This is a genomic window from Scytonema sp. NUACC21, assembly GCF_054684315.1.
On record NZ_BAAFZH010000061.1, the window covers coordinates 1 to 57671 of the forward strand.

The following is a 57671-nucleotide window of genomic DNA, read 5'->3' on the forward strand; positions in this document are numbered from 1 at the left end:
GGCTTTCACTAAGCGAATGTAGCCCAACAATTTTAAATTCCAAGCGTCTAGAAATACATCATCGCTCAGGTCAAGGAACGAGCCTGCACGAGCTGACCCAGCATTATTGATTAAAATATCAATCTGTCCAAACTGTGCCAGTGTAGTTGAGACAACTTTATCAACACTTTCTGCTTGGGTCAGATCGGCACTGAGAGCAATGACTTTCGCCCCTGGTGTAGGTAGGGACTGGATAGCACTAACTGCATTTTCTAATCGTTCTGGGCTGCGAGCTGCAATAGTGACATTCACACCTTCACTATAGAGGGCTTTGGCAACAGCTAAACCGATGCCCGCACTACCACCTGTAACAATTGCTGTTTTACCTGATAGTTGTAGTTCTAAGCTCATAAGATAAATTCCTCGATTTGATAGTCTAACTATGTACGCTCTTTTGAGAACGAGGGGATACGAAGATTTCTACAACAGTTACCAGCTGCTCAAAATTAACGTGTGATTATTAACTCTTGGCTGTCAAAGTTTCTTGGGAAAGAGTTGTAATGATATCGACCATCGCACGATTTCTATCGCTTTCTTCTGGTGTTTCTTTGCCCAAAGACGTTTCCTTTACTAGGCGGTAAATATCAGCCGCCCCTTGAAAAATTCGCTCTGTTAATTCTAACGCTTCAAAGGTTTCTGCTATTTCTTCCATTTCCCCGATCCACCGATGTGCTTTTGGCGTCATGGATGGAATGGAACGGGACAGTATTTTGACTAGTTCTGGTTGGCTACTCGATACTTCGTCCCAGAGTTGTTCGTCTAAACCGAGGCGATGGGCTGCAATTAGTAATTCTGTGCCAATTGCTGTCAATCCTTTTGTTAAGGCTGCATAGCACATCTTCAAACCAGAAGCATTACCAATTTCATCGCCAATCACCCGTATATCTAATCCATAATCCCGCAGTTCTTGGAGTTCAATTGCCTGTTGTCCTGATGCATAGATGCGGGTGCGGTTCGGCACACGTGGAGGCGGGCCAATGATTGATGCATCGACAAATTGTCCGCCCTTTGATTTGATAATGTGGGCAATACTTTTTACTTTCTGGGGTGATATGGCGTTACAGTCAACGTATAAAATGCTTTTGCCAAGACTACCTATTACCTGAGCTACTTGTTGTGCTGCTTCAGTTGCAGCGGCAGGTACTAAAACTGATAGCACTACATCTGATTCAATCACCAGTTGTTTAAGGGAGCCGACATCCACGATGTTAGCTGCGGCGGCTAATTGTCGAGTGCGATCGCTCCGTTCGTCCAAAGCCGCAATCGTCTTTAATCCATGTTGATTGAGTACAGCTGCTATGGCCTGCCCCATATCACCCGGACTTAAAATACCAACAGTGTGAATTTGCATGGAAAGCTTAATTCCAAAATGCTACTCAAAGAGTACCGATCTGCTAGGCTGGGCTTAGCTCCCTGTACTCGTTATTCAATATGGTCTTGGAGCTTGAGTTACGAACAAAAGTACGGTAATCTAATGAGTATACTGTATTTTTACCAAACAAGAACTTACCACATATCTATCTTAGGAAGCAAGTAATTAAATGACTCAAAAAGCAGAAGTACCTCAATTGACTACTAATTCAAGTCTAGGCAAATCTGTGTAAACCTATCCTAACCCCTATCTTCAAGACAGACATCTGTGAAAAAGAATGTAAAGACGCTTTCATTCAACGTGTCTCTACAAGGGTTGTCGATAACGCATAATTAATTTCCAAGCCTATGCCTAGTGCTATCAATAGTCAACTATGTTTGGAGAGCGGGAACAGCCTTGTTGTTCATTTGGTTTGCAAGAAAGCAAAGATTATTGCTTTTATATTACTCTGATAAAAGAAAACCACTTTACCTTTTAAAGAACTTGCTTTGAAAACAATAATTAGACTAGTACATGAAAAAGATGCATCACAAATGCTGACGATTTATGCACCGATTGTCCGCGAAACAACAATTTCCTTTGAGCTAGAACCACCAAGCGAAGCGGAGTTTCAAAAGCGGATCGCGAGCTATCAACAGCAGATGCCTTGGCTAGTTTGCGAAGTCAATAGTGAGGTTGTAGCCTACACTTATGCTAGCCCTTATCGTACCCGCATGGCTTACCAATGGTCTGTAGAATCATCGGTGTACGTCAGTGTGAATCATCGCAGAAAAGGAATTGCCAAAGCCTTGTATACTAAACTTTTTCAGTTACTGCAGCTGCAAGGATTTTATAACGTTGTTGCCGCGATCGCTTTACCCAATCAACCAAGTGTAGCTGTACATGAGGCTGTTGGTTTTTCACCTGTAGGAGTGTTTCACCGGATTGGGTATAAATTTGGTAAGTGGCATGATGTAGGATATTGGCAATTATCTCTCCAATCAGAGCAATCTTTCTTGGCTCATGGTGAGGATTCTACAACAGCTATCAGTCCACCTCTTTCTATCTCAGAAATAGAGAAATCACCTCAGTGGGATGAGGTATTAAAAAGTGGGCATTTGCTGCTGCAAGTTTAATTCTGTATTCAAAAATATCACTTGTTTATGGGACAAGGAAGACAAGGGAAAGAGCCATATCAAGTCCAGTTGAAGACTTATCATAAAAACTTTAGGGGTCTGGGAGACAATACCGCATCGTTTGAGTCTCAAACCATCGTCTCACCACTCCAAAATAGTTTGTAATATTTAATGTTTGATAAACGAATAATTCGTGTATCATATATTTATGTTTCGCAATACACATTTTTTGTATGTGTTGTGTAAGAAAAAAATATAAAGATTATTCCCCCTCTTCCCTTCTTTAATAACAGAACATACGCATAGCGTTTCCCCCAGAGAGAGCAACATGACAACAACGACTGACCCCGATTTCGGTGCTCGCAAGGCACTACGCCTACTTGGTCCCGATCCGGAAAACTGGGTGAGCGATCGCCCTGGTATCGACCACAACGTCATAATAGTAGGTGGTAGCGGCAGTGGTAGCACCTTTGCATTTGCGCTACGACGTGCTGGTATCGGTCACGTAACTGTAATTGATGCAGCGGAGGATGAGACCCGTGCTGGTGTGTGGCTCACGCGAGCGCGGATGAAGAAACTACGCACACCCAAGAACTTACCCGGTCCCGAATTGGGTATTCCGGAACTGTCTTTCCAAGCATGGTACGAGGCACGGCACGGGACTGAAGCCTATGCAGCACTCGATCGCATTCCAAGAGTGACATGGGCTGAGTACCTCAGCTGGTATCGGCAAATCCTGGGCATTTCAGTTAGGTACAAAACGAAGTTGGTGCGGATCGAGCCAGCAGAAAGTTTTTTTCGCCTGCACCTTGAGGTAAACGGTGTCCCGCAGGTGGAGACCACACGCAAGATTATCTTTGCTAACGGTGTAGCTGGTACTGGTGGCCCATACATACCGCCTGTATTGACTGACTTACCACGTAAACTATATGCTCATACCGCTGATGCGATTGACTTCGCTGCACTGCGCGGTAAGACTGTGGCAGTGATGGGTGCGGCAGCCTCAGCTTTTGACGCAGCAGGGGTGGCACTGGAATCAGGAGCGAAGGCAGTACACTTGTTTGCACGACGTTCGGCGATCGCATCTCTGCCAGTGATTCGGGTGCGGGGTTACCCTGGTGCTTATTACAACTATCCACAACTGCCCGATTCAGCTCGCTGGTTCCAGGCTTGGCGCTTTCGCAAAGCAGGCTCCACACCACCACCTGATGCAATTGAGCGAGCAATCGCGTTTTCAAACTTCCACTTGCATTTGTCTGCACCTTGGAGAACCGCTCAGGAAAAAGGCGGTCGTATCGTCGCCCAGGTAAATGATGATATTTTCGAGTTTGATTTTGCGATCGCCGGCACCGGTTACTTTGTCGATCCGACAAAACGTCCCGAATTAGCCGACTTTGCCCATCACATCGCCCTCTGGCGCGATCGCTACGAGCCTCCAGCCGACCAGCGCGACGACGATTTAGGGACACATCCCTACCTTGGCAGCGCCCACGAATACCTAGAAAAAGTACCCGGCACCGCCCCTTACCTCAAGGACATCCATGTTTTCAACCCAGCAGGTTTCGTGAGCTTCGGGCTACCTATCGGTGACGTACCTAGCATCCGGCGTGACGTGCCAGCAATAGTAGGACGCATTAGCCACGACTTATTTTTCGCAGACTGGGAGCAGCACGAAGCACGCATTACCAGCGACAACATCGCGCCGGACTTTCAGGACTCACTGTACGCCAAAGCAGTGTGGAAACAGTCAGCAACGGTGGCAGTTAGTTAGTAGAGAGGACTGGAGACAAGGGAGACAAGGAGAAAATAGCAATCCCCAATCCAAAATCCAAAATCCACCCATCCCCAATCCAAAATCCAAAATCCAAAATTCAAAATCCACCTATCCCCAATCCAAAATCCAAAATCTACCCATCCCCAAACTTTAGGAGTAACGAATATGCCAGTAGAACAACGCTCTTACAACAGTAGCAATGGTTCATTACCATATCTTTTCTCATCAGTCGCTGACAATGCTAGTAAACCCGCGCCCCTTGTACTTTTTCTACATGGAGCGAGAGATCGCGGTAACGATTTAAATGTGCTGCTAAAATGGGGTCTACCTCGTTTCGTAGATATTTCCAGCCCATTACCTTATGTCTTTGCAGCCCCCCAACTTCCTGAAGGACAGACTTGGGTAGAGCGAGAGTCAGATGTTATTGCTTTGCTTGACGATCTCATCGCCTCTCATCCCATCGATCCATATCGTGTAATCTTATCTGGGTTCAGCTTAGGTACGGCTGGTGCTTGGCATATCGCCGCTTCCCATCCCGGACGCTTCGCTGGTTTGGTAGCAGTATCAGGTCGTGTACCCAAGACCTTAGAGGAAACTCAATTAGCTGCGCTCAAAGAAATTCCCATCCAAATATTCCAAGGAGGAAAAGACGAAAAACTACCAATTGAGGATACAGAGTCTATTGTCGCTACTTTGCGCGGACTGGGGGGGACAGTAGATTTTACTGTACTGCCTGATGGGGATCATTTTATTGCCGACGAAGTGTACAGCGATCCGAAGTTGCAACAGTGGCTGGTTTCACAGAGCCGTCGCAATACTGCCTTAGTTGTCTGAAGCTAGGACTAAACGCACAGTTTGTCATTGCAGACATGGCAAAACCTTTGCCATTTCAGAGTGCAAGCTTTGATGCTGTCATGTCCAATGTTGCCATCCATATGTTTTCAGAATCTTGATGTGTTTTCTAGTTTGGTGAAGTCTCCGATCTGGCTACATAAGCAAAAGCCAATGATGGTGCTCATCCAAAAGCAGACGGTTATGCAGAATTTGCCTCACTCGTACAAACTTAGGAAGGTTGGTTAAATTGGTTCACACCTTAAACACATACCCTTTTAGTTATGCCATCGCATTCTATTTAGAAATTCCAACACTTTCTGAATCAACTACTCTCAATCAACAACATCGCCATGACGTTACCAACTACGAATCTCGGTAAAACAGGATTGACTGTTTCGCGCCTTTGTCTTGGTACCATGACTTTTGGATTGCAGACTGATGAAGAAACTTCCAGGGTTATCCTTGACACAGCCGCCGATGCTGGTATTAACTTTTTGGATACAGCTGATGTTTATCCCCTTGGTGGTGGGATTACTACGGCTGGACGCACCGAAGAAATCATTGGTCGCTGGCTTAAATGGCAACGCGAACATTTTATCCTAGCTACCAAAGCTGTAGGCAAAGTTGGTCCTGCACCTTGGGATCGAGGTGCTTCGCGCAAACATCTTTTAGATGCGATCGATGCTTCCCTCAGACGGCTGGAAACCGATTATGTAGATTTGTATCAATTGCACTCTGATGATGTTTCAACCCCCCTGGATGAAACTTTAGAAGCCCTGGACACAATAGTTCGTGCTGGTAAAGCACGCTATATTGGCGTTTCTAACTTCTTAGCGTACCGACTCAGCCGCGCTTTAGGTCGCGCTGATGTTCGCAATCTAACTCGCTTCGTCTCAATTCAGCCCCGCTACAATTTGTTGTTTCGCGAAATTGAGAGAGAACTTTTACCCCTAGCGAAAGAAGAAGGGCTGGGTGTAATTCCTTACAATCCATTGGCAGGAGGTTTGCTCACTGGTAAACATAATCTTGCTCAAGGTCCCACTGCAGGAACTCGTTTCACTTTAGGTGAGGCTGCTGAACGTTATCAAGAACGTTATTGGCACGATCGCGAGTTCAATACTGTGGAGGAATTACGCACAGTAGCAGATTTGGCTGGGTTGTCACTCACCACCCTAGCGGTAGCTTGGGTATTGGCTAATCCGATTATCACTGCCCCTATCATTGGCGCTAGCCGTCCAGAACAACTTGCTGAGACCCTCAAGGCAGTAGAAGTAAAACTTGACGACAGTTTGAAACAAAAACTAGACGATTTAACTGCTGAATACCGAAGGGGAGATTCTCTGCGTTAGGGGTGACTTTATTTAACACCACCGGACGGCTTATCTAGCCGTCCATTTTTATTTTGCACTTATAGCTTCACCACACGAGATGACTTTCACGATGAAATCCAAACAATTAACACCCTTTCAACGTGCTGCGGATGCGCCAGCTTTACCATCAACTCCATTCAAGTTCATTTGCTATTTCGTTAACCAATTCCGGTGGTGGTATGTGGCAATGGTCGTCCTGGAGGTGATGCACGCAACCTGTAGCATTATGTTGCCTTATGCCATTGGCGAGATTATCCGGAGTGTGACGCGATCGACAGGCGGTAGCAAGCCCATTCTTGATGCCATGACTCAGCCCCTGATGCTCTTTACTGCCTTAAGTGTAGGTGAAGTCGTATTCGGGCGTTCCGCTGGGCTTTTGCAGACTATCCTCCATCCGCTCCACCGACAGCACATCGTTAGATCCCTATATGCCTACTTGCAGCAACATTCCCATCGCTACCTAAGTAGCAGTTTTGCTGGAGCATTGGCACATCGTATTAGCGAAACCTCTTTAGGTGTGACCCAGACGATGCAAATGCTGATTACTGAATTTATGCCCGTCATTATCGTGTATGCTGTTGCTACAATGTTACTGTATCATGCCTATCCTCCACTTGCTGCATTAGTGGGGGTATGGGCAGTTCTCTTCATTAGTATTTCATTTTGGCTGGCAACTCGCTGCCGAATTTACTCTCGCAAAGCCGCAGACGCAAGAAGTGAGACAACCGGCATCATTGTAGATGCAGTCACAAATCTTATCAGTAGCCGACTGTTTGCTCGTCTGGGTTTTGGGGGAATTAATTATTATGCCACCTACGGGCAGTGAAACTGGCGAACGCAATGCCGATTTAACTTATCAGTTAAGAGCTTGGAATCGCCAAAACAAGCTAGGAAAATCTTTTGACTCTTCTACTGGTTTCAAACTTCCTAACGGTGCGGAACGCTCTCCAGATGCGTCTTGGGTGAAAATGGAACAGTGGAATATTTTGACTCAAGCCGAAAAAGAAAGATTTGCTCCTTTGTGCCCCGATTTTGTAGTTGAATTAATGTCCCCCAGTGATTCCCTAGAAAAAACACGCGCCAAAATGAGGGAATATATGGATAATGGAGCAAGACTGGGATGGTTAATTAATCGCCAACAGCAGCAGGTAGAAATTTATCGTCCCAATCAAGAAGTTGAAATTTTACAAAGTCCACAAACTTTATCGGGAGAGGATGTTTTACCAGGGTTTGTTTTGGATTTGGCAGAAATCTGGTGAATATGGACAATAAAACTTTGACGTATTGCCAGTTTTGGGAATTGGTAGGTTGGGTAGAGCGTTAGCGTTACCCAACAAATCTGACAAATGTTGGGTTTCATGCTTCAACCCAACCTACGGGCTTTTGAGATAGAGCAACGCTGTATGAGTGACCCCATTTGCCTTGACAAAGCAGCTACCTACTACATATAATTTTATATAACGACTGTTCGATATAAATAAAATTATATGCCAAAGCTCGTAGACCATGACTTGTATCGTAAAGAATTACTGAGTAAATGCTTTGACTTATTTGCGGAAAAAGGATACAGCGCTATTACGATGCGCCAGATAGCTGAAGGCTTGGGTGTATCTACCGGAACTTTGTATCACTACTTCCCCAGTAAAAAAGCATTATTTGAGCAATTGGTGGAAGAAATTTGCGAGCAAGATGTATTATCAGCAATGGCTGAGTTGGAAAAGGCAAAAAATTTAGAAGAACGAGTAGAAGCTTTAGGCAACTTTTTGAATAGGAACGTTGATTATTACACGAAATGGACTTTTTTGTTTGTTGATTTTTGTCAGCATCAAGATTTTAATGAGATGCAGGGTAGTGATGTTTTTAAGCGTTCCAACGAGAAGTACGAACAAGCCTGCTATGAGATATTGGGTGTTCAAGACTCAAACCTTGCATGGTTTATATATAGCCTAATTGATGGCTTATTACTACAACGACTGATGAATAAAGAAAAGGTTTCTATTCCCGAACAATTTGCGTTGTTCAGCAAAATGCTAACGGCATATTTGGAAAAATACCAGCTGAATAAGTAGTAGTTCAGAATTACATATAGAACAGCTAATTACAAGGAATTACCATGAACATCAAAGTTTTATCTAAACCTAAAAATCAATGGTTAATTGCGCTAGTTTTGGGAGCCACAGCCATCATGGGTGGAACTATTGTTTATAGCATTTCTCAGTTTGGGGGAGTCAATCAAAAAGTCGAACCAGTGGAAACGACTTCACCAATGAAAAAAGTGACAGCCTTGGGGAGGTTGGAACCAGAAGCGGAGATTATTAAGCTGTCTGCGCCTCTATCGTTGGATGGCGATCGCCTTACCCAACTTTTAGTTAAAGAGGGAGACCAAGTCAAAGCCGGACAGGTTGTAGCAATTCTCGATTCGCGGGATAGATTAGAAGATGCTCTCAAACAAGCACAAGAGCAGGTGAAAATGGCTCAAGCTCGGCTTGCTCAGGTAAAAGCTGGGGCAAAAGCTGGGGAAATAGGAGCTCAAAAAGCCACAATAGAGCGCTTGCAAGCACAGTTACAAACAGACACAATAGCCCAAGAAGAGGCGATCGCCCGTCTGGAGGCACAGTGGCAAGGTGACAGGATAGCGCAAGCATCAACGATTGGGAGACTTGTTGCCGAACTCAACAATGCCCAAACGGAATACCAGCGACATCAGCAATTATACGGTGAAGGAGCTATTTCCAGTTCTTTATATGACAGCAAACGATTGAGTTTAGAAACAGCAAAACAGCAGTTGAACGAAGCCCAAGCAGTTTTACGTAGAATTAATGCAACTGGTAGCAAGCAAGTTCGTGAAGCAAAAGTTGCCCTAGAGCGAATTCGGGTAACTGGTGAGAAGCAAATTAGAGAAGCCAAAGCCACCCTCGATAGGATTGCTGAAGTTCGACCTGTAGATGTGCAAGCCGCAAAAGCAGAAGTTGATAATGCCATTATCTCTGTCAAACGATCGCAAACCGACTTGGAAAAAGCTTATGTCAAGGCACCAATTGCAGGAAAAATTCTGAAGATTCACACCCGCGTGGGAGAGAAGATAAGTGAATCCGGTCTTGTTGACTTAGCGCAAACCAACCAGATGGTAGCAGTCGCAGAAGTTTATCAATCCGATATAGGAAAAGTAAAACTAGGACAAAAGGCAACAGTCACGGGTCAAGCATTTGCTGGAGAACTGCGGGGAGTGGTTTCACACATTGGTTTGCAAGTTAATCAACAAAATGTTTTTAGCAATCAACCAGGGGAAAATTTAGACCGGCGAGTCGTGGAGGTAAAAATTCGCCTTAACCCCGAAGACAGCAAGAAAGTTGCAGAGTTGACTAATTTACAGGTGCAGACAGCAATTGAACTATAAATTTTCTTTGCTCTAAAAGATAACGAATGTTCGATATAGATTGCCAAACCAGTAAAAGGAGAAGTAAAATGCTAAAAATAACACTCTTTATCCTTTGTATCTTAGGTACGGTTTTACCCTTCTCTCAATTTGTGCCCTTTCTGTTAGAACACGGGCTGGATGCAAACCTTATGGTAGAACAGCTTTTTGCTAACAGAATATCTGCATTCTTCGGTATGGATGTGTTTGTCTCGGCGCTGGTTCTTTTGCTTTTTGTATTTTGGGAAGGCTCGCGACTAAAGATGAATAATTTGTGGATTTATGTTGCAAGCACGTTACTAGTTGGAGTTTCCCTAGGATTACCTCTATTTCTTCTGATGAGAGAACGCAAGCATGAAGAAACGTCACTATTGGGCGTAGGGTTTGTTGGCAAAGTGTAAGGCACTTACAAAAGGTACTCAATTATGTTTCGCAAATGGTTCCGCAAAACCCCGCTGGCATGGCGGCAGGTAATGAAAGAAAAAACTCGTTTGGCGATCGCAGTAGCAGGTATTGCTTTTGCAGATATGCTGATGTTTGTCCAGTTGGGGTTTCAGGATGCACTATATGACAGTGCAACACAACCCCATCGCTTACTAGAGGCAGATTTGGTGATGACAAATCCCCAATTGCAAACCCTTTTTTCAGTCAAAAGCTTCTCTAGGGAGAGACTCTATCAAGCATTGGGTCATGAAGGGGTAGAGTCAGTTAGTTTCCTATATATAGGTCCCGGACAGTGGAAAAATCCGGATACCCGTCTCAACCGCACCATTTTAATCTGGGGAGTTAACCCAGAAGCCCCGAGCTTGAAGTTACCACAAATCAAACAGAACGCAGCACAGTTAAAACTTCTGAATCAGGCGTTGTTTGACCGTGCTTCGCGTCCGGAGTATGGAGACATTGCAGGGGAAGTGCAAAAGCACGGAACGTTAGAAGCCGAGTTGAATGAGCAAAACGTTCAAGTTACCGGGCTGTTTACTATTGGTTCATCCTTTGCTGCTGATGGTAATGTCATTACAAGCGATTCAACATTTTTGAAATTGTTTCCAGAACGTCAGCCCAATCAAATAGAAGTCGGTTTGATTCACCTCAAACCGGGTTTTGACCCAGCTGCAGTTCAAGTGCAGCTGGCAAAAGAATTGTCAGGAGATGTGAGAGTTTTAACACCAGAAGGTTTTGCAGGGGTAGAAAAGTACTATTGGGAAAGCCAAGGAACTATTGGGTTTATTTTTGGATTGGGCGTGATTGTTGGGTTTATTGTGGGAATTGTCATTGTTTACCAGATTCTTTACAGTGATGTTGCCGAGCATTTGCCAGAGTACGCCACTTTAAAGGCAATGGGTTATGGCGATGGTTATCTGATTGGTGTCTTGTTGCAAGAAGCAGTGTTGTTAGCTGTATTGGGTTATCTTCCTGGATTTTTGATTGCGATCGCACTCTACCAATTGACATATGCAGCGACACTACTACCAATTGCTATGACAACGAGTCGGGCAATAACTGTATTTATCCTAACAGTTGCCATGTGCAGCTTTTCCGGGGCAGTGGCAATGCGGAAACTACAATCTGCTGACCCCGCAGATATTTTTTAGATAGGAGTTTTTCGTTGTATTCTCAACAAGTGATAACCTTTCTTGACTGGGGTCTAACATGACTGGTACTAGAAAACTACCGCGTTGGCTCAATATAGGATTAGCTTTTCCTGTCATTTTTATCAACGGTTGGCTATTACTCCTACTTTGCCAATACCTACAACCCATAGTCAGTATTGTATTTACAGCCAGCCTCGTTGCTTTTTTACTCAACTATCCTATCGTGTTTCTGGAAGAGCGGGGTTTGAAGCGGAGTTTGGCGATCGGGCTTGTCCTCTTGTTCGCATTATTACTGCTAGGAGTGATTGGATTAGTTCTAGGCCCATTGGTCTTTGAACAACTGGTTGAGTTTGGCAATCGCGTACCTGCTTGGATTGAAGCCGGGAAGCAAGAGCTGGAAACTTGGAACGAGAAAACAGTGTTGCAGCAACTACCAATTGATATTCGTGGAATTACTGGACAGCTAACTGGTCAACTCACTGGAGCAATGCAGTCTTTTACATCACAAATCATTAATGTCACACTTGATACCATTAATAGCGCTCTTAATCTTGTTTTAACGTTAATACTAACCATTTTTCTAGTTTTATATGGAAAAAGTCTTTGGGAGGGAATCTTAGGTTGGTTACCTGAGGATTGGAATAACCAAATCCAGTTATCCCTCAAACAAAGTTTTCAAAGCTACTTTGCAGGTCAAGCGATTATAGCAATTATCCTCAGTGCAATCATGATACTTGCGTTTCTGGCTTTACAAGTCCCTTTTGGGTTACTTTTTGGGCTGGGAATTGGGGTAGCCAGTCTCATACCGTTTGGAGGAGTTGTGAGTATCGCATTAGTTAGCTTGTTAGTAGCGTTTCAAAATGTTTGGCTGGGAGTCAAGGTGTTGGTAGTCGCAGTTGTCCTCGGTCAAATTAATGAAAATGTGGTTGCCCCTCGATTAATAGGGGGTATTACCGGGCTCAATCCTGCTTGGGTTTTTATCTCTTTACTACTAGGAGCAAAGTTTGCAGGAGTGTTGGGTCTACTTATGGCAGTACCAACTGCTAGTTTTATCAAGAAAACAGCAGATTCTCTCAGAGAACCAAGAGTTATTAGTCACTAATCATTAGTCCTTTGTGCTTTGTCCTTTGCTTAAGACAACTAGTCATTAGTCCTTTGTCCTTTGTCCTTTGCTTAAGACAAATGACCAATGACAAAGAACAAAGGACGACCTTGACCAAGAATTATACAAGTTGCAGCCACATTAGCTTATCTATTTTTGTAGGAAAAAGAAGATGCAAATTCTTAACGTTTCTGAATCTCATCAATCTACATTTGGTAAACCTGTTATCTGTGTGCGGAACCTTAACCATTATTTTGGGGAGGGTGCGCTTCGCAAGCAGGCGTTATTCGATATTAATTTAGACATCAATTCGGGTGAAATTGTGATTATGACTGGACCTTCTGGTTCGGGAAAAACAACGCTATTGACCCTGATGGGTGGCTTGCGTTCTGCCCAGGAAGGGAGTTTGAAAATTTTAGAACAGGAAATGTGTGGTGCAACTAAAAAGCAGTTGAGGGATGTTCGCCGTAATATTGGCTATATTTTTCAAGCACATAATTTAATGACGTTTTTAACAGCCAAAGAAAATGTACGGATGTCGCTAGAATTGCACGACGAATTTTTAGACCAGGATATAGATGCTAAAGCAATTGCTATGCTGGAAAGTGTTGGGTTGGGACATCGCGTTTCTTACTACCCAGACAGTCTTTCTGGTGGACAAAAGCAACGCGTTGCGATCGCCCGTGCCCTTGTAAGTCAGCCAAAAATTGTTTTAGCCGATGAACCAACAGCAGCACTCGATAAACAATCCGGGCGTGATGTTGTGGAATTAATGCAGAAACTGGCAAAAGAGCAGGGGTGTACAATTTTGCTAGTGACCCATGACAACCGTATCCTTGATATAGCCGATCGCATCATATATATGGAAGATGGTCATCTTGTCAGTGATGGCATTGATGCGGTAGCAAAGGTGCAGTAGGCAATTCAGGGGAGCAACTAAATTGGTAGAAGCCTTGGCTAGACACTCCCCTTTGCACCATAGTTGATTCTGACACGCATACCTTGTCTTCCTCCAGCTTCTGGTGCTAATTTCAACTTTCTCACTTGTTCGATCGCAGCATCATCCAGTTCCCGATGACCGCTAGACCGAATCAGCCTCACCCGAGTCACATTACCAACATCATCAGCATCAAGACTAATTTCTACAGTGCCTGCCAGCCCTTGCTGTTTTATAGTCTCAGGATACTTGAAGTTACAAAAGGTGCATTTTTCAATAAATTGCGAACCATTACCTACTGCCGATTTTGGTTGTTCGAGTATTTTGGCATCATAGCCAATGGCAAGATTATTTACGCCTGTTTTATCGGTCGGGGGGTTGGTCTTGACTTGTGCGTGGGCTAATGTAGATGCCAATACCACAACTGTGCTTGTTATCCATAGAGTTTGAACAAGAAACGACTTCACAAAAGCCTCCAATTGCAAAAATCAATACGTAGAGTAGCCGCTATTCTATACCAGTATTTTTCAATCGTCATTGGCTGGGATATGTAGCACGGTGTATGAGGATGGTTAATGAATGGGGTTATTATTCCTTAATTGGAGGAAAATGTTGTCATACCAACTGGATACATCCCTTGTACTCGGGAAAACTTACAATTTCTGGTAAAGATGGTTCGGATGCAAAACGCTATCTGTGAAAATGTTGTACAACAAGCTATAGAGGAAGTGGAGGGTAAGAAAAAAAATGACGGAACTTAAGTATCAAATGATTATACAGTGGTCAGAGGAAGACAACTGTTTCTTAGTAGGTTTCCCTGACTTTCGCGGACAACGCTGGCGAACTCATGGCGATTCTTACGAAGAAGCAGTAGCAAATGGAACTGAGGCTTTAGAGTCACTAGTCATGGCTTATCAAGCTACAGGTGAACCGCTTCCAGAACCCACTGTTAATAAAGGGTACTGATTCCATTAGCGCGAGCGTTTTTTGGCGATCGAGATGAAATTAAAAAGGCTTTGGACACTCTCTATTATGCAGGTTTGACCATTACAAGTAAAAGCAAGCACCTACGAAGCTAAAACCCAAGAAATTGCCAAGCAACTGCTTGCAGCAACACGGGAAAACCGTTCTTTCTTTGCTGCATTGCGGGATCAAATGCGCTGGGATGATAAGTTGCTGGATTGGGCAATGAGCAATCCTGGGTTACGGGTGCAGTTATTTCGCTTTATTGATACTCTTCCTGCTTTACGGAGTAAACCAGAAATTGCAGCTCACTTACAAGAATATTTGGGCGATGAGTCAGTAGAATTACCAGCTGCTTTGAAGGGGATGCTCAACTTTGCCAATCCCGATTCCATGCCGGGGCAAGTTGCTGCTACCACTGTTGCAACAGCAACAGAAACATTAGCTCATAAATATATTTCTGGAGAGAATATTAAACAGGCACTAAAGACAATTGAGCGACTGCGGAAAGAAAAAATGGCTTTCACCGTAGATTTACTTGGTGAGGCGGTGATTACGGAAGCAGAAGCCCAGTCTTATTTGGAAAGATACCTGGATTTGATGCAACAACTGGTGGAAGCATCCAAGAATTGGGCACCAGTTCCCCTTATCGACCAAGCTGATGGAGAACCATTACCAAAAGTTCAGGTTTCCGTTAAGCTAACAGCGTTCTACTCTCAGTTTGACCCCCTAGATGCTCGGGGTAGTGAAGAACGGGTGAGTTCGCGCATCCGCACTCTGCTGCGTCGTGCCAAGGAACTGGGTGCTTCTGTTCACTTTGATATGGAACAGTATGCTTACAAAGACCTAACTCTTAGCATTCTGAAAAAAATCTTGATGGAAGAAGAGTTTAGGAACCGAACAGATATTGGTATGACAATTCAAGCCTATCTGCGCGATAGCGAACAAGATGCACAAGGCTTAATTGCTTGGGCAAAACAGCGCGGTTACCCGATTACAATCCGCTTGGTTAAAGGGGCGTATTGGGATCAGGAAACTATCAAAGCTACCCAAAAACACTGGCAGCAACCCGTATATAACGACAAAGCTGCAACAGATGTTAATTTTGAGCAAATCACTGAATTATTGCTCCAAAATTACCAATATGTGTATTCTGCGATTGGTAGTCATAACGTGCGTTCTCAAGCACATGCTATGGCGATCGCTGAAACCTTAAATGTTCCCCGCCGTTGTTTTGAAATGCAAGTTCTCTACGGAATGGGTGACAAAATAGCCAAAGCTTTAGTTGATAGGGGATATCGAGTTAGAGTTTACTGTCCCTATGGGGAACTGCTTCCAGGAATGGCATATCTGATTCGCCGCTTGTTGGAAAACACGGCTAACAGTTCCTTCTTGCGGCAAAATATGGAGAACCGCCCGGTAGAAGAATTGATAGCACCTCCTGTTGCAGGACAAGAGGACAAGGATAACTCCCCATCCCCCCCTCTCCCCCTCTCCCCCTCTTCTTTCATCGGTGCGGCGGATACTGATTATGCTGAGGAGGAGGAGCGAAAGGAGGCTAATCAAGCTTTCCAAACCGTCCGCCAGCAGCTTGGTAAAACTTATTTACCTTTAATTAATGGTCAGTACGTTACCACACAACAGGTTATAGATTCTGTGAACCCCTCTAATTTTAATGAGGTGGTTGGTCAGATTGGACTTATCAGCGTTGAACAAGCCGAACAAGCGATGCAAGCTGCAAAGGCTGCTTTTCCTGGTTGGCGCAAAACACCTGTAAAGGAACGGGCTAATATACTGCGGAAAGCTGCCGAGCTCATGGAACAGCGCCGTGCGGAACTCTCTGCTTGGACAGTTTTAGAAGTTGGGAAGCCCGTGCGGGAAGCAGATGCTGAGGTTTCTGAGGCGATTGACTTCTGTCGCTATTACGCCCTGGAAATGGAACGGTTGGACGAAGGTTATAATTACGACGTGTCTGGGGAAACGAACCGATATATTTATCAGCCTCGGGGAATTGCTGTGGTGATTTCTCCTTGGAATTTCCCACTGGCGATCGCTACGGGAATGACGGTTGCAGCCCTGGTTGCTGGTAATTGTACTCTCCTCAAACCTGCAGAAACATCTTCTGTGATTGCGGCGAAACTGACAGAAATTTTAGTAGAGGCTGGAATCCCCAAAGGTGTCTTTCAATACGTACCTGGAAAGGGTTCCCAAGTTGGTGCATACTTAGTAAATCACCCCGATACTCACGTGATTGCTTTTACTGGTTCTCAAGAAGTTGGCTGTCGGATATACGCAGAAGCCGCAGTTGTGAAACCCGGTCAAAAGCATATGAAGCGAGTTATTGCCGAAATGGGTGGGAAGAATGCCATCATCGTAGATGAAAGTGCCGATTTAGACCAGGCAGTTGTTGGAACCGTACAATCCGCGTTTGGTTACAGCGGACAAAAATGTTCTGCCTGTTCGCGGGTGATAGTTCTGGAATCGGTCTATGATACCTTTGTAGAGCGGTTTGTGGAAGCAACAAAATCCCTAAACATTGGTCTAGCCGAGCAAGCAAGCACTCAAGTTGGCCCCGTGATTGATGCTAATGCACACTCGCGCATCCGCGAATATATTGAAAAAGGCAAAGCAGAAGCAAAAGTTGCTCTAGAAATGCCAGCACCAGATAATGGATACTTCATTGGGCCTGTTATCTTTACAGACGTTTCTCCAAATGCCATCATTGCCCAACAAGAAATTTTTGGCCCAGTTATTGCGGTCATTAAAGTCAAGAATTTCAAGGAGGCGCTAGAAGTTGCTAACGGCACTCACTACGCCTTAACAGGAGGCATATACTCCAGAACTCCTTCCCACATTCAAATGGCACAGGAGGAGTTTGAAGTTGGAAACTTGTATATCAACCGCACGATTACCGGTGCAATTGTGGCAAGACAACCATTTGGTGGTTTCAAACTATCAGGAGTTGGTTCCAAAGCAGGTGGACCCGACTACTTGCTACAATTCCTCGAACCCCGCACAGTGACAGAGAATATTCAACGTCAAGGTTTTGCACCTATTGAAGGGGCAGATTAATCGTAGGGTGGGCACTGCCCACCGGTTATCAATTAATACATTTGGCGATAAGACCAGAACCACCATCAAAAACACAACGTAGAGACGCGCCATGGCGCGTCTCTACAACGTGATTATTTACACATTAACAAGTAGGTAAGGCTAAAGTCCACCGTTTATCAACCAACACCATGTACAGGATGTACCAGAAGAATGATGCGATAAAAATCATCGACAAAATGACTTGTACCGACCCTGAGCTTGAGGCTATGATGGCGGAAGCTTCCATTAATGCAGAAGTGGCACAGTTGATTTACGAAGCCAGAACTTTAGCTGGGTTAACGCAGAAACAGCTTGCGGAACTCGTGGGTACAAAACAGCCTGTGATTGCACGTCTGGAAGATGCTGATTATGAGGGACACTCACTTTCTATGTTGCAAAAAATAGCTCGCGCTCTCAATCATCGGGTAGTCATTCATCTGATTCCGATGGAACACGAGCAAAGCGCATAGTGTCATATGTAACAATAAATAGGATGGGCACTGCCCACCACCCCCTTATTTACAAGGTGCAAGATGTCAATAAAGGCGATCGCGCCACAGGACAAATACGTAGATTGTAGATAGACTTACTCGAAAAACTGAGTGCTAATGTTTTGTAATGCCCTTCAATACTGAAAATAATTGTTTATATTCTCCATATAATTGCTTTCCCTATGGAAAAGGTAATACTCATTTTTTTACCTAACTTTAGATATAAAATTTCTCTACTTTTTAGCGAATAACCTTAAATGGCAAATGAAAGAAAAAGTGTAAATCCGAGACAAAATAGGAGATCTATCAGCTATTATTGCTGCTTTAATTGCTTACACGTATTAAGATAAAAAACAAAATTCAGCGTTGCTGAATTGGGTAATGAATTATAAGTGTAGTACGTTTTCAATTTCCTGCAAATCCCTGTAGAGACGCGCTGTTTGAAGCGTCTCTACACCAATGGAAATTTTGAAATACATATGTTGATTCAGCAACACCCAAAATTAAATTTAACAACAGAAGCCCCGTTATCAGAAGCAAACCTCTTGCCCAATAAAACTTTTGGGCTAGTTTTTGCCTAAACAGCTGAAGTCTAACTCAATTTTTTATAGCTCCTGCTCCATACTCTGCCTGCTTCTCGCCACCCTGCTCAAGTTCTACAATCTGCCGCCCAGTCTCCCAGCAGGTAGCTGTCATAATTGCATTGACCTCACGAGCAGCAGCACGTCCAGATTATTCAAGGAGTTTGATGAAATCAGTTAAAGTGTTTTCGTACCCATTAATCACAACGTATGCCTCTACTACGCTTTCCGTTTTAAAAAAACTACTTTAGTGTGCCATTTTAGACATATCTACTTTGGTTGAGCATTGTTTTTAGTAATTTTACACACAAATGTATTGCGTATTTTTTAGCTGTAAGGGCGAACGACGGTTTCTGACGTCTTACACCTTCAAGTAGGAAGGGGCGGTGGGCAGTGCCCACCCTACGAAACTTACACCTTCAAGTGGGAAGGGGCGGTGGGCAGTGCCCACCCTACCAACTACCAACTCTATTGCGATGGGATGTGTTTCTTGAGAGGTTTGCCCCTACGGATGTACTTCATTTACCTGAAAAATGCTGTAAATGCGGAGATAACCTGAGTTGAAAGCGATCGGCACTTTTATGTACTATAAAAATCACAACCACAAGGGAAAGAAATTTAACAGCCTACTGATACTCGGCATCATTTGGTTTTTAGGGGCGGTGTGCGATCGCATTTGGTTTACTTTGGATCGCTCGATTCCTGCGTGGGACCAAGCAGATTATTTAACAGGTACATTAAACTATTGGCAAGCGTTACAGAACCCCCAGTGGTGGGACGGTGAATGGTGGCAAAGTTTTTGGTTATTGTCTTCTAAAATACCACCATTAACTTATATACTGACGGCTGTTGTTCAGAATATCTTTGGCAGAGGACCGGATGAAGCAACTCTGGTCATGCTGTTATTTAGTGGAATTTTATTGGTTTCAGTCTATGGCTTGGGCAAAGTGCTGTTTAGCGAGTCTGTCGGTTTATGGGCTGCTACACTGTGCCAAATCTTACCTGCCCTTTATCAGTTGCGTCTGGATTTCCTGCTAGATTATCCCTTAGCAGCAGTTGTGACTCTCAGTTTCTTTTGCTTAACTGTTTGGCGGAGTTTTGGAACCAGCCAGAGAAGTTTAAGCGGGGATTTGCGCCAAACAAAACCTTGGTGGACGCAGAGAAGGAAACTTTTTGAATGGTTGTGGGTTCTAGCCTTTGGTTTATCACTGGGTTTAGCGTTGTTGGTTAAGCAGACGACGTTAATATTTCTGCTCGTACCAATAGTGTGGGTTGGGGTAGGGACGTTACGCCATCGCCGTTGGGAACGGTTTGTGCAACTACTCTGCGGTTTGGGTTTGTCGGTGTTGGTGTTTGGTCCTTGGTATCGTACAAATTGGCTCATCATCCTCACTTCTGGAAAACGAGCAACGGTAGATTCTGCAATTGCTGAAGGTGATGCACCGCTCAATACACTGCAAGCATGGACTTATTACTGGCATCAACTACCCCATCAAGTTTCTCTACCTTTGTTACTGGTGCCCGTGTTTGCTTTGCTATTCTATTGGGGGCGGTTGGGATTTGAAAATAAGGGCAAGGGAGATAAGGGAGAGGCTGGTTTCCTTGAAGCATCTTCACTTAAATGGTTGGCGGTATTTTTAGTGAGTGCATATTTACTATCATCTTTGAATGTTAATAAAGATAATCGCTACGTATTGCCATATTTACCTACGCTATCAGTATTGTTTGCATATGGATTGACACGTTTTTCTAATCTTTGGGGAAAGCGTATTCGATGGGGTACTGTTGGTTTAGCAGTCTTGCTGATGTTGTTTAACTTGGTTCCAGTGGGAGGTGCGATCGCTGGTTTGCTGACACAAGCTTTGAGCCCAAACTCCCAGCATTATCCTTCTATGGTAGAGGAATTGCCCCACAAACAAGTTATTGCGAGTATTTCTCAAACACAACCTTATTTACGTTCTACCTTGGGGGTATTGCCATCGACTGCAGCAATTAACCAGCATAATTTGAATTACTACGGGGCGCTAGAAAACTTTCAAGTGTATGGGCGTCAGGTAGGGACAAGAAAAAAATTTGTACAGAAGGATGTGCGATCGCTTGAATGGTTCCTTTCCAAAACTGGCGAGCAAGGCTCAGTAGGAGAAACCCAAGCTGCTATGGTGCAGGCGGTGGAGCAAAGCGGGAATTTTCAACTGAGCAAATCTTGGAATCTACCCGATAGCAGCGTTCTCAAGCTTTACCATCAAAAAACGCCAACGGTAGAGGTACAACCAATCAATGAGACTAATGTCGCTGGCGATCGTATTTCTCTATCACAAGTCACGGTACCAGAAAAAGCTCCACCAGGAGTTCCAGTACCTGTCACCTACGAATGGTCTGGCTCATGGGAACAATTGCAACATGGATTAGTACTCCTAACATGGCGTCACTCGTCCTTTGTTAGCAGCCAGCAGCAAAAGACACCGGACAAAATGCTATGGATACACGATCGCGCTATAGGAATGGGGGCATTGCATTCCGGTGCAAAAAAACCTGAAGGTAGATTCAGGGTGATTGAACGAGTGGCGATGCTTCCAGATGCCGATATAACACCGGGAGTTTACTCCTTAGAGGCAACTTACTTGAACAGGCGATCGGGCGAAAGCTATGCAATTCAAGTGCCAAAAATTACACTACAAATCGATCCTCAAGCTGCTGCCACAACAGCACCAGAGTTGGATTTAGTCACTCAGTTGAGGAATTTAGGAGCCAATTTGCCCAAGGGAACGGAAGCATTGGGTTCAGTGTTTGATGAAGTTGGGCGTATCAATCAGTACGACCCAATTCAGGATTATTTGGTACAGGCACGGCTAACTTTGGACTATCGGTTGCAGAAAACTGCTTTAAATCGTGATTGGGCGTATGCTTTGGCTTTGGCAAATGTCCTACAACGGCGGGTTGATGGTGCAATTGCAGCTTTTCAACAAGTCACTGAGTTAGACCCGGAAAATCCCTACTCCCATGCCTACTTGGCATTTGTTCAACTTTACGGTTGGCAGCCGACAGCCGCACAAAAATCCCTCGAACCAAGTTTAGCTAAAAACCCAAATTTGCCCGAACTTAAGGTTCTTTCTGGTGCTGCTGCTTTGATGCAAGGAAATTTTATTCGAGCATGGCAGATTTTGAGAGGAATTAAGATTTGATGTTGGGTTTGTGAAACAAATTGAAACCTTAAGTTGGGTTTCGTTCTTCAAACCAACCTACGTTTATCCTTCATCCTTCATACTTTAAATGGGTCATTTGTCCTTTGTCATTGGTCATTTGTCCTTTGTCATTGGTCATTTGTCCTTTGTCCTTTGTCATTGGTCATTTGTCATTGGTCATTTGTCCTTTGTCCTTTGTCATTGGTCATTTGTCATTGGTCATTTGTCATTGGTCATTTGTCCTTTGTCCTTTGTCATTGGTCATTTGTCCTTTGTCATTGGTCATTTGTCCTTTGTCATTGGTCATTTGTCCTTTGTCCTTTGTCATTGGTCATTGGGCATTGAACATGAGTGATTCTCCCTGGTCTCCCTGGTCTCCCTTGTCCCTCAAGTCTTCCTTGTCTCCCTTGCCCCCCTTGTCCCCCAACTCTCCCAAGTCTTCCAAGTCTTCCTTGCCCCTAACCATTAGCAACAACACATAACAAATGACGAGCTTAATTAGCTAACTTTATTTATAGCTAAAGACTTCCAAATAAAAAAATATCCCAAAATTTCTTGTGGTCTCTTGTGGTGCGGGCGTCCTCGCCCGCCACTAATATCGGACGGACTCTGACGCCCAGACCACAATATGGAATAATTTATTTCTTGGAAATCCCCTACCTACTTAATAATAAAAAACTTTTTTAATTTATCCTGAGTATTTCCCGCTAAGAGTGTATTTGTAAATTTACCATCTAGATAGTTTTAGCAGTATGTACGACAACTTTTTTATTCCCTCCCTCCGTAGTTTAAAAGTTCCGCAAATATACAGTGTGATATACCGGATGTTTGATTTTATTCTAAGTATATAAGAGAAAAATAAAGTATAAGACCAAGTAGCCAAAGTACCAACAGCTTGATTCTTTGAATTAAAAGATAGTTGGAACTTGAACCGGAACAAATTGGTATGTCAACTGAGTACTTAATCTCAGAAACGTCAATTTTTGGAAAAACGGTCACGCTACCGCTTTATATGCGTATGATAAAGCTAATTGAGTAGCTTCTTAAGGCAGCTAAAGGTCAAAACTTCTTCAAGAAGTATTCTTCAATCCAAGACCGGAAGACATGGGAATCTAAGGAAGACCAATGCCAAAAAATGAGCGGGAAAAAATACGCCACCTTTTGATTGTCAGCGACCTTCAAGGGCAGCGAACCATCCCCTTAAAGGAGGCGACTTATTCTCTTGGACGGGATTCAAGGAACGCTATTGTCCTTCGTTCTCGGTCAGTTTCAAGACAACACGCCATTTTGTTGCGGGTCACTGTTCCAGACACCGACCAGTGTGGCTTTCGGATTATTGATGGCAGTTTCAAGGGAAAGAGAAGCACAAACGGTCTAATTGTTAATGGGACAAAATGTTTTTCCCATGACCTCCAACACGGTGATGTGATTGAGTTTGGAAGTCATCAAGCTCTAGCTAAATACTATGTCGTGTCCAATCTTTCGGAGGAAGCTTTTTCTGAGTACTGTGAAGTAAAAGATATATCTAGACTCATATCAGAGCCAGCTAATTCCGCTAATCCCTTTGAAACCATCGTTGGTGTGACCAATCCCATTCTTGAAGAAGCTACTGAGGTCGCCTTGGTTCGTTTAGCATCTTTCCCCGAACTTATTCCAAATCCAATTATAGAGACGGATTTGGCAGGAGCGGTCACTTATCTCAATCCATCTGCTGCTACTAAATTTCCCAATCTGAGGGAAGCAGGAAGCCAACACCCCATCATAGCAGGGCTTTCCAGCGTTGTTCAAACTTGGCGGGGAAATTCTTTTGTTCGGGAGGTAGAAGTTGATGGAAAAGTTTTTGAACAATCTATCCACTACCTTCCAGAAAGCGATTTAATTAGAACTTTTGTTGTTAGAGATATTACTGAGCAAAAACAAGCCGAAGCAGAATTACGTCAGCGCGATCGCTTGTTACAAGCAGTTGCGGAAGCCACCAATTATTTGCTAGCGGAATTGAACTACGAAACAGCAATTGACAAAGCCCTGGCTACCCTGGGAGAATCTGCGCGAGTCAATCGCGTTTTTCTTTTTGAGAAGATCCCTCACTCTGTCACTGGGGAAATGGCTTTGAGCTTGCGGTTTGAATGGGCAAACTCTCACTTTGAACCTTCGCGCCGCAACTGGCAAACGCAGCAACTCTATGAAAATGGCACCCTAGAGCGGTGGTGTAAAGCCCTTGCTAGCGGGCAAAGTATTAGCGGGCTCACCCGAGAATTTCCCACCGCCGAACAAGAACTCCTCACCATATGTGACATTCAATCGCTGATTTTAGTACCCCTCCGCCTGGATAATGAGTTTTGGGGTTACCTTGGTTGGGCAGATTGTAACTTAGAACGTCATTGGTCAAGACATGAAGAATCTGCCCTTTTAACGTTGGCAGCTGGCATCAGTGCTGCAAAGCTGCGCCAACAGGTAGAGGAAAAGATTCGATACCAGGCGTTGCACGATCTGCTTACTGGTTTGCCCAATCGCTCGTTATTTAATGAGATACTTTCTAAAACTCTCGCCAATGCAGCTCGAATTGGGGAAAGTTTAGCTGTCATGTTTCTCGATTTAGATCGCTTTAAAACCATTAATGATTCTTTGGGGCATACATTGGGCGATCAACTGTTGAAAAGTGTGGCTCAAAGATTGAAAGAATCCCTAAGGGCAGGGGATACTATTGCTCGTTGGGGAGGAGACGAATTCACTATCCTGCTACCCCGAATTATTCAAATTAATGAGGTAACGCAGGTAGCCAAGAGAATTTTACAAGCCTTTGAGAATCCTTTTGAGTTTGATTCCCACGAACTTTATATCGGTGCCAGTCTTGGTATTGCCCTGTTAAACGAGGATAGCCTTGATGTTGAAAGTCTGATTCAGCATGCGGATGCTGCTTTATACCAAGCTAAGGAATTGGGAAGAAATAACTACCAATTTTACACTGCTTCTTTGGGTGCCAAGACTCCTAATGTTCTAACTTTAGAGAAAAGCTTGCGCCACGCTTTAGACCGAAAAGAATTAATTGTCTATTATCAACCCCGAGTCAATATTATAACGGGGAAAATTACTGGTATGGAGGCTTTGTTACGCTGGCAGCATCCAGAGATGGGATTAGTGGCTCCTAACGTTTTCATTCCCCTAGCTGAGGAAAGCGGATTAATTATACCCATTGGAGAGTGGGTTTTGCGGACAGCTTGCCAGCAAAATAAAATGTGGCAGGAAGCAGGATTGCCTCCTTTGACTATGGCAGTGAATCTTTCTCTCAAACAGTTCCGCCAACCTGAATTGGTGGAAACAGTTGCAATGATTTTAAAGCAAACGGATTTAGAACCGAAGTTTTTAGAGTTAGAGATTACCGAAAGTACTGCTATTGAAGATATCGAATTCACAAGAGGTGTACTGCAAAAGCTAGAAGAAATGGGCGTTCATCTCTCCATTGATGACTTTGGTACGGGTCACTCTTCTCTCTCTCGCTTGCAACTCTTGCCACTTCACAATCTCAAAATTGACGGGTCTTTTATTAAAAACTTAACGACGAATGCTAAAGTTGCTCATATTGTCAAAGCGATCGTCACTTTGGGACGCAGTTTGGGGTTAAGACTCACCGCTGAAGGCGTGGAGAAGGAAGAGGAACTTGAGTTTTTGAAATCTGTCAATTGCGAGGATGTCCAGGGCTTTTTGTTCTACCGTCCCCTTTCTGCTCAAAAAGTTACGGAAATTCTTCAAAAAGGAAATATATTGCATTAGACCTGATGAATGAAGTCATGGTATTGTCAAGTGTAAAGATAACTGGACTGTTACTTTCAAACAGAAAATCGACTAGAATTAATACACATAAAAAGTTTGGTAGGTGAATAGTTATGCTTGAGCAGTACTCAATCGAAGAAATTCCTGTCAATTTGAACAAAATTCTTCAAGAAGTTGAACAAGGTAAACAAATCGAAATTAGCCAGCAAGGTCAACAAATTGCTGTCATTATTTCCAATCATCCCCACAGGGTAGTTTTGCATTACCATTTTTACAGCCAGTGCTCGTTTCAGTTCTCTAGGATCTGGATTGGCCTGAATGAATTCCATCAACTCTTCCATAAATACCACCATGCACCCTATTAGCACTATTTACATTACAATTCTATCTATCTATATATGTAATTTTTTACAAATGATTTAGGATTGCTATATAACCGACAAGAAAGTGATAGAGAAAGTGTTGAACGGTTACTAAAAATAAATTAATTACACCTACTAATAAATTATAAGTTTACAATTAGCTTACCTTTCTCTCACTTTTTTCAACGAGAATTTAGAAGCCTCTATTAAGGAATTGAACTTAATAACAGCCATCAAATCACCACTTTTGTAGTATAGTTTGACAGTCATACCTGAAGTAACAACTTCTAGACTTTTTTTATCAGCTACTACAATAGTATCTTGGTCAGACTTATAGTTGCTGATTTACACATAATCACCGTCTCCGTACAAGCCAAAGAAGGTTCTACTAAAGTTAGGTAAAACAAAAGTGTTTTTACCATACTTAGAACCTATCAGCTCATCAACTTGTCTACCTTTACCAGTAGCAAAAGAGCAAATACAAGCCTCTTGAGCGTTACTCATATCAACTGTGTCGTATCCTGTAGTAGCCACAGGATACCTGTCGTCAGTATCACGCTGGCAGTTGGTTTGTTTTCCAGTACCTCCAATAATATTAAGAGGTAATCCTATCAAAGTACTATCAGTATAAAAGCGATTGTAATTGATTTTACTAGCAATCTCAGGACTATTATTTACTCCAATCATATTTAGTTTTCCACCTTGTTTATAAGCTAGAAAGTCGATTGAAGGAACTTTTATAAGTTTACTGCTCTTTGCTGAGTTGTTAATTCGTGTGGTAGCTCAAAGCCAGTCTTAACCTTGGAAGGGAAAGGCACAAAAGAGACGTTATCTCTAATTACAAAGTATTCAATTTTTGGGCTTTCTCCTTGTCTAAGTGCTAAATTAGGATGTTTTTTTCTAACTGCATCCTCATAGGTATCTACAAACTTTTGATAGCTACCTGAAAGCTTAAGAACCTGACGATCAACTTCTGCACTAGAGAGTCCTCCCTTAGCAAAGATGCCTGCAACAGTTTGATTATTACTAGCTTTTACTACTCTTATAGCTAACGGTGAGTTGCAATTTATTTGTGCGGCTATTCTGCCGATAATTTGTACGCAGTAATATTTACGGCTACGCTCGTTTAAGAACTGTAACTTATCATCGGCGTTAATTCTTGCCTGACTGCCATGAGCAATAAAGCTTACATTATCGTAATCGCTGGCGTTCAATGTGCCACCTAAGAGAAAAATAGCTTCTAGATTTAAGGTTGGATGCTTTAATCTCCCATTTTCAAATCTAAATTGACCTTTTTTAGGGTTGGATGAGTTACCAGCGTTTATTTCAGGTAAATCCTCAGAACTGTCTATTTTCAGCCTTACTTCCAGTTTTTGCTCGCCTGAATATAATTGCACTACTTCAGCTTTTGCCTTAGGAGCACCTACTCCTAAAAAGACCATAGTTAAAACAAATAACCCAGAACGAGAAAGAAGTCTTTTTATCATCTCTAAACTCCTCTGTGTTTCAGTTATACTAGCTTTTGCTTAATTGAAAGCAAATATTGTAACTATTAAGTAAAAGTCGATAATTATCAAATAGATGTTAATAGTTTTTAATTTGTTTTGAGTTTACAAAAGTAAAATCTTAAGTTAGCTTTGGAAATATATGCAATTAAATCAATTTTTAGCTCACGCCACTGGTCTTTTTAGCGTGACGCTGACATCCTCATTTTCTCTTAATAACAACAAGACGATAAGAAACTACCACTCTTGAGAAGCTCTCCCTAATTTAGCAAGATTTATCCCAGAACCACGATTAGGACGCAGAATAATTCGAGTAGGTGTTGAGCTTAGATTTTGGTAGGTGTTTTGATAGACTGACCCATTAAATTTGTGCAGTTTCCAATTCAATTTTCTGTACTGAGAGTCATATACCAAAGTTGCTATATTAAGCCAGCCCTTGTTTTGGCTTTTAAGTACAGCTATTTGTGCCTCGTTAGAAGCTGCCCCAGTTTCTCCTACCAAACGGTAGCCATTACCACTTCTTTTAAAAATGTAGACTGAACATTCCCAAGCTCCACATTGAGGACCAGCAGTGTAGACAATGACTTCCTTGTTTTTATCGTTATTAAGGTCTACTTCCACATAAAAATACTCAATACTGTCAAAGAAATCACTTAAGTCGTTACCTACAGCATTCCTGATTGCTGTTACTAAACTTGAAGAAGATGCAGCACTTGTTGTGGAGCTACTACCAGTCTTAATACTATCTGCTAGAACTTCCACTTTTTTACCACTTTCATTTACCACTCTTAATGGCAGCGATTCAAGACGTTCGCGGCGTGGAAATTGAATAAACTGAGTACCTTGCCCCGTAGGCTTAACTAGCATAACGTAGCGATTACCAACCCATTTGATGTTTACTACTTTGTGATGTAAAACCCAAACTCCCGCTATTTTTCCAGAATTGAGTTCATTGACGTAATTATCACATTTTGAAGGATATGTAGCATTTTGCACCTTCCAAAGTCCAGATAGATTTGCAATATCATAGTTACCACTGTCACCTGGAAATCTTGTAAATGAAAAAATATTCTTCTTCCAATAATCTCCCCCTAGTTGCTCAATATCCTCAGAAGAATACCTGCCTGAGCTTTGGAGGCGTTTTCTTTGTTCTGCTGCCGTAGGACGCGTCCAAGTTGTAGATTCACTGCAAATCTTAAACTTTATTTCAGTCGTACTGCTGCCATTAGCACCCTGTGAAACTTTTGAATTAGCTAAGCCTTGAGTCAATGCTTGACTTTCAGAAAAAGCCGCAGCAACAGGTTGGCTGAAAGCAAGCAAGGCTAATAACCAAGTAAATGATTGTGCTTTATAGAACATGATTTAAGTAAATCTGACCAGTATAGGCGATGATAGGTATACAAATATGGCTGGTCAATGACACCCTAATATCAGTGCAAAAATGCAGATTGCTACTTTGCCATAGCACCAAAATTAAGTATAAATCATCACTATGATATTTTGTCAGTCTTACACAAAATTTTTAGATTTTTTATACAAGGCGAGACTATGCCGAAAAAGAATTTTCACACTCAATTAAAACCCTTGCTAGGAAAGAGTTCCAGGAGTGAAGGTTTTCACGATTCGTACAAAGATTGTTTTGGTACAGTTCCGCCTTGCTTGCAGTTTAAGAAAATGTACTAGATCTGGTTCTTTCGTATATATCGTGCTAAATTGTTAATTTCACTTGATAAATTTGCTTTAATATCAAGGCTTACAGGCGCTTTTAGTCTAAATTTTCAGCCATCCGACCGTTTTGCACTCAATCATGACTGTTATGCTTTCGTAAGCACCATCACTGAAAATATACAGGCAACTAGATTCCTCAACATGGCAGATTCCATCAACATATTTTACCTGAGGAAACATACCAACTGGCATACCAGGAGTTCTCAATCTTTTGACTGCATGAGTTTTTGAAGATTCCTTGGATATGAGAATAGCAGGTGGATGACCGGCACTAGCATAGGTTAACTGACGCTTAGTGCGGTTATAAACTCCATACCAAATGGTAAAATACTTGTCATTTTGATAATTCATTTGGAAGGTGTCATTTAAAGCCCTTAAGACGTCGCTTGGTTGATAATAATTTAACCCTTTGAGGGCATACGATCGCAGTAAATTAAGTACGGAAATTGAGGGAAGAGTAGCCCTCAATCCATGTCCGGCGGTATCTAATAAATAAATTGCTAAGTAATCAGGGTCAAGCCAATAGTAATCCAGACAATCACCGCCAAGCTGACGCGAGGGAATGAATCGGAAGTTGATGCTTAAGGGGTGCGTCATCGGTGGGGGTAGAAGAGATTTTACATATTCTGCCGCCTCTGACAATTCTGCTTCTAGAATTTGCTTTTGAATTTGCAAATCTCGGCTGACTTGATGCAAGCGCAATCCCGCCCTAACTCGCGCTTGCAATTCATTTTGTTCAATGGGTTTGGTAATAAAGTCATCAGCACCAGCATCCAAACCCTTAACACGGTCAGCTACCGAATCTAAAGATGTTAATAAGATAAAAAAGGTCGTGGATAACTTGGGGTTTGCCTTAACAAGTTGGCAAACTTCTATTCCATTTAAACCGGGCATTATCCAATCACAAATAATGAGGGCTGGAGAATAAGAAACTGCTTTTGCAATTCCCTCCTCTCCATTGTTGGCTACAACTACTTTGTAACCCTGTCTTTCTAACATCCTTTTCAGGAGTATCTGTACGGCAGGGTCATCATCAACTACTAGGATTTGAAACACATTACTCATTGGTCAAGGGGTCAAGAGGTCATTGGTCAAGAGGTCATTGGTCATTAGTCATTAACCCGTAGTAAAAATTTTTGACTTTTGACTTTTGATGAATTACGGTGGTGAGAGGGGATTGAGCCACAACAGGACAGTACGCTGCAACTGATTCAGGTCACGGTAGACTTCTTGCTTGAACCACTGTCCCAGAGCGTCAAAAGGCGAGAACGTTTCACCCGTCTGCCATTTAATATCTTGCCCTAAAGGTGTGGTGTGAGTTCCGTTTAGTGTTTGTACTGTCACCATTTCCGGGAAGCGTTTTTTCAACAGCTCGGTTAATGCTGCTGATTGGTCAAGGTTGTCGTTGCTAAATTTTATCAGTAGGTTGCGGCGGATATTATAGCGCTCTTGTACGAGTTTATTTGTTTCTAAAGGCGAAGGAGTAAACTCGATAGCAGTAGCTAGGTTGAACTGTTCGACTAAGGGAATGGCATCTTTTGCAGCATAGTTGTTGTAGGATATTAAGATGTTACCAGCACGTTCTACGGGAAAGAGGCTACCAATCAGCAGGTGGAGTTTGCATCCCATGCTGTGTCCGAGCCCATAAATGGGAAGGTAACGCTTGCGGATAGCTGACGAATCGTGTAGACGTTCTAGGGCGCGTTCAAAGTTGAGCAGTACAGACTTTGCGATCGCAGTATGATCCAAAGTGTTGATGAACGGTGTGGCTATAACAGCATAGCCTTTACTTGCCAGTTGTTCTAGCAACCAGCGATAGGTAACTTGGGGTGCAGTTGCCACAAAAGCACCTCCGAGAAAGTGAATGATACCAATAGGATTTCGCGGGATGAGAACCCAGTTACCAGATATTTCTTGCCAGTCCATGTACGGAAGATGAGAAGTAGAGGTTTCTTTTTTAATACTTCTTCATGGTACGACTTGTTTACTCTGGTTGTGGTTGTGGGATGATTTGAAGTTTGCCGTCTCTATAAAGAGCAACCCTTCGCAATCAACTTGCTGCCTATCTATGAGATGAATTGGGTAATTCTGAAGAGCAACCCTTCGCAATCAGCTTGCTGTAACTGACTGTGTATCTATTTAGATGAATTGGGTAATCCCGAAGAGCAATCAGTCGCAATCAGTTTGCTGCCACTGACCATAGCCTCAGAAGCACAAATGGTAACACAAGCAAAACAGTTAATTGAACGGGTACGAGCACAAGAGCCAAGCCCCCTACCGAAGGATGACATAATAGACGTAATTACAACCATCGCCGTTGACAATTAGCTTTTGGTTAGCATAGATGAAATACGAAGATAAGCGGGTTTGTTCAAAAAACCCGCTTTAGTGCATTTGAAGTTAATTGACGTTAACTTAACTTATTGAGAAAACCTAGCTAACAGTTCCTCACGAGATAATTCGATACAAAGACGAGTATATTCCTCTAGAGGTAACTGTAGCATGGGTTCAACTATGGCAGAGAGTTCTTCATCCAAAGAACCAAAACGGACTTTGAGCAAATTTTCCACAACTTGGCGTTGTCCCTGTTGTAGTCCCTGTTGTAGTCCTTGTTGTAAGATGTTAGTCCTTTCGCGCTCGTAAACCTCTTTAAAGTTCATAATTATCTCCTCATCTTCTTCACTCATGTCTTCTGGATTTGTGACTATAGCGATTCGCCAGCTAAAAAGCAGTTCTATCAGGTTTTGACGTAACGGATTGTCCGGTGAAAGTGCAGCCACCTCCTTGGCTGCATTCTGCTGAACTGTTCCCCTCCCTAACACTCTACACATGAGCGTTTCATTCGTGACTGGCAACTCGTTAATTGCTAGTATGGCAGTGCGGAAAGACTCAGGGAAAAAATACACTCCTTGGGACCATTTTTGTAGCTCTAGTTTAGCGCCAAAACTCTCTAACAAGGTATCGGAAGCCGAAGTCGCTAAAATCCACAAACGCGGTAAATTATCCTCTGGCAAAGAAGTTTTCTCTCGCTTTGCTTTCCGTTGCAATTCCCCAAAGTAAGCAAGTAGCTTGAGTAGGCAATTACGCACCTCTGTTCTACTAGGTTGGTTGCGAAAAGGTTCTAACAAACAAGTACTTGCTGTCATTTTCCCCAGCAGTCCTAGAGATTCCAGATTCGCCTGTGGTGAGGATATGGGGGAAAACAAAATATCCACCTGACGAACCTCATCAGTGATTTCTCGGCTTACTTCCACCTTACCGAAAGGTGACAGTAACTCTTCTAAATATTGTTTGGCAAATTGGTCGTGGGGCTGTCGAGTCATTGTTGTTTGCGATCGCCTCTAGCATTGAAGCAAAATTTTCAACAGTTTTTATATTAATTGATGAACATCAACAATTTTTTTGTAAAAAGGTTTCATTTGTGACTTTTTTTATCTTGTCGTTTTTCTAGGAATTGATTTAAAATAATCAATTGCCTTGCCAAGAGGTTCCATTTGTGACTTTTTTTAGCTCAAAGCAGAATTCTGTAGGTTGGGCTAATTGTGGAGAAACCTAATATTTATCGGCATTTGTTGGTAGAGTGACTCAGCCAACCCTACTTTCTTTCTCAAGTTCCTCTAATTGTAATTGACAGAAGATAATTGTATGTCCACAAAACAAATTTCTGCACATTACCATTGTCATTGTGAGTTTATTAATCTGAGTCGTGTTGAGGTGGAAGCCATGTTGGGAATTGATTTAGATCAAACCAGAGTTTATCAAGAAGCGAAAGCTGAAGGTCGAGAAGCGCTGAAATTGGAACTGGTGCCGCGACTGTTAGCGCGTGGCATGACACAACAAGAGGTTGCAGAAATCCTTGGTTTAACCCTTGAACAAGTCAGAGAAATTGCCCAGGAAGAATCTTAAGCAACACGGCAGTGAAAAGCGCCCTTTTGCTACAACATCATTTGATGAAATAAAGATATAGAAGAATTGATACTTAACAAGCTTTATTCACCACAACATCATTTGATGAACTAAAAATAACGAATGATTGATAGTATGACAATTTATTGAACCGCAGAGTACACGGAAAAGAGCGTCATTACATACCTCGATCCACTTAGAGAGAAGACTATCGAGTGGAAGTGTAGAAATGGATTAATTGCTGTCCGTCATCTCCAATGTCAATAATCCTTTTGATTTATTCACCACAAGCTGCATAATATCTAGCCATAACGCTCCCATCAAGGTATCTGGAACATCGTCCCCAACATGAACGGGAATAACGACCTCTATACCATCAATGATGATTTTGCCTTCATAAAGAGCGAACTGTGCCAACCCTCTTGCTATCCTCATTTCGACTTGAGAAGTCATCAATCTCCACCCTAAAGCTTCTAGGTCTTGGGAATTGATAGCTAACCACCCATCAGTAAACACTGTATCAAATAAAGCTTCAACAGAAAATTCTTCTCCATTGATAGCAACAAGCTGAATTTCAAAGAATAACTCACCGTTATCGCCAAATGAACCTACAGCCATATTCTGCCGCAGGTTCCTGTATCGTTTAATCGAAAGATAGTCAGTTTTACCTCGTCAGTATAACCGTAAGTATCGCGAATTTTTTGTGTTATTCCTTTTAAGGTTGGGTCAATGAGATACTGTTCTGTATCGGGATCGATCGCAATATGCCAGTTGTAATGCGTTTCTATAAGCTGTGGGCGCAATCGCTCGAAAATAGAACGACACCGTGTAGCAAGAGCATCACGTTTTTCTTGGCGGCGACTTTTTTCTTCCGGTGCTATGGGAGATGGGGGTAAGATACGAGTGCGTCGTGGGTGAGACAGCTGTGTCATATCAAAAAAATAAATGCTATGTAGTTTTATTATGCCCGAGCAAATCCCAAATCTCACATATGCCCCTAGCACTCCTTGTTCCTTCTGCTTTTCATGCGGTTTACTGTTAGATTGGTATATTATTTTTTACAGAGTTTTGGATGATGGCGTTGAAATTCTCCGAGTGATTAATGCTCGCTAAGAAAAACCAACCCTAAGCCCCCATACCGGAGTAACGCTTCAATCCCCGCCGCCAAAGCATGCGGTTTAAGCCCAAAAACAGCAAAATCCAACCTATCATTAACCAAAATCCCCTACCTACGTCTGTTGGTAGACCTATCAAAAGACTTGTTGGGAAATCAATCATATAGGGAAATGGAGTACAGAGAACTACCGCCCGAACAGGTTCGGGAAAAACCTCTAAAGGTGCAATCATTCCAGACAAAAACAAGTAAAACAAAAACCACAAATTCTCTATAGCGGTAGCTCGTTCTGTCCAAAAAGCGAACATTGCAAAGGTGTATTGGGTAATAAAGCGCAAAGCAAAAGCTAGTGTGACTGACAGCAAAAAGAGCAAAAAGTTGGTGAAACTTGGTATCCAAAAAGCTTGGGGATACAAGATAAAAAATAATACCAATAGCAACGCAGTAAAAGGTAACCGAGCGAATCTTTCAGAAACATGAGAAGCAATATGGTGCCATACGGGGTCGATTGGTTGGAGCAATCGAGGTGAAAGTTTGCCTTCTACTATCTCCCTTTCAAACTCCCAAATAACCCATACAACCGTGATTTGTCTTACTAAGAAAACTGTAATAAAGTAACGAGCAAAATCCACAGGTCTTAGACTAAATTGACCTCCTTGCGCTGCTTGTATCCAAACTCCCATAAGAATGATTGGTAGAGAATTTGCCAGTACCCATAACAGGAGTTCTGACCGATACTCAACCATATAGGCGTATTGTACAGAGAGAAATATTAGAGCTTTTCTCAGAATTTGCTTCATGATAAATGAGTTAGTGGTTGGTGGTTAGTTGTTGTTTGTTAGTTGTTAGTGGTTGGCGACCTACTTACTAACTCCTAACTACTAACTACTCCCGCTTGGAAAACTCGACCAATCACTTCTTCGACTGGGGGTTCTGTCACTGTTAAGTCAACAACATCTAAATCAGCTAAGATGCGGGAAACTGTGCGAGTTAGTGACTCTTGACGCACCATAAAACACACAGACCGTCCCTCTATGTGTCGCACATCTCCATAAGTCATGAGTTTTTCTTTCGACAGAGGATTCATTAACTCTAGATGAATTTCTTTATAAGGAGCAAACCGTTCTAGCAGCCCATCTAAGCTACCGTCGTACATCAACGTTCCTTGATGAATCAGCAGTACTCGCTGACACAAGGCTGTGATATCAGCCATATAATGACTTGTTAACAGTACGGTTGCCTGGTAGCGCTGATTGTATTCCCGTAAGAAATCACGTACTCCTACTTGAGCATTCACATCTAGCCCTAGGGTCGGTTCATCTAGAAACAGTACCTGGGGGCGATGCAAAAGTGCTGCCAACAGTTCTGCTTTCATCCGTTCACCTAAAGAGAGTTTCCGTACTGGCTGGTTAAGTTTGCCTTGTAGCGAAAGCATTTCGGTTAATTCCCCGACTCGGTGTCGGAACTCTCTATCTGGAATATTGTAGACAGCAGCGTTAATTTTCAAAGAATCAAGGGCTGGTAAATCCCATATCAACTGTTGTTTTTGCCCCATTACCAAAGTAATTTTCTGCAAAAATGATTCATGACGGCTAAATGGAATATACCCGGCGACTTTAACTTCACCGCGAGAGGGATGAATTAACCCCGTGAGCATTTTTAGTGTCGTGGTTTTACCAGCACCATTGGGTCCCAAAAACCCGACCACTTCACCAGGTGCAATTTCAAAGGAAACATCTTGAACTGCTTTGATTTGGCGATAAGTACGGCGGAAAAAGTGGGTAATTGTTCCTAAAATACCTGGTTCTTTGACAGCAACAGGGTAAACTTTACTCAGGTTTTGAACGGATATTATACTGCGATCGCCAGTGCTAGATGGACGAAAAGCATCAGAGACAAGTGGTTCTGGGGACATATGGGTAACAATAAATTCAACTTAGCGGCAAACTTTACTCATATAGTTCACGATTGTATTGTTTTTGTCATTGCACAACAACATACCTGAGATTAACGCAAACGCCCGGAGCGCAAAATACTGATAATCAACCACAGCCCCAACAAACTAGCAAAAGCAAATAATACATTGCTCAAAAATGATAGTTGTGATGTGCGTGCGTTACTAGAAATAATTGCTGCCCCCATAATGAGGGAACCAACCAAGATACTGAAAGAAAGACGATTGGCAGCATCGTCCGTCGTGCGGCGCAATCCATCTAATCCCCGCACTGATATATTCCACTGTAAAGTTTCCGAGGTGATTCGGTCTAGCAACAACTCTATCTGACGGGGAGACTGTAAAGAGAGGCTTTTGAGATCCAATGCTGTTCTCAGAAGCGATCGCACCGGGCTATCTCCAATGAGTTGCCGGCGGAACAAATCTGTCAGCAAGGGCTGGATTTCATCAATAAAATTCAGTTCTGGGTTGAATCCCCGTGCTACCCCTTCTAAGTTAGCCAAAGTTTTAGCATATAAACCCATATTTGTGCGAGCGCATATTCAACATTTGAAAGCTTACGCGAGTTTGGAACCCTTAGTGCAAGAAGTTGTAGATCCGCGATTTCGGTTTGTGGCAAGGGGTATTGCGACTTTTATCGACCAGCTATCAGGACGTTGGTCAGCAGATTTGGAGTACGGGAATAAGATTATGGCTATGCTCAAGCGGCTTTATGAGTCAGCAGGGTTACTCTGAGGTTGATGGGCGGGAGCACTAAATTTCCAATCGAAATGTCAAGTTTCCCTTTCCCTAAATGCTTTATTTGTAGCTAGACTTAAGCTATATAGAAGACATTGAAGAAGCCATAAGACTAGATGATGCAAATTACTGTTGAGGTATCTGAGGAGCTAGGGCGACAATTACAGCAGTTCCAAGACCGCTTGCCAGAGGTAGTAGAGCGCGGTCTTCAAGAGTTGCTAAGCGAACAGTTGTCTGGCAATTTTGTTGATGAGAAGGAGATCGTCGCGTTGTTGGCAAGTCAACCTACTCCAGAGCAAGTTTTGGCGATTCGACCCTCACCAGAATTTCAAACTCGTGTCAGCGATTTGCTAGCACAAAGTAAAGCAGGAAACTTGAGCGCGAAAGGTGAAGCCGAGTTAGAACGTTATCTAACTATAGAACACCTTGTTCGTCTGGCAAAAGCCCATGCATTCGCGCAATTACGTCAAAATCCATGACTTATGTGCCAGCCCACTTACGGCAACTTGTAATTGAACGAGCCAAGAGAAGGTGTGAATATTGCTTGTTTCCTCAGAGTGCTGCACTACTTACCTTTGAGATGGAACATATAATTGCCGAAAAACATCGTGGAAAGACTGAGGCAGAAAATTTAGCTCTCGCTTGCCCGTATTGCAATCGTGCAAAGGGTAGTGATTTGGCATCTATCGATCCTGATACAGGGACACTAACACCCTTTTTTAATCCAAGAACTCAAAAATGGAGCGAGCACTTTCAACTTGAGGGAGCAACGATCGTACCATTGACAGCAGAAGGAAGAGTTACTGTTGAAATTTTACAACTGAATGAATTAGAGCGGTTACAAGAGCGGGAAAGGCTGATTTCAGCAGGTCAGTACTCTTAAAATTATTATGACTTTAAGTACATCTCCTGCCTACCTTACTACGCACGTATGACGGTGACGGAACGTTTGCCTTTTGTAGTTGTCATTTGTGTTGATAGGCGTTCTTCAATGGGTAGCGCTTTTGAACGGCGGTCAAAAATAAACAACCAGCCTGAATCTAATCCCAATCGTGCTAAATAAGAGTCCAATTGTTCAAGACCCTCAGATTGTGGGTCTCCCTTTTTATCCCGCCAAACTTTTAATTCGATTCCCAATGTAACATTGCCATATTTTAAACATAAGTCCATGCGATCGCTTCCAATAGCATATTCGCGTTCTAAAGTTCCACCACCATTAACGACGCGATGTAAGAATGCCATGAGTACTAGATGGGGTGCAATTTCATGGTATACAGTGCTACCTAATAACGGTTCGCCATGCTGACACCAAAATCTCAAAAATGCCTGTAATAAAGCATCAGTATTTAACTCACCTTCTGGAGTTAACCAAGTAGGCGCGATTTTAGGCAACGAAGCCATTGGTGTAACCGTCAATACTCTAGGTAAGACTTCGCGGTAAATGGGATTGGCAATTGTTAACCCACCTTGCGGGTCCATTTTACATAAACCCAAATCGATAACAAACTGAATGTCATCGTTAGGCACATCCCCTAGTTCCAAACCTGCTAGCATTGGTTCGATAATTACTTTGATTCTTGGTTCTCGAAGTCTTTCAGCAAGGGAATCAAGATGAGTATCTTGACGTGCAATAAGTATTTCTTTGGCTTTTAAAAGATGTTCGCGTGTAATTGCTACAGTTGTATCTGTTACCATCTGTTCTACAACTTCTTTGGCTAGCGCATTGACTAACCAAGGCTGTCCCTGAGTCAATTCAAACGCCGTTGCGATCGCTTCTTCTGTAAAAACTTGTCCCGTATCATCGGTGTGTTGCTGGTATAGTTCTCGAACCTCAAGTGCATTAAAATCTCGCAACGTTAAAGAACGCACTTTGATATTAAAAGGACTCGCCGTATTTAAGCGATCTCTACCACCAGAAGCAACTTTATAATCACGCACGTCTCGTAAGCCAATCAACCCTACAGACCACGGAAAATTTTTAGGACGCCCGCGATAGCCATCTCGTAACTGGCGCAGAAGTGAAATTAATGCTTCATCCTGTAAAGAGTCAACTTCATCGATAAACAACACCAATGGTCTCTTCGTTGCTTGCGCCCAAGCCTGTAAAGCTGCTTGAATTCTGCGTCCTGGCTGTCCTTCATTCCATTTCTTAGGGGGATGTAGATCGGAGGGTAAATCAAACCGAGCACTCGTCCACCAACTATCTATAATAGGTAACTCTGCTGCACTTGGGTCGTGACTGTAGGGCGCTCCCACCTCTACGGATACCATAACTGCCGTGTAGCGCCCACTAGTTGTTAGTTCCGCCGCTAACGCCAGCATTGCAGTAGTTTTGCCTGTTTGACGAGGCGCATGAATGACAAAATAGCTACGTTGTTCAATCAACTGCTTTAAGTCTGGCAATCGGCTGGTTGGCGACACCATGTAGTGAATGTCAGCTTGACAAGGACCTGCAGTATTGAACCAACGAGTCATGGATGATAAATATTTGCTGGGCTGCGCGAGTTTGATGCTAGTGTAACTTATTTGTGAATCACATAACTAAGAAGACATCGGGTGATGCAAGGTCATTGCTATAATATGATTCCAACAAGTGCGATTGCTCGACTTCAGGACATTTTTTCTTTACTTACCCTCGCATAATGAATTGTATATTACATATTTGGCAAAATCGAAGTAGCTTAAAACAAATCCCAAAATCATGGTTAGCAGTCTTAAAGAACTAATTGACGAGCCACAACCGGGTCTTGTCAATGACCCAGAGGAACGATTTATCAGTAGTGGGGTAAGTTGGGAATTTTATGAGGCACTATTAGCCAAACTAGAAGATAACTCCTATTATCGTGTAACTTACTTGGATGGAATATTAGAAATTGTGTCGCCGTCAAGAAAACATGAATCGGTAAAAACAAGGTTGGCATCCCTTATATGGCTTTATCTATGGAAAAAACAAATTAAACATTTTTCTTTAGGAAGTACAACTTTTAAAAATAAAGCCAAGAAAGCAGGGGCAGAGCCGGACGAGTGTTACTGCATGGGGGAAGAAAAGAACATTCCTGACTTAGTTATAGAAGTAGTTGTTACTAGTGGCAGTGTCAGCAAGTTAGAAACCTACCGACGCTTAGGAGTCCCAGAGGTTTGGTTTTGGCAGCACGACCAACTTAAGATTTACCATCTGCGAGACGCTTCTGACTTAAAACAAGCAAAGGTTTTTACTGATACTTACGGATATGAAGAAATAACAACAAGCGAAGTTTTGCCACAGTTGGACATTGCTTTGGTAGTAAGGTGCGTTTTAATTCCTGACTCAGTTCAAGCAGGTGATGAATTTTACCAAAACATATGACGAACGTTCTTGTGCCTAATTTATAGATCAAAGTTTTGATAAATGTGGATTACATCCTATCTTAAAAGAATCATCTTAAGCAACTGCATAACCACTGTATGGTCTGACTTCAACAGGATGAAATGCTAGAACAATCTTATCTTTAGGTACACCGGCGGCTACCAAATCATCGGTAATCCCATCCTCAATTCTATCTCGCTGAATCCTAATTTTACCATTGATGATTTCAACATCAACAACACAACCATGAATCCGCAAATTCCCGTCCCAACCTGAAATCATCAGTAAATAGTGATTTCTATCTTGGCTAACAACAACTTCAGATTTAATTTCACCATAAGAGTAAGGAATATCGGCATGGTTCTTAAGAATTTTGTAAATAGTTTCTCGATATTGATTTAATGTACCCACTCAAATATCCTTAGCAAGCATCTCTTGCTCTTACTATTTTAACTTCAAACTTCACCTGGTTTTACTCCACTTCATAAAGCTTTCCAAGGGTTAATCAACTTAACACAAGCCTGTTGAAAGTCTGCTTTATTGCGTGTTACCAAAGTAAAATCCTCATGTAATGCGAGAGCGGCAATCAATGAATCTATTGCTGCCATACGCTGACCATTTAGCTCTAATCTACCATTCAACGTTCCCCACGTTCGCATGACATTAATGTCAATTGCTAAAATTTTATTACTAAATCGAATCAGTAACTCATCGTTTAACCAACTGTGTAATTCTGTTTTGCGTTTAGATAGTGGTAATTTTTCAATGCCTTTATAGATTTCACCTATTGTAATTACACTTAAATAGACGCTGTCAGGATTAAGCGCATCAATCCATTCAATCACTTGTTGATTTGGTTGCTTTGCAATCAGTTCGGAGATAACGCAGGTATCGAGCAAGTAACTCAAAACGCCATATCCTCCCTGACGTCGCTCTTGTCCCGACTTAAATCTAACTCAACTTCTGCCAATGGGGATGTTTGAAAAAATGTAGAAAGCTTTTGCTGCCCAGACAGCATTTTTTGATACTCTCGATAAGAAAGAACGATCGCCACCTCCACTCCTCGCTTGGTAATTACCTGTGGACCTTGATGGATCGCTTCCTCAATCACTTCGCTCAACTTGTTTTTAGCTTCTTGAAGTTGCCATTGCTTCATCATGAGAACCTAGCTAGACTGTCTAGATTATATCAAATTTAGAAGCGATCTGCCGAAGCCAGTAGCGAAGCGATCGCTTTGCTGCACCACAAGTACGTACAGCAAGCTACAAGAGAAGATGATATCCTCCCGTGTCTAGAGTATTTTTTGGTAAAAGGAGCACAAATGCTTACACAGTTATCGCTGACCGTTCATAATTAACTTCACCCCCTTAGCTGGAGCTAAAGTCACCCCTCGCCTTTGAGGACGTTCTGGTTCCTGGCTTGCTAATGTCATTTGATAGCGGGACATCATTGTGGCGAGAACTAATTTCATCTCAAACAATGCTAAAGCTTCACCAATACAGCGACGTATCCCACCTCCAAAAGGGTAGAACTCATAGGGGGAAAACTGGCGTTGTAAAAATCGCTCTGGCTGAAATTGCTCTGGTTCTGGGTATATATCTTGGCGATGGTGGGTTAAGTAAATGCAGCCATAGAGCCTTGTACCGGGTTCTAGCTGGTAGCCTAACAATTCAACAGGTTCTTTTACCGCTCTGGGTACTGTTAATACGGAAACTGGATAAATCCGCAAAGCTTCATAACAAACTGCTGTTAGGTAAGGCAAACGGACAATTTCCATTGGGGAAGGATCTGTGCCTAAAGAATCCAATTCTTTAAGCAGTTGGTTTAGGACATTGGGCGATCGATGTAGCCAATACAGCGCCCAAGCAATCCCCGTAGCTGTGGTTTCGTGACCTGCAATTAATAGCGTCATCAACTCATCCCGCAGATGTTCGTTTGTCATCGGCTCACCATCTTCATCCCTTGCTTGTAAAAGCAATGTGAAAACGTCTGCACGAGAAGGATCGTGCTGTTGGCGGCGCTCTTTCATTTCAGCAAACAGAAGTCGATCGATTTGTTGCTGCTTCTGAAGAAAGGAACCCCACGGGCTCCAATCACCTAAATCTTTTTGGAGAAATGGAAAGTAAAGTGAACCCGATACTAAAGGAGATCGAAATCCATCTCCTAAGTTAATAATGGACTGTTTAAGTTGACAAAAACGCTCCCCTTGGTGAACACCAAAGACAACATTCAGGATGACTTCTAGGGAGATTTCCTGCATGAGCTTACGTGCTGCGAACACTTGACCGGGCAGTAATGGCTGCATTGCCTTCTCGGTAAGTTCACAAATGAGTTTTCCATAAGAGAGCATTCGATCGCCGTGGAAAGGTGGCATCAAAAGTTTGCGTTCTTTACGATGGCGATCGCCTTCAAGTATAAATATCGAGCGATCTCCTACAATGGGTTGCAAAAGCTTGTTGGGCGGAGCTATAAATTGGTTATTATGACTGGAAAAAATCTGCTGAAGTGCTTGGGGATCGCTTACAAACAACACGCAGGAATGGTTACCTATTACGGGTGCGTTGAAGATATCACCACAGCGTTGCTTTGCAGCATCCATGTAACCTAAGGGGTTAGTAATCCATTGGATTTTCTGAAGCCACTGGGGAGATTGGGAGCCTTCAGGGAGTTTTCCTTGTGATTTGGGCATTATTTCTGCAAGGAAGCTATTCAAAACAATACCAATTAGATTATCATTGGATGCAAATGATACTGCACCACCAATAACTAGTTAACAATATTTAGTCTTCAATTAAAAAATCACACCACAGGCAACAGATTGCAGAGGAAATAAATAACTTTATAGCAGAAGTTGAGAATCAGGCTGATTTGAAGAAACGAATAATCTCGCGGACATGGTCTAGAAATTGTCCATCGGTGGAAAGCTGAGCTATGGCTTGTCGTGCTTCTCTTGATAGACGTTCGTGTTCGGTCTGGTTTGTGGCGCGTAACTCTTCTATATTAGAGGAAATACGAGCGAGTTCTTTGCGAGTTTCTTCTATGTAAACTTGCTGATTGGAAGCTAGGGAATAAGGTTGTTCTGGGTTCAGTTGCTCTTCCAATCGCTTAACAGTATCTTCAAGACTACTGAATCGAGAGCGGAGTTCTACAATATCTTCACGCGGATAAGTCCATTCTTGGCGAATCATTGCCAATCTCGCGTATAAATACTCGTAAGCACTTACGGCTGGACGTAAACCTGTTAACAACAAAGCAGCCCCAGAACCAATGTAGCCGACTGCACTAATACCACTGACAGCAAGAGTATAAAGACCAATAGCTGAAAGTAAGTGTAAGGCAATGGCAATCCAAAGCGATCGCTTTGCCAAAACCTTAACGTACTCCAATTTTTTCTCATCCACCGGAATTCCTTTTTCTGTGGATTGTGCGCCTTCTGCTAAAACTTCTTTTGCCTGAAAATGCACGTTCCAAGGTACAGTGACAATCACCAAAAGCCACCAAAAACTTGCGCCACCGATAATCCAATCCAGAAAGTTACCAGTCGGGACATGGAACCATTGCAGTACGCTAAAAGCCAGCAGTACCAAAACCAAAACCCCAAAACTGGAACTGATAAAAAAGCTAAGATACATTTTGACCTATCTCCAATGAAGGTATTAGTTCAATCATTGCCTTGGCTTGAGATGAGGTTAGAAATGCTTGTGATGGTTTTTAGAGTTACACAATGAAGTGAGTCTGTTGTTAAGTAGATAGGTGCAAATCTACCCATCTATATAAACAAATGTTGAGATGCTCTCAAGCCTACTAACGACTTACTGACTAATAACTATAGGATTACTATTTGATTTTTGAAATACACGTAGGGGAGCCACCCTCGTGCGTGGGTTTGTGCCGCACTCCAAATTTGTCGTTTGCCAGATTCTAAATCTACTTTCAAAAAGGCTTGCAGGGGAGCGTTACCACTAGAGCTGTGAGCAGCAGCCATATATAAGTAACGGTACGGACGCCCTACATTCTGGGGATGTACGCTTGGAAACTCGCAGCACTGGCTTTCCAGTAACTCTCTATATACTGCGTTCTGCCTGAGATTGAGGTTGAAACGCCATAGTTGTCCGGGTTGGAGAGCATCAAAATCTACTTCCCGGAAATCGCTTGTCGGTTCTACTTCTGGTAGTGATTCGTAGCAAATAGAGTCAATGACAATTTCATCTCCCACTTCAAAAGCGTTGGCATGGTGGAAAACAAAGCCAGACTGAGTTTCTAAAATTTGAACGCCCTTCTGTTTGGGGTCGCGGGAGATAATGATGATACGCGTAGGTTGATGTGGTTGAAATTTAATGCATTCCCCAGCACCACGCATTCCCAAAACAAAAGGCATGGGATTGAAGGTTACGGGGTTTTGAAAGAAGATGCAGTAATTAGGCGTGATGGCAAAATCGTGGATAAACGCAAAACCTGGCACGTTGTGGGCGTGCTTGCGTACTATATTGCCTTTTGTGTTTAACTCAAAAATAGTGATGGTTGTGGAGAGTCCCGGCTTGATAGAAAAGTTCACAAGGCATGGCTCACCACCATCGCGATCGCAACTGGGGTCAAAACGAGGATGGGCAGAAAAAGCTTCCCCTTCTGACAAAACACCGTTAAAGTGTTCTTTGCCCAAAGTCTCTAAAGTATAAGGATCGAGGCGATGTGGATCGGCTGCTTCCCACAAGGCAAGCAATTTATCACCCCAATAAATCACGTTGGTATTGGCAATATTTTTCAACCTAAAATCAAAGGCATTAGCCAACACTCCACCAGGCTTTTGGGTTCCAAAGACGCCACGATAGAGAATCTTCCCGGCTTTCTGTTCTTCCAAATAGGCTTGAGTGCGAACATAACGGTTGCTGAAATGGGCACGTCCATCAAAGAAGGTGACACGAGAAATCATGCCATCTCCGTCAAATGGGTGATGAATGCGTTGCCCGTTGATGTCTAGCAAACCCGGACCATTTCTAAATAGAGTCCCGTGAAGTTCTGGTGGAATTTCTCCTTCTATATCATTAATCCAATAATCAAATTCTTCTTTGAGAGATTGATACCCTGCTTGCCAATCACCACGGGTGTAAGATTTTTCTGGAACTGTAGAAGCCCGTTCGTAAAGTTGAAAAGACTGCATACTGGAAAATTGCTAAAAGTTGTTAGTTATTAGTTAGTCGTTAGTGGTTGGTGGGCAAGCTACTAACTACTACCCACTAACCACTGACCAAAGAAGGCATTCACCTTTCAGACTCTGGTTGTTGCACCATTAACTCAGACAAAAAAGGTTGTTCTCCATTTGTGGTTGGAGCTACTGGCAACACTGGTGCGGATGCTGGTTGTAATGTTGGTGTTACCGACACCTCAGTTTGAGGATCGGCAGAAGGTAGCCAGTTGATAAATGGCAATGGCAGTAGAGTACTGAGATTGGTAATGAGAACTAACAGCCACAAAGAATTAAAGTTACTCTCTGTGATGCCCATTAAGTGCATCAATCCCGCCCCCAATTCGTAGGAAACAAGCCCTGCTAAGTTTGTTACAGACATTAAGAGGGCAAATAATGTTGCTTCCACGCCCGCAGGACAAAGCCTTGCTGCTAGTACTAAGACTGGCATATAAGCAATTTGTCCCATCATAGTAAGAATGAGGCTATCTCCCAAACTAAACCAATGGTCATCTATACCTAAGGTGCGGTTAGTGTGAGTGACAAGTAGCAGCATAGACATTCCTAAAACTGCTGAAAGTACTGTACTCCAGGCAAAAATGACTCTAAAGGGAACGGTTTTGAGGAAACGCTGAAAAATCCAAACGCCAACAAGGGATGCAACACTTGTCACCAGGCGCACTCGTCCCAAAAATTCTGGCTGAAAGTGGAGTTCGTTGGTAGTGAAAAAGAAAAAAGCTGAGTCAGCAGTTGGTGTTGCTTGCCAAAGGAAAAGAAACGCTGTCGGTAGCCAAATTGCTTTTTGAGTGACGGCTTTACGGAGTTCACCGACTTGATGCTTGATGTTGTTAAAATTTGCGCGATCGTTACGCTCAACATCTCTTTTTACAGGTAACTCGGCAATTAACCACGCCACTCCGGAAACAAGAAGCGGGAATGTTGCGGTGATCCAAAAGATGGTGCGGGTCGTGAAATGCTCTAGCAGCAAACCGCTAAAGTAAGCTGTTATCAAACTACCTAGAGCTAATGTCCCCCAACAGAGGGATTGGAGAGAACCTGCCTCTGCTTGAGATTCTGCTCTTGCTCGTTCGACAATCAGCGAGTCAACAATAACGTCACTAACTGCAACTGAAAGGGAACCAAGTGCGATCGCTGCTGTAGCAGCTACGGGTGTGTGAACGACTGTAGCGAGACTCACCCAAGAAGTTGCTCCCAGTATTCCGGCAAGAACTAGATAAGGACGCCTTCGGTAGCCAAATATGGGCAAGCCATCAGAAATAAAACCAAACAGTGGCTTGATCATCCAGGGAAGGGCAACTATTCCTAACAATGCCGAAACTTGAGATGGAGTTAATCCCAATTCATCCTTCAGGAAGAAGCTAACGGCAAGACGTGCTAACCCTAAAATGCCTTGAACGAAGTAAACGGTAAGAATGGCGACTAACTCGGCAGTCAGTTCGTTACCGAATAAAACTTTTTCCTTTACTGAGTCTTTGACCTTGGACAAGCCAGAGGAAGAAACCAGCATTGATAAACAATTTTTAAGATTTATCGACTTTTATATATCATATCGATTTTTTATGAAGTAAGTGTAGAAAAATAGTCCTCCGCAGGTAAGGTTCAAGCAGATACTCTATGGCTTTTGGTTGGAAAATAATGTTTTTTCATAGCATTGCGCTTTAAAGTTGCCACTGCTGTAGCCTTTGTTAACACAACTTTACTTAAAGTTTATTTAAAAAATTCCTTATCGTTGTCATCACATAATTAAAATGCCTTCCAAATGGTGTTTCAATACGGTTTTCCCGTAGCTGCAATCGGGCAAGATTTAACAGCAAATTAAATTATTAATACAATTGTTAAATAACATGTTGACATCTTCCTCTGCTTTGTTTGCCGCCAACTATTCCTTGCACTTCACCGAGCAAGAGCGCATGGTTATGCAGAGTCTTGCAGATTATTCCTCAGTACAATCCCTACCGTTCGTTTGGAGACTGGCACACGAGCGATTTGGTCAAACCCAGGCACTTGTCGATCCCCATACAAAACCAGAAGTTGTTCTCACTTATACTCAGTTGTATCAACAAATTCAGTCATTTGCAGCTGGTTTGCAGGCATTAGGAGTCCAACCAGAGGCAAACCTTCCCTACGTCGCCCTGTTTGCTGACAACAGCCCTCGTTGGTTCATTGCCGATCAGGGCATTATGGCAGCTGGAGCAATTAACGTGGTTCGGGGTGCTCAAGCAGATCCCGAAGAACTACTGTTTATTTTGGCAGATAGCGCCAGCACTGTTCTCGTAGTAGAAAATCGGGAAACGCTAAAAAAACTTTGTCCTCAACTGTACTCTTTGCCAATTCACCTCGTGGTTTTGTTATCTGATGAAGAGCCAGATGAAGAAAACTCCCTCAAGATACTGAACTATCAAAAGCTGATGGCAATCGGGTCCAACTATTCGCTACAGAGGGTAAATCAAAATCAAGATACACTGGCAACCCTAATGTATACTTCCGGAACAGGTGGCAAACCTAAGGGCGTTATGCTAACTCACGGTAACTTGCTACACCAAATCACAACTATCGGTGTCGCGGTACAACCTCAGGTAGGAGATCGCATACTTAGTGTTTTACCAACCTGGCATATCTATGAACGCTCTATAGAGTACTTCTTTCTCTCTCAAGGCTGTACCCAGATTTATACTAACGTCCGTTATTTCAAACAAGACCTCAAAGAATTCAAGCCCAAGTACATGGCTGGTGTTCCGCGACTGTGGGAATCTATTTATGAAGGAATGCAAAAGCAGTTTCGAGAACAGCCTCCCAACAAGCAGCGCCTCATTAAATTCCTACTAACTAATAGCCAGCGCTACATTGAGGCTCGCCGCACTTTGTATCGCTTGGAGTTAAACCAAAGCCCCCGTTCACCCCGGCAAAACTTGATAGCTGGAATACAGACAGTAGCTTTATTACCATTTCATGCTTTGGCAAAACAACTGGTTTATAAACAAGTTCTTAATGCAACTGGCGGTCAAATTCAGCAAGTTATCAGTGGCGGTAGCTCCTTGGCAATGCACTTGGAAAACTTCTTTGAAATGGTAGGTTTTCAGATTCTAGTGGGTTATGGCTTAACAGAAACTTCTCCTGTTATTAGTGTCCGTCGGCATTGGCACAATCTACGTGGTTCATCTGGAAAATTGATGCCGGGTACACAAGTCAAAATTGTCGATCCTGAGACCCGTCAACCCATGTCTGTAGGACAACGTGGTTTGATTTTGGTAAGAGGTCCACAGATTATGCAGGGGTATCACAATAACCCAGAAGCAACAGCGAGGGCTATCGATTCGGAGGGTTGGTTTGACACTGGCGATTTGGGTTGGGTCACAGCCGATGACGATCTTGTGTTAACCGGACGGGCAAAGGACACGATTGTTTTAACGAATGGGGAAAATGTAGAGCCCCAGCCACTAGAGGATGCTTGTCGGCGCAGCCCTTATATTGACCAAATTATGCTTGTAGGACAAGACCAGCGATCGCTTGGAGCTTTGATTGTTCCTAACATGGACGCTTTAGAGCAGTGGGCAGATGCTCAAAATTTGAGTTTACAAGAAATTGACCTTAATAGCAAAGCTATTCATCAATTATTCCGTCAAGAATTAATTCGTGAGGTGCAAAACAGACCGGGTTACCGTGCTAGCGACATCATTGGTCCATTTAAACTGATTTTGGAGCCATTCTCGATTGACAATGGCATGATGACCCAAACAATGAAAATCCGGCGTCCTGTTGTTATACAACGTTACAGGGATACGATCGCGGATTTGTTTTTGTGAATTTTCTGTATGAACTCTTTTGTGCGCAATTGCGCACAAAAGAAATTGTCCTCTACCTTTTTATTTGCCCAGGGCTAAGACTGCATTTTGTCCGCCAAAGCCAAAGCTAAAACAAAGTACGTGCTCAATTTTACTGTTACACGCCTCAAGCGCAATATTCATATCAAATTCTAATTGACTTAGTCCCACACAAGGTGGTGTAATTTGATACTTTAATGCCATGAGAGAAAAAGCAATTCCCAAAGCGCCTGAAGCTCCTAACGTATGACCCGTAGCACCTTTAGTCGAACTAACTGCAGTACTTTTGGGAAAGAATTGCTGTATCAAGAGGCTCTCTATGCGATCGTTGAGTTGTGTAGCTGTCCCATGAGCATGAATGTAATCAATATCACTATAGGTCAGATGACTGCGGTTCAGGCATTGTTGTATTGCTGACTTTGCGGCACTGCCTTGTGGATCTGGAGCATTGGCATGATACGCATCAGATGTCAAACCAAAACCTAGAATTTGACCGTAAACCTTTGCCTGACGCTGTTTTGCTAATTCTGCTGACTCCAAGACAAAGACAGCTCCCCCTTCTCCCAACACCAAACCTTCTCGGTGTAAATCAAAAGGATAAGCACCCGTTTTTGCTAATACCCCCATCTGCTGAAACCCAGTTAGGGTAAGTGGTGTGATTGGCGCTTCTATTGCACCAGTAATGACTCGCTCGCATTGCCCGGATTGAATGAGGTAAGCGGCTTGTGCCATCGCCCAAACTCCTGTGGCGCAAGCAGCCATTGGTGCCAAAACCATGCCACAAGAACCAATTTGCCGTGCAACAGCAATGGCATTCATGTGAGGCAAAGTTTCTAACCAAGTCCCTAAAGAAGATGGGGGGAAAAAAGAAAACATTTCCCGCGCCATTTGCTCCCACAAACCTTGATTGCTGCGGCTTGAACCAAGTACTACTCCACAATCAACTAAAGGTGGAAGCAAATCGGCATCTTTTAAAGCTGAAGCGACAACCAGTTGAGTAAGTGTTCTTAATCTGACTGGTTGTTCGTCAATCATTCCTAAAGGATAGGGTTGGAGTTCTGGAAATGGTTGATGCAATTTAATTCCTGATTTACCTGCTATTAACTGTTGCCAGCTTTCCTCTAAACTTTTGCCTAAAGCAGAAACAAGACCAATCCCTGTCACAACAACCGTACTCACTGTCCTGCATTTTTCAAGTTTTCTGCACCTTGAGTGACTTTAGCGGAGTCAATGCGATCGCCTTGCTGAATTTTATCAACGACTTCCATTCCTCCTTTGACATAGCCAAACACGGCATAACTACCATCCAAGGATTGGAGATCGGACAAAGCGAAGTAGAACTGAGAAGACGCTGAGTCTACAGGAATAGATGCTCGTGCCATTGCTACTGCACCGCGTTTATGCCTTAGTACGGGTGCTTGGGATATACTGGCGTCCTTAAATGTTTTGCTGTATACCAATGTTTCCGAACCTTGAGGCTTAATCTCCAAGGGTATGTAGCGAATTTTTTTTGTTTTTGGATCGACAAAACTACCTGTACCCAAATCAGTTGCTGGAACTTTCGGGTTTTTACTTTGAGGATCGCCCCCCTGTACCACAAAAGGACTGGGATCGCGTTCGACTCTATGAAACATGAGCCCGTTGTAAACACCTCGCTGGACGAGATCTACAAAATTACCTGCTGTAATGGGAGCATTCGTACCATCGACTTCAATAGTGATGGGTGAACCTTTGACAGTCATGACTACAGTTGCCTTACCTTCAAGCCGTGGTAATTCTTTAAATCCTGTAGAGGGATCGCTGGTATTTTCAGACACAGGAGTTGCTCCTGTGCTTGAAGTTTCGGTAGCTGTTTCAGTAGTTAACTGGGAGCTTGTTTGAGTGGCGGTAGAAGTTGGAGAAGAATTGGAAGCAACTTGCGATGTTGAACAGCCGCCAAGCACTAACGCACTAAAAATGAAAGAAACTAAAAATTTGGAACAGTTTAACCGCATTGCCAGTTAGAGACACAACCAGTGTATCTTAACCTCGTTGTGCGGTTTTGCTACTCCCTGTTTCAATTTCAGATGTGTTAATAGCTAATAGTTCGTTACCATTAGCCATTAACCACTAACCCTTAGCCATTAGTCTTTAAATTTTCTGCACCTTGAGTGACTTTAGCAGAGTCAATGCGATCGCCCTGCTGAATTTTGTTTACGACATCCATACCGTTAGTCACGTAGCCAAAAACCGCATAGCTACCATCTAGAAAACTCAGTTCGTCTAGTGCAAAGTAAAACTGGGAAGAAGCCGAATCAGGCATTTGCGATCGCGCCCTTGCCACTGCACCCAACGTGCCACCCTCGTGCGCGGGTTTCCCGCGTTGAGAGGAGTGGCGTTGGGCAGTGCCCACCACAACTTAGATTTGGTGGGCACTGCCCACCTTACAAATACTTAAATTTTTTCAATAATCAAACTGGATTCCTATAGTACGTACACTTCAGCAGTACACTTCAGCGCAAATAAAGCTCACAAATGCAATTTGTTGTAAAGCTTGCAACGTCATGCTGTTACTTTCATCCAAATGCCTTCATACTTCAACCTTTTTGTACTAGCTAATGAGATAACTACGCCAGGAATCTTGACCCCCACTATCAGGAAGCAGTAAGCGCCAGGTTTTACCTTCTTTTTGAAGTTGTAGGTAGAGTTCAAAGGGTTTGCGGGATTGTTTTATCTGTCGTTTTGATAACTTAAAGGTAAGGTCGTAAGTTCCTTGAACGCGATAAGTAAGTAGGTTTTGAATCGTTAGGGGTTGTTCTTTAGTAATTGACAGCCGGTTAATTTCAAATCCTTGAAAATTTAAATATAGCTGTTGGCTGAGCCTTTGCTGAGTTTGCTGTAACTCAAAAGTAAGTGCTTTTTGTACTAGCTGGCTGGTAGGTGCGAGTACACTCGTCGTACACGCACTCAAAAGACACAACAGAACTAGGCTGATAATGAGCCTCATTACTAAAAAAACTCCTCTATTTTCATACCTGTTGCCGTTCTAAAGTAGCATATTGCAGGTAAGTATAATTATTATCTAATCATAAATTCTACGGGAAACAAAAGACTGTAGGTGGGAATTTTTACGTAGCGATCGCTTAAAATTTTCCCCATGAGGTGAGTTGGGAATTTTCTTTCTCCGTAAACTAGGAAAGACTTGTGATTTCAGTTCTTTTTACACCTTAAATTGCGTCACTTGTTCTTTTAAGAGAAATCCCTACAGTTTTGGCTTCTACTCAACGCAGACAGTTTTTTCGGTACTGCTATTAAGTCATCTTATTAACACATAGTTGGATTTGGTTAAGGAAAAAACATCCGGAGGGCTAATTTTTAACCCTGAATATTTAAATACGGTAAACCAACACTAATACACGGGCAAGTTTTGTAAAATTACTGTAAAATTTGATAAAAATAAAACAGTTGAATAAAAATAAATACGTGATTTTACGTATACTATACTTACAATTACATTGTTAAAGCAATTACAATAAAAGATGAAGACTATTGCCGCACAGGTGCGTAACCGCATTTTAAAAAACCTGTATGAAATTTCCTTTGTAAAAAATCCTGCTGAACTTGATTATCAAGTAGCTGTCAAAAATCATACTAATGACCTGCCTGCTCTATGCGCTACCGACTTAGCATTGGTGGAGACTCTAAAAACAGAAGGAGTTGCGATTACTTCATTAGAAGCACTTTCAATACCCTCAACTCCGCAAATGCTTAAAGCAGCAAAAACGCTGATGCCAAAAATACCAAGAATTTCTTTTGAAGATAAAAATGAATTCGTTGTTCACGCCAGTCCCCAGCAAATGATGGAATATCCAGAAATTTTTCTCTGGGGTCTGGAACAACGCTTACTCAATATTGTGGAGAATTATCTTGGCTTGCCCGTAGCTTATCATGGTGCGTACTACCGAAGAGATATTGCCAACAATGTTGAGAAGAAATCAAGGTTATGGCATATGGATTCAGAAGACCGAAAGTTACTCAAAATAATTATTTATTTAAATGACATTAACGAAGATAAAGGACCATTTCAATATATTCCGCAGCCTTTAACTCTAAATGTGGCTCGCGCTCTGAGATATAAATATGGCTATCTCAGAGACACAACAATGCGACGGGTTATATCAACATCACATTACAGGTCTTGCACGGGGCCCTCTGGCACTGTTGTTTTTGCTGGGACTGCAAGCGTTTTTCATCGCGGAAAGATACCCGTAGCTTCAGATAGATACGCAATATTTTTTGACTATACTTCCAGACAACCTAAGTTTCCTTTTTATTGCAAATCTTCACTACCTCAAGAGGATTTACTTCTCCTTTCTGGAAAAGTATCCGAACAACAGAAGCAGTATGTTTTCTGGCGGCAATAACTTTTGTATTGATGCTATTGTCCCTACAAGAATGCACCACTAAAAATGGTGCATTTCAATGTGGGTTGTAGATACTAAATTCCTCGATTCCCCGTTGATTCAAAATATTTTCAGCACCACGAATGTCTTCATCAGTGCCATTGATGATTACCAAATAATCTCCTTGCGACACTCGTTGACTGTAAATTTTAGCTTGCTCTTCAGGAATTCCCAAACCAATTAGTGCTCCCAAAAACCCACCGCTAGCAGCACCAATCCCAGCTCCTGCCGCCGCAGCGCCAAGAGTCGTGACAATTTCGCCTGCTAGTAATACCGGACCGACAACAGGAAATGCAAAGGTGCCTAAACCAACAACTAAACCAGTAATACCTCCCAAGATACTACCTGTCATTGCTCCGGATGCCGCTCCTTCATCAGCTTTATTGCCTAGGTTGTGTTTCTTTTCAATCCCAACGATATCACCTTGGCGATCGCTATGTCTTGCAATAACAGAAACCTGATTCATCGGAAAGCGAGCATCTCTGAGTGTAGTGAGTGCGTGTTCCGCTTTGGTAAGGTCCGAAAAAACCCCTACTGCACGCTTGTGTTCAACCAAAGTCATTTTAACTCCTTCAAAAGTCAGTTTTAGAGAGGCATTTTTCCCCTTTTTCATTGATTGCTTTGCACGTTGCCCTTTGAATCTCCTCTACCAATAGGTAATCGAAGAGATTCGCGCTTTATGTCTAGATTTATGTATCCCTACTTACTGTTTTGCTAAATTTTTATTGAGTTTTCATCAGCCCCAAGGTAAGCTGGGCATCCTTCATGAGGGTGATATGTAGAAAACTAATACCCGCCTGATAACAGCCGACTCCAGGTCAAGAACGGTTGACCTATGATAGGAAATTGCACTTGTATTGTTCGGTTCTACGACTTTCATCAATATATAAATGAGTATAACCTCATAGATAGTAGTAAATGCTAACCCTAAAATACGTTAGTCGCTCTTTTAAAGGGGTGAAAAGTTGTGTACCAGTGGATATTGCCGAGCCTGAGCGAAATATTAGTTAACAGCCAATCTGGTGAAGCGGAATGCTCATCTGCTAAAGCCGACCAACAATGGCGTGTTAGCATTGCAGCCACAGAACAGCTTCTCATGAGGAGCTTGGCAACAATTTCAGATGAAGTGAGCCAGGGATTGGTCTTATCGGGACCTGCTCCTATACTAAGTGAGCAAAAATTAACTCAAAGCTTACACACAGTCACTTTCACAGCAAAGCCATTTAACCCCTTGGCGCTTATGCCATTTCAAATGCCTCCTGGTGTTGCTGTGGTAGATGAAATACCTTCTCAAGAAACTATATTACCTTTACTAGAAGCAGATCCGCTCACAGGGGAGCAGTTTTGCTTAGTTTTTACAGAAAAATTTAGATTAGTGCTGGTTTTAGCAGACTATAAAAATGGTCATAAAACTTTTTGTTTTTCATTTGATTCTGAGGTAGTAGAACAAGCATGGCGGGCATTAGGGGCACGAGTCATGTTAAGCAATCCAGATCTGTTTGCCGATTTGGAGGAATTAGTACAAAAATATTGTCCAAAAGCAGTAGATTATCGTACTGTTATGGAGTTTAGCCGTCTGTTGCTTGCATATTTGCCAGAAATAGAAGAAGACAAGGAAACCAGGGGACAGGATGGAAGAGTACAAGGGGAATTTGCAGCCCCTATGAAGTCTTCTTCAACGGCGGTAGGAACACGGGACTCTTACAGTATGGCGCTTAAGGGCAGCGGGGAGTTTATGGCAACTGCCACCGCATCAGATCGATCTCTTCTTTCAGCGTCATCAGAAGCATCTCACCGTGCCGATGTAGAATTGCTGCAAGCGTTTGCTCATGAAGTCCGCACTCCACTGACAACTATTCGTACAACGACTCGTCTATTACTGAAGCAGCGCGACTTACCTCCAAATGTTATCAAACGTTTAGAACTTATCGATCGCGAATGCACCGAGCAAATCGATCGCATGGAGTTGTTATTTAGGGCAGCAGAATTGGAAACGTCTGCTTTGGGAAAACCTCAGAACACGCAACTGACGGCAATGTCGTTGGATCGAGTTCTACAGCAAAGCATTCCTCGTTGGCAGCAAGCAGCCAATCGGCGGAACTTAACTTTGGATGTGGTTTTACCTCAAGAATTACCAACGGTAGTTAGCAATCCCAATATGTTGGATCGGGTTCTGACTGGTTTGATGGAAAACTTTACCCGCAGCTTACCTGCAGGTAGCCATATTCAAGTACAAGTCATTCCTGCTGGCGACCAACTGAAGTTGCAATTATTGCCTTTACCCCAAGTATTAAATAATGACAAGGCATCAACGTCACCGTGTACGCCACCAATCCGCAAAGCTCTTGGTCAACTGCTCATGTTCCAACCCGAAACAGGTACAATTAGTCTGAACCTAACGGCAACAAAGCATTTGTTTCAAGCTATTGGTGGCAAACTCATCGTGCGCGAACGTCCCCGTCATGGTGAAGTTTTAACTATTTTCCTTCCTTTAGAAGTTAGTGGTAACAATAATATATCTCACTCGCCCTGTCAAGCAATGCGGGTGACTAATTGATTTACGCGGGGTTTGCTAAAGCGTTCCCAAGCACTACCACCGCGTAAAAATAGCTCCATCCAACGAACTCCCAAGGTGCCGTCAGCCTTTGACCAACCGGAACTTCCTGGAGCAAAAGCAAGAGTGCCTTCTGGTACTCTGAAACTACCATCGGAGTATACTGCATCACTGACTACATCTCCAACTCGGATTATCACCTTGTCTTCAGGTTTGAGATTGACGGTATCTGCCGGAATCGTAGTTTTGATATTACCGTAACCATCAATCCAAGCAACGCGATCGCCAGGAGGATCGGGAAGATCGCTTGGGTTCAAACGTTCTCCCAACAAGCTTAAATCCCCTAGAGCAATAGCACCGGCGGCACTGGGAAAGACATCTCGAGAGCGGAACTGCGAGCCACCTCTAGATACTTTGACAGAATGCAACACTTGTGCATATGCTTTGATAAAGGAAAGAGTGTAACCAGCATTCACACCTACTACCTTAACACCGTTAGGCAGTAAGGCATAGGTAAGCCCTTCTCCTTCATTATCCCGCCTTGGTTGTTTATCATCTTGGCGGGGAGCACAGTTATGATAGATTAAGCGTTCCTGAGGATTGGGGTTAAGACCAAGTTGAGCAATCCAAAAACCCGTAGCTAGAGTGCTGAAGGCAGGCACCGAAACTGTATTAATTTGCGATCCCGGCAGCATTATTAATAACCGTTGCGCCACTTCAGCAAAAGCTGGATCGCCATTCCCGTAGTCAGCAATTAAAGTAATAAACATAGTTATTGGTTGTTGGTTATTGGTTATTGGTCATCCGTCATTAATCTTTTACAAATGACAAAGGAGAAATAACTAATGACTTAAGCTTAATCTGAAATTGGCTCCTGCGTACTAGTTTCAGATGCAATTGCAAACTGCACTGTAAAAGTAGAACCATCACAAGGTTTACTTTTTACAGAAATGGAGCCTCCACTACGCCATAGCAGCAATTGCACGATTGTTAAGCCCAACCCAACACCATTAGAATCATCTGTTGCTACTGGACGTACTCGGTAAAAGCGATCGAAGATTTTGGGAATTTCATTTTCGGCAATACCAATACCAGTATCGCGAAATTCTAACTGGACATATTCATCCTGAAGACGTGCTCGCACCCAAACTTGCCCTCCATTAGGGGTAAATTTAATGCTGTTGGAGAGCAGGTTGATGACTATCTGTCTTATACCACCACTGACACACCAAACTGATGGCAGTTCGGGCGGTATAGTGTAAGCTAGCATAATGCCTTTTTCTTTTGCTATTGGCTGATAAGTACTGACAAATCCAGGCACAAGTTCCGCAAGGCGTATAGGTTCTAGCGGCATTCTTTCCAAATTA

The 57671-nt window shown here is 42.9% G+C and carries 53 protein-coding genes and 5 pseudogenes (1 of these 58 running past the window's edge); 28 read left to right on the forward strand and 30 right to left on the reverse strand.

What is annotated here, in order from left to right; all coding sequences use genetic code 11:
* Together ACYRY3_RS09610 and ACYRY3_RS09615 are read right to left on the reverse strand one after the other, a co-directional pair.
* The coding region (locus ACYRY3_RS09610; RefSeq protein ID WP_460201458.1) for an SDR family NAD(P)-dependent oxidoreductase at nucleotides 1-390 on the reverse strand (390 nt) is incomplete at its 3' end.
* 109 nt (nucleotides 391-499) lie between these two features.
* On the reverse strand, nucleotides 500-1390 hold the full coding sequence (locus ACYRY3_RS09615) for an NAD(P)-dependent oxidoreductase (RefSeq protein ID WP_460201459.1): 891 nt from the start codon (nucleotides 1388-1390) through the stop codon (nucleotides 500-502).
* A gap of 509 nt (nucleotides 1391-1899) precedes the next feature.
* Between ACYRY3_RS09615 and ACYRY3_RS09620 the strand changes: the two genes are divergently transcribed.
* The 13 genes and pseudogenes from ACYRY3_RS09620 (at nucleotide 1900) to ACYRY3_RS09680 (ending at nucleotide 13532) form a co-directional block, all read left to right on the forward strand.
* Nucleotides 1900-2526: an arsinothricin resistance N-acetyltransferase ArsN1 family B gene (locus tag ACYRY3_RS09620; RefSeq protein WP_460201460.1), complete on the forward strand. Its 627-nt coding sequence runs from the start codon at nucleotides 1900-1902 to the stop codon at nucleotides 2524-2526.
* A gap of 328 nt (nucleotides 2527-2854) precedes the next feature.
* Entirely contained in the window at nucleotides 2855-4297 is a 1443-nt protein-coding gene (locus ACYRY3_RS09625) for an NAD(P)-binding domain-containing protein (RefSeq protein WP_460201461.1), read from the forward strand.
* A 168-nt stretch (nucleotides 4298-4465) separates the two neighbouring features.
* Complete coding sequence (locus ACYRY3_RS09630) at nucleotides 4466-5134, forward strand: carboxylesterase family protein (RefSeq protein ID WP_460201462.1); 669 nt, start codon at nucleotides 4466-4468, stop codon at nucleotides 5132-5134.
* On the forward strand, nucleotides 5089-5253 hold the full coding sequence (locus tag ACYRY3_RS09635) for a class I SAM-dependent methyltransferase (RefSeq protein WP_460201463.1): 165 nt from the start codon (nucleotides 5089-5091) through the stop codon (nucleotides 5251-5253). Before ACYRY3_RS09630 ends, ACYRY3_RS09635 begins: the two co-directional genes overlap by 46 nt.
* Nucleotides 5254-5484: 231 nt before the next feature.
* Nucleotides 5485-6483, forward strand: coding sequence for an aldo/keto reductase (locus ACYRY3_RS09640; protein ID WP_460201464.1), 999 nt, complete (start codon nucleotides 5485-5487; stop codon nucleotides 6481-6483).
* Nucleotides 6484-6574: 91 nt separating this feature from the next.
* Nucleotides 6575-7294: pseudogene (locus tag ACYRY3_RS09645) on the forward strand (ABC transporter transmembrane domain-containing protein); the annotation flags it as partial.
* A gap of 1 nt (nucleotide 7295) precedes the next feature.
* Nucleotides 7296-7763, forward strand: a pseudogene (locus ACYRY3_RS09650) (Uma2 family endonuclease); the annotation flags it as partial.
* 228 nt (nucleotides 7764-7991) lie between these two features.
* The gene (locus ACYRY3_RS09655; RefSeq protein WP_460201465.1) at nucleotides 7992-8573 is read left to right on the forward strand and encodes a TetR/AcrR family transcriptional regulator; all 582 of its coding nucleotides are present in this window, start codon (nucleotides 7992-7994) and stop codon (nucleotides 8571-8573) included.
* A gap of 44 nt (nucleotides 8574-8617) precedes the next feature.
* Nucleotides 8618-9901 carry an ABC exporter membrane fusion protein gene (locus ACYRY3_RS09660; protein ID WP_460201466.1) on the forward strand — a complete coding sequence of 428 codons (1284 nt, stop codon included), beginning with the start codon at nucleotides 8618-8620 and terminating at the stop codon, nucleotides 9899-9901.
* 68 nt (nucleotides 9902-9969) lie between these two features.
* Nucleotides 9970-10320, forward strand: a complete 351-nt coding sequence (locus tag ACYRY3_RS09665) for a DUF2834 domain-containing protein (protein WP_460201467.1) — start codon at nucleotides 9970-9972, stop codon at nucleotides 10318-10320.
* A gap of 24 nt (nucleotides 10321-10344) precedes the next feature.
* A complete protein-coding gene (gene devC / locus ACYRY3_RS09670; RefSeq protein WP_460201468.1) occupies nucleotides 10345-11511 on the forward strand; it encodes an ABC transporter permease DevC in 1167 nt (388 codons plus the stop codon).
* Between the two features lie 58 nt (nucleotides 11512-11569).
* The gene (locus ACYRY3_RS09675; protein ID WP_460201469.1) at nucleotides 11570-12613 is read left to right on the forward strand and encodes an AI-2E family transporter; all 1044 of its coding nucleotides are present in this window, start codon (nucleotides 11570-11572) and stop codon (nucleotides 12611-12613) included.
* A 172-nt stretch (nucleotides 12614-12785) separates the two neighbouring features.
* Nucleotides 12786-13532, forward strand: coding sequence for a DevA family ABC transporter ATP-binding protein (locus tag ACYRY3_RS09680; RefSeq protein ID WP_460201470.1), 747 nt, complete (start codon nucleotides 12786-12788; stop codon nucleotides 13530-13532).
* A 38-nt stretch (nucleotides 13533-13570) separates the two neighbouring features.
* Here the strand turns inward: ACYRY3_RS09680 and ACYRY3_RS09685 are convergent, their stop codons facing one another.
* Nucleotides 13571-14017, reverse strand: coding sequence for an energy transducer TonB (locus ACYRY3_RS09685; RefSeq protein WP_460201471.1), 447 nt, complete (start codon nucleotides 14015-14017; stop codon nucleotides 13571-13573).
* Nucleotides 14018-14297: 280 nt separating this feature from the next.
* On the opposite strand from ACYRY3_RS09685, the gene ACYRY3_RS09690 reads away from it, so the two are divergent.
* From ACYRY3_RS09690 to ACYRY3_RS09705, 4 genes are all read left to right on the forward strand, one after another.
* Nucleotides 14298-14516 (forward strand): type II toxin-antitoxin system HicB family antitoxin, encoded by a 219-nt coding sequence (locus ACYRY3_RS09690; RefSeq protein ID WP_460201472.1) that lies wholly within the window; start codon nucleotides 14298-14300, stop codon nucleotides 14514-14516.
* Nucleotides 14517-14639: 123 nt separating this feature from the next.
* Nucleotides 14640-17585 (forward strand): L-glutamate gamma-semialdehyde dehydrogenase, encoded by a 2946-nt coding sequence (gene pruA, locus ACYRY3_RS09695; protein ID WP_460201524.1) that lies wholly within the window; start codon nucleotides 14640-14642, stop codon nucleotides 17583-17585.
* A gap of 179 nt (nucleotides 17586-17764) precedes the next feature.
* A complete protein-coding gene (locus ACYRY3_RS09700) occupies nucleotides 17765-18076 on the forward strand; it encodes a helix-turn-helix domain-containing protein (protein WP_460201525.1) in 312 nt (103 codons plus the stop codon).
* A gap of 1183 nt (nucleotides 18077-19259) precedes the next feature.
* Nucleotides 19260-21860 (forward strand): phospholipid carrier-dependent glycosyltransferase, encoded by a 2601-nt coding sequence (locus ACYRY3_RS09705; protein ID WP_460201473.1) that lies wholly within the window; start codon nucleotides 19260-19262, stop codon nucleotides 21858-21860.
* 331 nt (nucleotides 21861-22191) lie between these two features.
* On the opposite strand, the gene ACYRY3_RS09710 is transcribed toward ACYRY3_RS09705, so the two are convergent.
* Entirely contained in the window at nucleotides 22192-22326 is a 135-nt protein-coding gene (locus tag ACYRY3_RS09710; protein WP_460201474.1) for a hypothetical protein, read from the reverse strand.
* 659 nt (nucleotides 22327-22985) lie between these two features.
* Between ACYRY3_RS09710 and ACYRY3_RS09715 the strand changes: the two genes are divergently transcribed.
* Nucleotides 22986-25631: an EAL domain-containing protein gene (locus ACYRY3_RS09715; protein ID WP_460201475.1), complete on the forward strand. Its 2646-nt coding sequence runs from the start codon at nucleotides 22986-22988 to the stop codon at nucleotides 25629-25631.
* A gap of 113 nt (nucleotides 25632-25744) precedes the next feature.
* Entirely contained in the window at nucleotides 25745-25996 is a 252-nt protein-coding gene (locus tag ACYRY3_RS09720) for a type II toxin-antitoxin system Phd/YefM family antitoxin (protein ID WP_460201476.1), read from the forward strand.
* Between the two features lie 342 nt (nucleotides 25997-26338).
* Here the strand turns inward: ACYRY3_RS09720 and ACYRY3_RS09725 are convergent, their stop codons facing one another.
* From ACYRY3_RS09725 to ACYRY3_RS09745, 5 genes are all read right to left on the reverse strand, one after another.
* The gene (locus tag ACYRY3_RS09725) at nucleotides 26339-26680 is read right to left on the reverse strand and encodes a hypothetical protein (RefSeq protein ID WP_460201477.1); all 342 of its coding nucleotides are present in this window, start codon (nucleotides 26678-26680) and stop codon (nucleotides 26339-26341) included.
* A gap of 50 nt (nucleotides 26681-26730) precedes the next feature.
* A complete protein-coding gene (locus ACYRY3_RS09730) occupies nucleotides 26731-27480 on the reverse strand; it encodes a hypothetical protein (protein ID WP_460201478.1) in 750 nt (249 codons plus the stop codon).
* A 255-nt stretch (nucleotides 27481-27735) separates the two neighbouring features.
* On the reverse strand, nucleotides 27736-28857 hold the full coding sequence (locus ACYRY3_RS09735) for a hypothetical protein (RefSeq protein ID WP_460201479.1): 1122 nt from the start codon (nucleotides 28855-28857) through the stop codon (nucleotides 27736-27738).
* A 411-nt stretch (nucleotides 28858-29268) separates the two neighbouring features.
* Nucleotides 29269-30282 (reverse strand): PP2C family protein-serine/threonine phosphatase, encoded by a 1014-nt coding sequence (locus ACYRY3_RS09740; protein ID WP_460201526.1) that lies wholly within the window; start codon nucleotides 30280-30282, stop codon nucleotides 29269-29271.
* Between the two features lie 102 nt (nucleotides 30283-30384).
* Nucleotides 30385-31152, reverse strand: coding sequence for a DUF1350 family protein (locus ACYRY3_RS09745; RefSeq protein WP_460201480.1), 768 nt, complete (start codon nucleotides 31150-31152; stop codon nucleotides 30385-30387).
* Between the two features lie 207 nt (nucleotides 31153-31359).
* Between ACYRY3_RS09745 and ACYRY3_RS09750 the strand changes: the two genes are divergently transcribed.
* Nucleotides 31360-31554, forward strand: a complete 195-nt coding sequence (locus tag ACYRY3_RS09750) for a DUF2887 domain-containing protein (protein WP_460201527.1) — start codon at nucleotides 31360-31362, stop codon at nucleotides 31552-31554.
* Nucleotides 31555-31646: 92 nt separating this feature from the next.
* Here the strand turns inward: ACYRY3_RS09750 and ACYRY3_RS09755 are convergent, their stop codons facing one another.
* The gene (locus tag ACYRY3_RS09755; RefSeq protein ID WP_460201481.1) at nucleotides 31647-32549 is read right to left on the reverse strand and encodes a hypothetical protein; all 903 of its coding nucleotides are present in this window, start codon (nucleotides 32547-32549) and stop codon (nucleotides 31647-31649) included.
* Between the two features lie 322 nt (nucleotides 32550-32871).
* Between ACYRY3_RS09755 and ACYRY3_RS09760 the strand changes: the two genes are divergently transcribed.
* Complete coding sequence (locus ACYRY3_RS09760; protein WP_460201482.1) at nucleotides 32872-33132, forward strand: hypothetical protein; 261 nt, start codon at nucleotides 32872-32874, stop codon at nucleotides 33130-33132.
* Nucleotides 33133-33366: 234 nt separating this feature from the next.
* On the opposite strand, the gene ACYRY3_RS09765 is transcribed toward ACYRY3_RS09760, so the two are convergent.
* The 5 genes and pseudogenes from ACYRY3_RS09765 to ACYRY3_RS09785 form a co-directional block, all read right to left on the reverse strand.
* Nucleotides 33367-33750 carry an aspartyl protease gene (locus tag ACYRY3_RS09765; RefSeq protein ID WP_460201483.1) on the reverse strand — a complete coding sequence of 128 codons (384 nt, stop codon included), beginning with the start codon at nucleotides 33748-33750 and terminating at the stop codon, nucleotides 33367-33369.
* Nucleotides 33741-34064 carry a hypothetical protein gene (locus ACYRY3_RS09770; protein WP_460201484.1) on the reverse strand — a complete coding sequence of 108 codons (324 nt, stop codon included), beginning with the start codon at nucleotides 34062-34064 and terminating at the stop codon, nucleotides 33741-33743. The genes ACYRY3_RS09765 and ACYRY3_RS09770 overlap by 10 nt, the downstream gene beginning before the upstream one ends.
* Before the next feature lie 193 nt (nucleotides 34065-34257).
* A complete protein-coding gene (locus ACYRY3_RS09775) occupies nucleotides 34258-35046 on the reverse strand; it encodes an ABC transporter permease (protein WP_460201485.1) in 789 nt (262 codons plus the stop codon).
* A 74-nt stretch (nucleotides 35047-35120) separates the two neighbouring features.
* The gene (locus ACYRY3_RS09780; protein ID WP_460201486.1) at nucleotides 35121-36161 is read right to left on the reverse strand and encodes an ABC transporter ATP-binding protein; all 1041 of its coding nucleotides are present in this window, start codon (nucleotides 36159-36161) and stop codon (nucleotides 35121-35123) included.
* A 92-nt stretch (nucleotides 36162-36253) separates the two neighbouring features.
* Nucleotides 36254-36730 (reverse strand): annotated as a pseudogene (locus ACYRY3_RS09785) (AarF/ABC1/UbiB kinase family protein); the annotation flags it as partial.
* Here ACYRY3_RS09785 and ACYRY3_RS09790 point away from each other — a divergent pair.
* From ACYRY3_RS09790 to ACYRY3_RS09800, 3 genes and pseudogenes are all read left to right on the forward strand, one after another.
* Nucleotides 36723-36935 (forward strand): annotated as a pseudogene (locus tag ACYRY3_RS09790) (cell wall hydrolase); the annotation flags it as partial. The pseudogenes ACYRY3_RS09785 and ACYRY3_RS09790 sit on opposite strands and share 8 nt — an antisense overlap.
* Nucleotides 36936-37054: 119 nt before the next feature.
* Nucleotides 37055-37417: a hypothetical protein gene (locus tag ACYRY3_RS09795; protein ID WP_460201487.1), complete on the forward strand. Its 363-nt coding sequence runs from the start codon at nucleotides 37055-37057 to the stop codon at nucleotides 37415-37417.
* The gene (locus tag ACYRY3_RS09800) at nucleotides 37414-37821 is read left to right on the forward strand and encodes an HNH endonuclease (RefSeq protein ID WP_460201488.1); all 408 of its coding nucleotides are present in this window, start codon (nucleotides 37414-37416) and stop codon (nucleotides 37819-37821) included. The genes ACYRY3_RS09795 and ACYRY3_RS09800 overlap by 4 nt, the downstream gene beginning before the upstream one ends.
* A gap of 38 nt (nucleotides 37822-37859) precedes the next feature.
* Here the strand turns inward: ACYRY3_RS09800 and ACYRY3_RS09805 are convergent, their stop codons facing one another.
* Nucleotides 37860-39413, reverse strand: a complete 1554-nt coding sequence (locus tag ACYRY3_RS09805) for an AAA-like domain-containing protein (RefSeq protein ID WP_460201489.1) — start codon at nucleotides 39411-39413, stop codon at nucleotides 37860-37862.
* Nucleotides 39414-39639: 226 nt separating this feature from the next.
* Here ACYRY3_RS09805 and ACYRY3_RS09810 point away from each other — a divergent pair, with 226 nt between their 5' ends.
* Nucleotides 39640-40284, forward strand: a complete 645-nt coding sequence (locus tag ACYRY3_RS09810) for a Uma2 family endonuclease (RefSeq protein ID WP_460201490.1) — start codon at nucleotides 39640-39642, stop codon at nucleotides 40282-40284.
* A 75-nt stretch (nucleotides 40285-40359) separates the two neighbouring features.
* On the opposite strand, the gene ACYRY3_RS09815 is transcribed toward ACYRY3_RS09810, so the two are convergent.
* The 7 genes from ACYRY3_RS09815 to ACYRY3_RS09845 form a co-directional block, all read right to left on the reverse strand.
* Nucleotides 40360-40695: an element excision factor XisI family protein gene (locus tag ACYRY3_RS09815; RefSeq protein ID WP_460201491.1), complete on the reverse strand. Its 336-nt coding sequence runs from the start codon at nucleotides 40693-40695 to the stop codon at nucleotides 40360-40362.
* Nucleotides 40696-40766: 71 nt separating this feature from the next.
* A complete protein-coding gene (locus ACYRY3_RS09820; protein ID WP_460201492.1) occupies nucleotides 40767-41192 on the reverse strand; it encodes a PIN domain-containing protein in 426 nt (141 codons plus the stop codon).
* A complete protein-coding gene (locus ACYRY3_RS09825) occupies nucleotides 41189-41443 on the reverse strand; it encodes a type II toxin-antitoxin system Phd/YefM family antitoxin (protein ID WP_460201493.1) in 255 nt (84 codons plus the stop codon). Before ACYRY3_RS09825 ends, ACYRY3_RS09820 begins: the two co-directional genes overlap by 4 nt.
* Nucleotides 41444-41617: 174 nt before the next feature.
* A complete protein-coding gene (locus ACYRY3_RS09830; RefSeq protein ID WP_460201494.1) occupies nucleotides 41618-42973 on the reverse strand; it encodes a cytochrome P450 in 1356 nt (451 codons plus the stop codon).
* A 169-nt stretch (nucleotides 42974-43142) separates the two neighbouring features.
* Complete coding sequence (locus ACYRY3_RS09835; RefSeq protein WP_460201495.1) at nucleotides 43143-43916, reverse strand: hypothetical protein; 774 nt, start codon at nucleotides 43914-43916, stop codon at nucleotides 43143-43145.
* Nucleotides 43917-44110: 194 nt separating this feature from the next.
* On the reverse strand, nucleotides 44111-45442 hold the full coding sequence (locus ACYRY3_RS09840) for a carotenoid oxygenase family protein (RefSeq protein WP_460201496.1): 1332 nt from the start codon (nucleotides 45440-45442) through the stop codon (nucleotides 44111-44113).
* A 100-nt stretch (nucleotides 45443-45542) separates the two neighbouring features.
* Nucleotides 45543-46994: a folate/biopterin family MFS transporter gene (locus ACYRY3_RS09845; RefSeq protein WP_460201497.1), complete on the reverse strand. Its 1452-nt coding sequence runs from the start codon at nucleotides 46992-46994 to the stop codon at nucleotides 45543-45545.
* 337 nt (nucleotides 46995-47331) lie between these two features.
* Here ACYRY3_RS09845 and ACYRY3_RS09850 point away from each other — a divergent pair, with 337 nt between their 5' ends.
* Complete coding sequence (locus ACYRY3_RS09850; RefSeq protein ID WP_460201498.1) at nucleotides 47332-49290, forward strand: long-chain fatty acid--CoA ligase; 1959 nt, start codon at nucleotides 47332-47334, stop codon at nucleotides 49288-49290.
* Between the two features lie 60 nt (nucleotides 49291-49350).
* On the opposite strand, the gene ACYRY3_RS09855 is transcribed toward ACYRY3_RS09850, so the two are convergent.
* The 4 genes and pseudogenes from ACYRY3_RS09855 to ACYRY3_RS09870 all read right to left on the reverse strand — a co-directional run bounded on the left by ACYRY3_RS09855 (nucleotide 49351) and on the right by ACYRY3_RS09870 (nucleotide 52294).
* Nucleotides 49351-50487, reverse strand: coding sequence for a beta-ketoacyl-ACP synthase (locus ACYRY3_RS09855; protein ID WP_460201499.1), 1137 nt, complete (start codon nucleotides 50485-50487; stop codon nucleotides 49351-49353).
* The gene (locus tag ACYRY3_RS09860) at nucleotides 50484-51302 is read right to left on the reverse strand and encodes a peptidylprolyl isomerase (protein ID WP_460201500.1); all 819 of its coding nucleotides are present in this window, start codon (nucleotides 51300-51302) and stop codon (nucleotides 50484-50486) included. The genes ACYRY3_RS09855 and ACYRY3_RS09860 overlap by 4 nt, the downstream gene beginning before the upstream one ends.
* Nucleotides 51303-51424: 122 nt before the next feature.
* Nucleotides 51425-51640, reverse strand: a pseudogene (locus ACYRY3_RS09865) (peptidylprolyl isomerase); the annotation flags it as partial.
* Between the two features lie 258 nt (nucleotides 51641-51898).
* Nucleotides 51899-52294, reverse strand: coding sequence for a hypothetical protein (locus tag ACYRY3_RS09870; protein WP_460201501.1), 396 nt, complete (start codon nucleotides 52292-52294; stop codon nucleotides 51899-51901).
* Nucleotides 52295-52826: 532 nt separating this feature from the next.
* On the opposite strand from ACYRY3_RS09870, the gene ACYRY3_RS09875 reads away from it, so the two are divergent.
* Nucleotides 52827-53711 carry a 2OG-Fe(II) oxygenase gene (locus ACYRY3_RS09875; protein WP_460201502.1) on the forward strand — a complete coding sequence of 295 codons (885 nt, stop codon included), beginning with the start codon at nucleotides 52827-52829 and terminating at the stop codon, nucleotides 53709-53711.
* 55 nt (nucleotides 53712-53766) lie between these two features.
* Here the strand turns inward: ACYRY3_RS09875 and ACYRY3_RS09880 are convergent, their stop codons facing one another.
* Nucleotides 53767-54312, reverse strand: coding sequence for a general stress protein (locus tag ACYRY3_RS09880; protein ID WP_460201503.1), 546 nt, complete (start codon nucleotides 54310-54312; stop codon nucleotides 53767-53769).
* A gap of 405 nt (nucleotides 54313-54717) precedes the next feature.
* On the opposite strand from ACYRY3_RS09880, the gene ACYRY3_RS09885 reads away from it, so the two are divergent.
* A complete protein-coding gene (locus ACYRY3_RS09885) occupies nucleotides 54718-56307 on the forward strand; it encodes a histidine kinase dimerization/phospho-acceptor domain-containing protein (RefSeq protein WP_460201504.1) in 1590 nt (529 codons plus the stop codon).
* On the opposite strand, the gene ACYRY3_RS09890 is transcribed toward ACYRY3_RS09885, so the two are convergent.
* Both ACYRY3_RS09890 and ACYRY3_RS09895 read right to left on the reverse strand, forming a co-directional pair.
* Entirely contained in the window at nucleotides 56283-57074 is a 792-nt protein-coding gene (locus ACYRY3_RS09890) for an SAM hydrolase/SAM-dependent halogenase family protein (RefSeq protein ID WP_460201505.1), read from the reverse strand. The genes ACYRY3_RS09885 and ACYRY3_RS09890 overlap by 25 nt on opposite strands.
* Before the next feature lie 86 nt (nucleotides 57075-57160).
* Nucleotides 57161-57671 carry the final stretch of a DICT sensory domain-containing protein gene (locus ACYRY3_RS09895; protein WP_460201507.1) on the reverse strand. Its footprint extends 986 nt past the window's final position, so only the last 511 of its 1497 coding nucleotides appear in the window; its start codon lies beyond the right edge, outside the window — the gene reads right to left on this strand; its stop codon occupies nucleotides 57161-57163.

Bases quoted from the DNA above. Each gene is read 5' to 3' on its own strand.
- ACYRY3_RS09710 (WP_460201474.1), bottom strand. From the start codon at position 22,326: ATGGTTAGGGGCAAGGAAGACTTGGAAGACTTGGGAGAGTTGGGGGAC.
- ACYRY3_RS09875 (WP_460201502.1), top strand. From the start codon at position 52,827: ATGAAGACTATTGCCGCACAGGTGCGTAACCGCATTTTAAAAAACCTG.
- ACYRY3_RS09775 (WP_460201485.1), bottom strand. From the start codon at position 35,046: ATGAAGCAAATTCTGAGAAAAGCTCTAATATTTCTCTCTGTACAATAC.
- ACYRY3_RS09825 (WP_460201493.1), bottom strand. From the start codon at position 41,443: ATGATGAAGCAATGGCAACTTCAAGAAGCTAAAAACAAGTTGAGCGAA.
- ACYRY3_RS09735 (WP_460201479.1), bottom strand. From the start codon at position 28,857: ATGTTCTATAAAGCACAATCATTTACTTGGTTATTAGCCTTGCTTGCT.
- ACYRY3_RS09795 (WP_460201487.1), top strand. From the start codon at position 37,055: ATGATGCAAATTACTGTTGAGGTATCTGAGGAGCTAGGGCGACAATTA.
- ACYRY3_RS09680 (WP_460201470.1), top strand. From the start codon at position 12,786: ATGCAAATTCTTAACGTTTCTGAATCTCATCAATCTACATTTGGTAAA.
- ACYRY3_RS09780 (WP_460201486.1), bottom strand. From the start codon at position 36,161: ATGTCCCCAGAACCACTTGTCTCTGATGCTTTTCGTCCATCTAGCACT.
- ACYRY3_RS09640 (WP_460201464.1), top strand. From the start codon at position 5,485: ATGACGTTACCAACTACGAATCTCGGTAAAACAGGATTGACTGTTTCG.
- ACYRY3_RS09860 (WP_460201500.1), bottom strand. From the start codon at position 51,302: ATGCGGTTAAACTGTTCCAAATTTTTAGTTTCTTTCATTTTTAGTGCG.
- ACYRY3_RS09615 (WP_460201459.1), bottom strand. From the start codon at position 1,390: ATGCAAATTCACACTGTTGGTATTTTAAGTCCGGGTGATATGGGGCAG.
- ACYRY3_RS09725 (WP_460201477.1), bottom strand. From the start codon at position 26,680: ATGATTGGAGTAAATAATAGTCCTGAGATTGCTAGTAAAATCAATTAC.
- ACYRY3_RS09720 (WP_460201476.1), top strand. From the start codon at position 25,745: ATGCTTGAGCAGTACTCAATCGAAGAAATTCCTGTCAATTTGAACAAA.
- ACYRY3_RS09810 (WP_460201490.1), top strand. From the start codon at position 39,640: ATGGTTAGCAGTCTTAAAGAACTAATTGACGAGCCACAACCGGGTCTT.
- ACYRY3_RS09840 (WP_460201496.1), bottom strand. From the start codon at position 45,442: ATGCAGTCTTTTCAACTTTACGAACGGGCTTCTACAGTTCCAGAAAAA.
- ACYRY3_RS09870 (WP_460201501.1), bottom strand. From the start codon at position 52,294: ATGAGGCTCATTATCAGCCTAGTTCTGTTGTGTCTTTTGAGTGCGTGT.
- ACYRY3_RS09675 (WP_460201469.1), top strand. From the start codon at position 11,570: ATGACTGGTACTAGAAAACTACCGCGTTGGCTCAATATAGGATTAGCT.
- ACYRY3_RS09755 (WP_460201481.1), bottom strand. From the start codon at position 32,549: ATGACTCGACAGCCCCACGACCAATTTGCCAAACAATATTTAGAAGAG.
- ACYRY3_RS09705 (WP_460201473.1), top strand. From the start codon at position 19,260: ATGTACTATAAAAATCACAACCACAAGGGAAAGAAATTTAACAGCCTA.
- ACYRY3_RS09690 (WP_460201472.1), top strand. From the start codon at position 14,298: ATGACGGAACTTAAGTATCAAATGATTATACAGTGGTCAGAGGAAGAC.
- ACYRY3_RS09765 (WP_460201483.1), bottom strand. From the start codon at position 33,750: ATGGCTGTAGGTTCATTTGGCGATAACGGTGAGTTATTCTTTGAAATT.
- devC (WP_460201468.1), top strand. From the start codon at position 10,345: ATGTTTCGCAAATGGTTCCGCAAAACCCCGCTGGCATGGCGGCAGGTA.
- ACYRY3_RS09805 (WP_460201489.1), bottom strand. From the start codon at position 39,413: ATGACTCGTTGGTTCAATACTGCAGGTCCTTGTCAAGCTGACATTCAC.
- ACYRY3_RS09630 (WP_460201462.1), top strand. From the start codon at position 4,466: ATGCCAGTAGAACAACGCTCTTACAACAGTAGCAATGGTTCATTACCA.
- ACYRY3_RS09625 (WP_460201461.1), top strand. From the start codon at position 2,855: ATGACAACAACGACTGACCCCGATTTCGGTGCTCGCAAGGCACTACGC.
- ACYRY3_RS09715 (WP_460201475.1), top strand. From the start codon at position 22,986: ATGCCAAAAAATGAGCGGGAAAAAATACGCCACCTTTTGATTGTCAGC.
- ACYRY3_RS09665 (WP_460201467.1), top strand. From the start codon at position 9,970: ATGCTAAAAATAACACTCTTTATCCTTTGTATCTTAGGTACGGTTTTA.
- ACYRY3_RS09655 (WP_460201465.1), top strand. From the start codon at position 7,992: ATGCCAAAGCTCGTAGACCATGACTTGTATCGTAAAGAATTACTGAGT.
- ACYRY3_RS09660 (WP_460201466.1), top strand. From the start codon at position 8,618: ATGAACATCAAAGTTTTATCTAAACCTAAAAATCAATGGTTAATTGCG.
- ACYRY3_RS09760 (WP_460201482.1), top strand. From the start codon at position 32,872: ATGTCCACAAAACAAATTTCTGCACATTACCATTGTCATTGTGAGTTT.
- ACYRY3_RS09880 (WP_460201503.1), bottom strand. From the start codon at position 54,312: ATGACTTTGGTTGAACACAAGCGTGCAGTAGGGGTTTTTTCGGACCTT.
- ACYRY3_RS09835 (WP_460201495.1), bottom strand. From the start codon at position 43,916: ATGTATCTTAGCTTTTTTATCAGTTCCAGTTTTGGGGTTTTGGTTTTG.
- ACYRY3_RS09700 (WP_460201525.1), top strand. From the start codon at position 17,765: ATGTACCAGAAGAATGATGCGATAAAAATCATCGACAAAATGACTTGT.
- ACYRY3_RS09845 (WP_460201497.1), bottom strand. From the start codon at position 46,994: ATGCTGGTTTCTTCCTCTGGCTTGTCCAAGGTCAAAGACTCAGTAAAG.
- ACYRY3_RS09770 (WP_460201484.1), bottom strand. From the start codon at position 34,064: ATGACACAGCTGTCTCACCCACGACGCACTCGTATCTTACCCCCATCT.
- ACYRY3_RS09830 (WP_460201494.1), bottom strand. From the start codon at position 42,973: ATGCCCAAATCACAAGGAAAACTCCCTGAAGGCTCCCAATCTCCCCAG.
- ACYRY3_RS09890 (WP_460201505.1), bottom strand. From the start codon at position 57,074: ATGTTTATTACTTTAATTGCTGACTACGGGAATGGCGATCCAGCTTTT.
- ACYRY3_RS09850 (WP_460201498.1), top strand. From the start codon at position 47,332: ATGTTGACATCTTCCTCTGCTTTGTTTGCCGCCAACTATTCCTTGCAC.
- ACYRY3_RS09800 (WP_460201488.1), top strand. From the start codon at position 37,414: ATGACTTATGTGCCAGCCCACTTACGGCAACTTGTAATTGAACGAGCC.
- ACYRY3_RS09745 (WP_460201480.1), bottom strand. From the start codon at position 31,152: ATGGACTGGCAAGAAATATCTGGTAACTGGGTTCTCATCCCGCGAAAT.
- ACYRY3_RS09730 (WP_460201478.1), bottom strand. From the start codon at position 27,480: ATGATAAAAAGACTTCTTTCTCGTTCTGGGTTATTTGTTTTAACTATG.